Below are 57,671 nucleotides of genomic sequence, written 5' to 3' on the forward strand. Positions count from 1 at the left end.
CCCGCGCCCCAGTTCCTCGCTGCTGCTGACATGCGGGTGATACCAATAGCTGCCGGCGTCCGGCACGCGGAATTTGTAGTCGAAGTATTCGCCCGGCAATACCGGCAGTTGCGACACATAAGGCACGCCGTCCATTTCCAGCGGCAGGCGGATGCCGTGCCAGTGGATGGTGGTCGCCACCGGCAGGTGATTGATGAAACGCACCCGCAGCCATTCACCCTGGCGTACACGCAACTCGGTGCCCGGCGCCGACGGGCCGAACGCCCAGGCTTCGGTCTTGTGCCCCGGCACCAGCTCGACGTCGAGCGGCGCGGCGATCAGTTCATAGTCGTGGCCGGCCTCGGCGTCGGCCATCTTGCCCAGCCAGTAACGCGACGCGCCTCCCGCGCCCACGCCCACGACAACAAGACCGGCCAGGCCACCGAGGATTTGGCGACGGGTAAAGGACATGAACTCAACTACCTCACGTATCAGCGACAGACCCCGAGGGATCCGCAAAAAGGCGAATACGATACACCCGCAGTTGAGAAACAGTAAGGGCGACCTGCGGCCGCACGTCTTGTTCAGCCCTCTGCACGCAGCCCGGTGATCAGGTGCAGCACGCCGCCCTCAAGGCACATGACGCCCGACACACCGGCCATACTCAACGCCTGACGGTCGACCCGTACCTCGTCATGCAGCGCCACACGCACCCGGGTCAGCGCCAGCGGTTGCTGCGACTTGAGGTTATCCACACCGCCCAGCGCCGCGACGATCTCGGCGTTCAAGCCGGCAACCGCATCGGCGGTAATGTTTGCCTCGTCCGGTACCAGATCCGGCGTCAGTGCTTTCCAGAATGCCTGCTGCAATTTGTCGAACATGTTCAATTCTCCATAACCGGCGAGGCATCGACTTTCGCCCCATGAAACTGCTGCAAGGCTGCGCGCACGTCGGCGGCGCTTTCAAGGTTCGAGACCTGTTCGGCGATGATTCGGCAGTCGGCCATATTCACTTCGCGCACCGCCGACTTGATCGCCGGAATCAACGGCACGCTCACCGACAGCTCATCCACACCCAGCCCCAGCAGCAACGGCACAGCAAGGCGTTCAGACGCCATGGCGCCGCAGACGCCGACCCATTTGCCGTGGGCCTGCGCAGCCTTCACCGTCATCGCGATCAGGCGCAGCACCGAAGGGTGAAAGCTGTCCGCCTGACTGGCCAGACGCGGATGATCACGATCCATGGCCAGCGTGTATTGGGTGAGATCGTTGGTGCCGATGGAAAAGAAATCCACGTGCGGCGCCAGCACATCAGCCATCAGCGCAGCGGCAGGCACTTCGATCATGATTCCCAGCTTCGGCATGTGCGCCAGGCCCAACACCCGGGCTTCCTGCTCGAGAATCTGCCGCGCCAGACGCAGTTCGGCCAAATTCGTGACCATCGGCAACATGATGTGCAGACGCGTCAGTTCACAGCAGGCGAGGATTGCGCGGAACTGCTCGCGCAACAGTTGCGGTCGTTCAAGACACAGTCGAATGCCACGCAAACCGAGGAATGGATTGGTTTCGCTGTCCATCGGTACATAGGCCAGCGGTTTGTCGCCACCGACATCGAGGGTGCGTACCACCAGATTGTGTACCGGCCCGATGGTGCGCGCGATGGCGCTATAAGTGGCCACCTGTTCGTCATGGCTCGGAGCTTGCTGGCGGCCGAGGTAGAGAAACTCCGAACGCAGCAGCCCCACACCATTCGCGCCCAGCTCCATGGCCTGGGCGGTTTCTTCCTGCGAGGCAACGTTGGCGGTGACTTCGATGTGCTGACCGTCACGGGTGCAGGCCGCCTCGCTGGCCTGCGCCAGTTCCTGCTGATGACGCTGGCGCTGACGCTCATGCCGCGTGCGCAATTGATCGATGGACTCGGCGTCCGGGTGCAACTGCAATTCGCCTTTGTCGGCATCGAGCAGCACCCGCGTGCCGTTGCCGAGCCCGAGCATTTGCAATGGCATGCCACAGATCGCCGGCAAGCCACAGGCCCGCGCGAGGATCGCGACATGGCTGGTGGCGCCGCCGCCAACGGTGGCAAACCCAAGCACTTTGCGCGTATCGAGCCCGGCAGTTTGTGAAGGAGTCAGTTGATCGGCGATCAGAATGGTGTCATCGGGCAACTCCAGCGTCTGCTCGTGAACACCGAGGATCAGCTTCAGCACGCGCTGGCCGACATCATCCAGATCCGCCGCGCGTTCGGCCAACAAGGCATTGCCCAGCGAGCGAAACATCGCCGCCGTTGCATCGGTGCTGGTCTTCCAGGCAAACGCCGCGCTTTTGCCCGCGTCAATCAGCGCCCTGGCCTGATCCAGCAGGCTCGGGTCGGCCAGCAGTTCCTGATGCGCCTTGAAAATCTCCGCCTGCGCCTGGCCGCTGGCGGTGTCGCGCAGATGTTGCAGGGCCATGTCGGCTTCGATCAGGGCCTGGCTCAACGCCTCCCGTTCGCTTGGCGGCTCGGCGCCGAACTCGTTGACCGTGAGCGACGCTTCGACGATCTGCATGACTTGTCCCAACGCCGAACCGGGCGAGGCGCAGACACCGCGCAGGATGTTCGGCATTTCTGCTGCATCGACTTCGACCGGCGCGGGCGCTGTGACCGCTTCGCCGCAGCCTTCGCTCAGCAAGCGTGTCAGCGCATCGACGGCGGCTACGGCATCTTCACCTTCGGCGCTGACCTGCACGCTGTCGCCATGGGCCGTCTGCAACGCCATGATTGCCACCAGGGATTTGCCGTTGGCTTGCGCTTGCAACTTGTGCAGATGAATGGTCGCTGAAAATGCTTTGGCCGCTTGGGCAAATACTGCCGCCGGCCGCGCGTGCAGGCCATTGGGATTGGGCAGGTTGATCGGCTGCGAGAACACCGCGTCTCCCGGCATCGGCGCTGGATGTTCGCCGACGGCTGCGCCGACCACGACGTCCAGCACTGGCTGGCCCACCTCGACCAACCCGGTTGAGCCAACGAGTGAATCGAACGGCTCGCCGCTGACCACCAGCATCAAGGTCAACAAACTGCGCGCGTGCAGGGCAATATAATCAGCATCGAAGTCGATCAGCGCCTGCCCCGCTTCGACCCGCTGCCCCGCTTCAACGCGACGGGTGAATCCTTCGCCGGCGAGATTCACCGTGTCCAGGCCGATATGCATCAACACCTGAACACCCGCGTCACTGGTGATGGTGAGCGCGTGCCCGCTGGCCTGCACATCGCTGACCACACCGGCCATCGGTGCGCAGAGCGTTGACGAAGTCGGGTCGATGCACAAACCGTCGCCGATGATCCGCCCGGAAAACACCGGGTCGGGCACCTGGTCCAGCGCCATCAGCACGCCGGATAAAGGAGCCAGCAGCTGCAATTGTTGGGGTGTGGCCATGACATCACCTGAGCTTGTATTCATTGAATGAGCGGTCGCAGCCGCTTTGCTTATTTCCACCAGTATTCAACCTGCAAGCCGACATTGGCGCCGTGCCGTGCGTTGCCGAAGGCGCCCGTGTCGGACAGCGCCGAACCTTTGGCCAACAGGTTGGCGGCACGCTTGGCTGCCTGGTTCCAGCTGGCATAGGTGTAATACAGACGTACTTCGGGCCGCGCCCAGAATTCCGGGCCTTTCGGTGACCAGGTCGGCGCGAAGGTGAACTTGCTCAGCTTGCGCGTGCCGTCCGCCGCCTCGACCTGATCGTGCCCCAGTTCGGTCACCAGTTTGAACTGCTCGCTCAGTGCATAGGCCGGGCGCACACCGAGGGACAGCCAGTTCTGGTCGGCGCCGCCCTGACGAATATCTTTCTGATACACCGCCTGGAATTGTCCGCCAAAACGTGGCGTCAGTTGCCAGTCGAAGAACTCGACGATGCGATAGCTCTTGTTGCGGTCATCAAGCCTGACGTTACCGGTATAGCCCAATCCGGTGCCCGGCCCTTCGCCGTATTGCAGCGCCAGTTTGTTCTTGCCACCGAAAAAGTCCTGCTGCACATGCTGGGTGGTGATCGCCCAGCCACGGTGGGCATCGCGGCTGTCGGGCTTGTCGATGTAACTCAGGCCGAACTCCAGTTCACCGCCCGGGTTACTGTTGAAACCGCCGACGTTGAAGTCGTGGCGGTTGATGTAATCCTTTTGGTAAAGGTTGTCCTTGCGCGAAAAGGCGTAGCTGTATTTCAGGCCGCCGAGCAACACGTCTTCAATGCCTGCCCCGGTGGCGCTCTGGTTCCAGTAATAGAAATCGGAAATATGGATGTCGTTACGTTTGTAGTAACGCCGCCCTGCCCACAGCGAGCCGCCGTTGAGCGCGGGCATCGCCGACCATTGCGCATACGCCTGCGGCAAACGAATCGAGCCGTTGTCTTCCTTGAACGTCAGGCTGCGGTCATAGCGGTTATACAGCGAGGCCATGCCGTCGACGCTCAGGACCGAGCCGTCGTCGAGGGTGTACAGATCCTGGCGCAGCTCGAGCTCACCGTACTGCTCGCACTCGTTACCGAGGCGATATTTGGTCTGCGCGCCGGGCAACTGGAAACACGACTGGCTGCTGCTGTTGACCGATGTACCGACCCCGCTACGCAGATAGCCGCCGAACTCCAGCGCATGTGATGACGTAGGCATTGCCAGACAAATCCCCGCGATTGCCAGACTGTAATTTATGGTTGCTCTCATATATGCCACCCGTTGTTTTTATTGTGTGGTTGCAGGAATTCAGCGCGCACAAATCCCCCGCGCAGCGTTCTGCGTGTTTTTTCAAAGGTTGTTATTCAGTTAAAAATCAGGGGTCGGTCAGGTGCAGCACGAAGGATTCGTAAGGTTGCAACTGCAGCAAACGCGAGCGTTGCGGGCAGTCCGGGTAGTTGCTGATCAACAGGCGCTGCTCCTGGGCTTCGTCGAGCAGCGCCGGTAGCTCGACCTCACAGGCAGTGCCATAGAAGTTGTTCACCACTAACAAGCGTTCTCCCGTCCCCTCGCGCAGGTACGCCCAGACCTGTGGATGCTCCGGCAACAACTGCCGATAGATGCCATCGGAGATCAACGCTTCAGTGCGGCGTAAAGCGATCAGGCGCCGATAGTGATGCAGCACCGATTCCGGGTCGTGCAGTTGATGCGCGACATTGATCTGTGCGGCATTGGCCGACACACCAATCCATGGTTCGCTGCGCGTGAAGCCGGCGTTGTGCCCGGCGTGCCAGTGCATCGGCGTGCGCCCGTTGTCGCGGGATTTCTGCATGATCGCCGCCATGTTGTCGAGGTCGCTGGTGCCGGCTTCACGCTTGAGGCGAAAGATATTCAGGGTTTCGACGTCACGGTATTGCTCGATGCTCTCGAACCCCGGATTGGTCATTCCCAATTCTTCGCCCTGATAAACGAAGGGCGTGCCCTGCAGAAAGTGCAGCGCGGTAGCAAGCATCTTCGCCGACAGCTCGCGGTATTCGCCGTCATTGCCGAAGCGCGAGACCACGCGCGGCTGATCGTGATTACACCAGAACAGCGCATTCCAGCCACCGCCCGCCTGCATGCCGGTCTGCCAGTCGGAGAGAATCTGCTTGAGCTGGAGGAAGTCGAAATCGGCGCGGACCCACTTCTGCAGGTTCGGGTAATCGACTTTCAAGTGATGAAAGTTGAAGGTCATCGACAATTCTTTCGACTGCGGATTGGAGTAGCGGATGCAGTGTTCGAGGCGGGTCGAGGACATCTCGCCGACGTTGATCAGCTCATGCCCTTCGAAGACTTCGCGGTGCATTTGCTGCAAGTACGCATGCACGTTAGGCCCATCGGTGTAGAAGCGCCGACCGTCGCTGTCGTCCTCGGGGAAGTCCGCCGGTTTCGAGATCAGATTGATCACGTCCAGACGAAAGCCACCGACACCCTTGTCGCGCCAGAAACGCATCATCTTGAACACTTCGTCGCGGACCTTGGGGTTGTCCCAATTGAGGTCGGCCTGGGTGTGGTCGAACAGGTGCAGATAGTACTGGCCGGTCTGCGCTTCGTACTCCCAGGCCGAACCGCCGAACTTGGATTCCCAGTTGTTCGGCTGGTCGCGCCAGATGTAGAAGTCACGGTAAGGGTTGTCGAGGCTGCTGCGGGCCTGCTGGAACCAGACGTGCTCGATCGAGGTGTGGTTGACCACGATGTCGAGCATCAGCTTGATCCCGCGTTTGCCCGCTTCGGCGATCAGCAGTTCACAGTCGGCCATGCTGCCGTAGCTCGGATCGACCGCGTAGTAGTCGCTGATGTCGTAGCCGTTATCGCGCTGCGGCGAGCGCAGGAACGGCGTGATCCACAGGTAATCGACTCCCAGCCATTGCAGATAATCGAGCTTGGCGACGATGCCGAGCAGATCGCCAGTGGCGTTGCCCGCATGGCTGTGGAAGCTCTTCGGGTAAATCTGGTAGATCACCGAACGTTGCCAGTCTTGCATGGCGCGACTCCTTTATTGATTTCAGGCAACCCGGTAACCCGGACGGACGATCTTCATGCTCAGCACGCAGGTCAGGGCAAACGGCACGAGCATGGCGATCAGCATCCCGATGACGAACATCGGGATGAACTGCGGAACGATCGAGATGAAACCGGGCAGGCCACCGACGCCGATGGCCGAGGCCTGGATCTTGTTCAGCGAGAGGAACATGCAACCCAGCGCCGAACCGGCCAGCGCGGCGTAAAACGGGAATTTGTAGCGCAGGTTGACGCCGAACATCGCCGGCTCGGTGATGCCGAAATACGCAGAAATCGCCGAGGTCGAGGCCATGCTCTTGTCCCGCGCATTGCGCGTCATCCAGAACACCGCCAGGGCCGCACTGCCCTGCGCCAGATTGGACATGACAATCATCGGCCAGATGAAGGTGCCGCCCTGGCTCGAAATCAATTGCAGGTCCACGGCGAGGAACATGTGGTGCATGCCGGTGATCACCAGCGGCGCATATAACAGGCCGAAAATCAGACCGCCCACCAGCGGCGCCAGATCGAACAGCATCACCAGCCCTTCGGTGATGTAGATGCCGATATGCCGGGTCACCGGACCGATGATCGCCAACGCCAGCACGCCAGTGACAACGATGGTGGTGATCGGCACCACCAGCAACTGCACCGCGTTGGGCACGCGTGCGCGCAGCCATTTTTCGATCACGCTCATTACGTACGCCGCCAGCAGGATCGGCAGGATCTGCCCCTGGTAACCGACCTTTTCCACCTGAAACAGACCGAGGATGTCGAAGTACGGCAGTTGCTGCCCATCCAGCCCGGCCACGGCCTTGCCGTAATTCCAGGCGTTGAGCAGATCCGGGTGCACCAGCATCAGTCCGAGGACGATGCCGAGGATTTCGCTGCCGCCGAAACGCTTGGCCGCCGACCAGCCGACCAGCGCCGGAAGGAACACGAACGAGGTGTTGGCCATCAGATTGATCAGGCTCCACAACCCGTCGAGGTTGGGATAGGCATCGAGCAGGGTCTGGCCCTCGATGAACATGCCCTTGGCGCCGAGCAGGTTGTTGATGCCCATCAACAGGCCGGCAATGATCAGCGCCGGCAGGATCGGCATGAACACATCGGAAAACACCCGCACCAGCCGCTGCATGGCGTTTATCTTCTCGGCGCTTTTCTGTTTAACGTCGGCGATGGTCGACGCCGCAAGGCCTGTCTGCTGGCGCAGTTCGGCATAAACCTTTTCAACATCACCCGGGCCGATGACCACTTGATACAACCCGCCGGTGAAGAACGAACCCTTGACCAGATCGACGCCATTGAGCGCGGCCACATTCACCAGCGCGGGGTTCTTCAGCGCCAGGCGCAAACGCGTGACGCAATGCGCCGCCTGCTCGATGTTGTCACGGCCACCAAGGCTTTCCAGCAGCTCCTTGGCGATGTTCGGATAGTCATGGCTCATGCTTGTTCTTCCGTCGTGGATTGTTGTTATGGGCAGCACGCCGAAACGAAAAATACTCGTCTGTACGAGTTAATGCAACAACTCGTCTGTACGAGTTTGCATCCGTGGATGAACGTCAGAAAAACGCGGATTCTTCCTACTCTGACCTAAGATGTTTTCCTTCGTCCGCATGGACAAACCCCTACCCTGCCCTTAAGGTTCGGGGTTTTGAGCACCGTCGGCACAGAGTCCAGCCATGAGCAAATACAACCAGATCTACAGCGATTTGCTTGCCAGTATCACCACCCAGCGCCTGGAGCGCGGCGCCCGGCTGCCTTCCGAAACCGAACTGATGGACACCTATCAGGCCAGCCGTGGCACGGTGCGCAAGGCCATCGACCAGTTGCAGGAGCGCGGTTTCGCTCAGAAGATTCACGGCAAAGGCGCGTTCGTGCTGTCGACCAACCCGATCGAATTCCAGCTCGGCGGCATCGTCAGCTTCCAGGAGACCCACCCGCGACTGGGCAACGACGTCAGCACCGAAGTGGTCGAGATGTGTCAGGTGCCGCTTGAAGGTGCATTGCTTGAACATATCAATGCCGAACCCGGCAGCCCGATCACCCGGATCAAGCGGGTACGGCGCATCGACGGCAAACGCGTCATCCTCGACATCAACCACTTCGTCAGCGACGTGATCCCCGACCTGTCAGCAGACATTGCCGAACATTCGATCTACGCCCACATCGAACAGACCCTGCAACTCCAGATCGCCTACGCCCAGCGCACCATCGAAGCCGTACCGTCCAGCAAGGACGACCAACAACACCTGGACCTCGACGGCCAGAGCCATGTCATCGTGGTCAGCAACCAGACCTTCCTGCAGGACGGCCGCCAGTTCGAATACACCGAATCGCGGCATACGCTGGACAAGTTCTATTTTTCGGATGTGGCGCGGCGCTGAGGCGATATCTTTCGATACGCAACACGCAATAGCCGAGTAACACCCTCCCCTTAAGCACATCGGTCACCTTCAGCCTTTGTGTCTCAAGGATGAACACCCGCATGACCGCTCCCGAACGTCGTCTGCTGCCAAACGCAGCGGACAAAACCGCCCTCAAGGCCATCGCCACGACCATTGTGCAGAACTGCCCAAGTCTGCTCGATGCGGCCCGGCAAGTTGCGATCGAACTGCTGACCGACAAAGGGCTATCCGGCCTCGATCCCGACCAGGTTTATTTCCATCGATTCAAAACGGCGCAAAGCAGCGCGCTGACCTTTACCGGTTGGGAACACTTGCTGGAAAAGCCTTATGAAACGCTCACCCTCACGCAGTTGGTGATCCATCGCTTTCGTGCGACCGATCAAGACAACGCAGATTTGCTGGGCCTTTACTGTGGCTTCTACTCGGATGGCCCGGACGCGGAGAATTTCAATCAGGACAACGAAGTGCGACTGCTTGGCAGCGATGTGCTGAAGGCATTCTGGGCCGTTGATTTCAGCACGCGTTACAGCGATCAATTGGCCAAATTCTGGCAAACCTCGTCGGAAGATTTCCGCGCCATGGCCAAGTGCAGTTTCCTCAGTCAGGCGGTGCAGGCGCTGCAACAGGGGGACGTTGACGGCAATGATTTTCAACGCATCGTCACCTCGCTGATCGGCCCCGTTACCTGGCCGGTAACCCTGCAAATGCTCCGATCGACGTACCCGGTCGGCGCGCAGGTGCGCACGCTGGATCTGGACGGTCACGTCGCCACCAACGTGCTGCGTCTGGTCGAAGACAGTGGCCGGCAGACCCTTTACCTGCCGGGACAAGCCCAGGCCTTTCGGTTGATGGACGCTGCGGCGGATCTGCACTGGTGGTTGCTCGAACAGATGAATTCAGAGCAGAAACGCCCTTTGTTTCTCAAGCACTTCTCGCTGGCTGACAGCAATCACATCACTGAGAACCTCACTGATCTGATGAACCGTTTGGTGAGCACCTGGGGCCACAGCGATCACCGGATGATCAACCGCAGCAACGTTGCGATCAGCGGTGACGCCTTCACGTGGTTAAGCGAGTCGACTCGCGCGGGCATGATTGCCGAGGCGCATCTGGTGCTCACGTCCAACAGTGAGCTACGCAGGAAACTCTGGACCGGGTATCTGAGCGCCGGGCTGAAAGTGTTCGGCCCGATGGCGGCCGTGGGCTGGCCGGTGGCTTTGCCCTTGATCGGCGCCGGCGTCGCAAACATGGGGCTGAACATCGATCAGGCGATCAACGGCATTACGGCGACCGAACGTAGAGCCGGGGTGATCGGTGCGGTGCTCAGCGCTATCGAAACCGTATTCAATGTGCCGTTCCTGATCGGCACCGGCGCGCAACTGGAAGTCGGGCCACAGGTCGAGTATGCCGAGGCTGAAGAGATGCGTGGTCTGGTCGAGCTTGCCTCGGCTGACACGCGATTATTGCCACCTGTGGATCCGCCACCCGTCACAGCGGCTGAAGAAGCGAGCAGCGAGTTGGCAAACGAGATACCCAGCGGGGCGACATTCGTCGACGTCACTGAGCCCTTGAATACGCCTGCTACACGGCAAGGTTCGACATTTCCACAAGTACCTGCCAGCTATCGATGCAACGAGTTACTTGCGCAACATTCCGTAGAGGCGACGCCGGGGAAATACGAAGGCATTTACCGCCTCGACAACGAGCCCGGTCATGCCATCGAAATGGATGGCGATGCCTATTACGTGCGCTACTTCGCCGACTCGCAGGACAGCGGCAACTGGGCAATCATCGATCCCGAGCGCCCCAACCAGTTCGCTTATTCGTTGCCGGTCCGCCTGGGAAGCGCTGGCAAGTGGGAGCGCATGCCTGCGCTGCGGCTGCGCGGAGGCGGCCAATGCGTGGGCAAGGCGTGTGCGCCGGAGACAGATTTGAGCCCTTCTGAGGCAACACCATCGGTGGATCTGCCACGCGTCGAACCGCTTCCAGGCGTTCCGTGCCCGCTGCGCCTGGTTACGGCGCTCAAAGATATTTCAGAGACGGAAAAACCCGGAATGAGGAGATGGGCAATGAACTTGCCCAACGCTTCTGCCGAGTCAACAAGCGCTGGACGCCGTTATTTACTGGCTACCGATCGTTATCAGGCGCATTTCAGCGAACAACGAACAGCACTGCTGAACAACGCCGGAGAATTCTTTCGAGAGCTGAAATGGACAAATCTGCCGGGACGGCCGCTCATTCCGCAAATCGATCCCTTGATGCAAACCGAAGAGCTGATAGATCTGATGTTTGCCAATACCGATGGACTGGCGGTCGGAGAAACCCTCGATCGCATCGCCAGCATGCGCTTCATGATCGAGAACATGCCAACGTTCGCGCGGCATATCAGAACGCTCTACGTGCGTGGATTGCTGAGTGATTTCGCCCAAGAGGACCTCAACCATTTCTACCTCTCTGGAGACATGTCAGAGGACCTCACTACCTATTTGTCCAGCCTGGGTACCGACCCTGAGAACCGGTTCAACATGCTCGAATTGATCAGGTCTGCCCAAGCCAATGGCGTCCGCGTCCATGGACTGGACGCAGCACAAACCTGCACGCTGAAAGTCCCACTCACTTCGATCGAAGAGCAGATGATCAAGACCCGCCTGGCAACGCAGATCATGGAGCGTGACAAGCTCCTCAACAGACCCGGCAAGTGGGTGGCTCTGGTCGATGCCACGAACACCAATACCTTCAGGGACCTGCCAGGCATAAGCGAACTCAGGGGCGGTATCGGTTTGCGCATCGAAGAAGTCTGGCCCGACGAGGCAGCCGACGTCAGGATTGACCCGGGAGTGGAAGTCGCTCGCGGTCCGTTTCACAACGGGGCGACGACAAGCAACGCCTTCGACCCTCTGTTCGCTGACCTGCGATTGCAGGTCAAGGCCCCCGTGCCGCCATGGAATGACGCTACGCTGGAAAAGCTTCTGCATCGCAATGGCATGTTCGTGATACGAAAAACAGAACCCGGCACATACACACTCGTGCGGCGCAACAGCGCCAGCAACATCGTGCAAACAAGGGTGCATTGCACCGCAGATGGCCGGTTTTATATCTGGGACCAGTCGATGCGCCGCATCACCGGCATGATATTCCGCGACATCGCCGCAGTAGCCGAGCGCCTGATTGAGCTCGGTATGACACTGCAAAGTCGTTTACCCGCCTGACCTGTTTGCAGGGGTCTGAAACGAAAAAACCCTTGGCTTCACGCCAAGGGTTTTTCGTTATTCGAACCGCAGCGGGATCACTCCCACTCAATCGTCGCCGGCGGCTTGCTCGACACGTCGTAAGTAACGCGCGAGATGCCTTCGATTTCGTTGATGATGCGGCCGGAAACGGTTTCCAGCAGTTCGTAAGGCAGGTGCGCCCAACGCGCGGTCATGAAGTCGATAGTTTCCACGGCACGCAGGGCCACGACCCAGGCGTAACGGCGGCCGTCACCGACCACGCCAACCGATTTGACTGGCTGGAATACTACGAACGCCTGGCTGACCTTGTGGTACCAGTCGGCCTTGCGCAATTCTTCGATGAAGATGTGGTCGGCGCGACGCAGCAGGTCGGCGTATTCCTTCTTCACTTCACCGAGGATGCGCACGCCCAGGCCCGGGCCCGGGAACGGGTGACGGTAGACCATGTCGTACGGCAGGCCGAGTTCCAGGCCCAGACGACGGACTTCGTCCTTGAACAGCTCGCGCAGTGGCTCGACCAGTTTCAGGTTCATTTCTTCCGGCAGGCCGCCCACGTTGTGGTGTGACTTGATCACGTGGGCCTTGCCGCTTTTCGCGCCAGCCGACTCGATCACGTCCGGGTAGATGGTGCCCTGAGCGAGGTACTTGATGTTGTCCAGCTTGCAGGACTCGGCATCGAACACGTCAATGAAAGTGCGGCCGATGATCTTGCGCTTCTTCTCCGGGTCGGCTTCGCCGGCCAGGTTGTTGAGGAACTGCTCCTCAGCGTTGGCGCGGATTACCTTGACGCCCATGTTCTCGGCGAACATGGCCATCACTTGCTCGCCTTCGTGCAGACGCAGCAGGCCGTTGTCGACGAAAACGCAGGTCAGCTGATCGCCGATGGCCTTGTGCAGCAGCGCGGCAACCACCGAGGAGTCAACGCCACCGGACAGACCCAGCAGCACGTTGTCGGTGCCGACCTGGGCGCGGATGTTGGCGATGGCGTCTTCAGCGATCTTCGACGGCGTCCACAGGGCTTCACAACCGCAGATGTCGAGGACGAAGCGCGACAGGATGCGACCGCCCTGTTTGGTGTGGGTCACTTCCGGGTGGAACTGCACGCCGTAGTAAGCGCGGTCGTCGTTGAACATACCGGCGATCGGGCAGCTTGGGGTGCTGGCGAGGATGTGGAAGTCTTCCGGCATCTTGGTGACTTTGTCACCGTGGCTCATCCACACGTCGAGGCCGAACAGGCCGTCGGCGTCGATGTGATCTTCGATGCCGTCGAGCAGGCGGCTCTTGCCGACCACGTCAACGCGGGCGTAACCGAACTCACGCAGTTCGGAACCTTCCACCTTGCCGCCCAGTTGCTCGGCCATGGTCTGCATGCCGTAGCAGATGCCGAATACCGGAACGCCCAGGTCGAACACTGCCTGCGGGCAGCGCGGGCTGTTGGCTTCGTGCACGGACTCGGGGCCGCCGGCGAGGATGACGCCTTTAGGGGCGAATTCGCGGATCGCATCTTCGTCCATGTCGAACGGGTGCAGTTCGCAGTACACGCCGATCTCGCGCACGCGGCGGGCAATCAGCTGGGTGTATTGCGAACCGAAGTCGAGGATCAGGATGCGGTGAGCGTGAATGTCGAGGGCCATGACTCATTCTCATGTAGTGAATCAGAAACAACTCGGGGCTGAATGAACAGCCCCGGTGATTTAACGTTTTGCTGGAAGCCTCAACCTACGCGGTAGTTCGGCGCTTCCTTGGTGATCTGCACGTCGTGAACGTGGGACTCGGCCATGCCGGCACCGGTGATCCGCACGAACTCGGGCTTGGTACGCATTTCTTCGATGTTGGCGCTGCCGGTGTAACCCATCGAGGAACGCAGGCCGCCCATCAACTGGTGAATGATCGCGCTCAGGGTGCCTTTGTACGGCACACGGCCTTCGATGCCTTCCGGAACCAGTTTCTCGGCACCGGCCGAGGAGTCCTGGAAGTAACGGTCGGACGAACCTTGAGCCTGGGACATGGCGCCCAGCGAACCCATGCCGCGATAAGCCTTGTACGAACGACCCTGGAACAGTTCGATCTCGCCCGGGGCCTCTTCGGTACCGGCGAACATCGAGCCCATCATCACGCAGGACGCACCGGCCACGATGGCCTTGGACAGGTCACCGGAGAAACGGATACCACCGTCGGCGATCAACGGCACGCCGGTGCCTTCAAGGGCGGCGGCGACGTTGGCGATGGCACTGATTTGCGGCACGCCGACACCGGCGACGATACGGGTGGTGCAGATCGAGCCAGGGCCGATACCGACCTTGACTGCGTCGGCGCCCGCTTCGGCCAGAGCCTTGGCGGCAGCGCCGGTGGCGATGTTGCCGCCGATCACCTGCACTTCAGGGAAGTTCTCTTTGACCCAGCGTACGCGGTCGATCACGCCTTTGGAGTGACCGTGTGCGGTGTCGACCACCACCACGTCCACGCCGGCATTGACCAGTGCGGTCACGCGATCGCCGGTGTCTTTACCGGTGCCGACCGCAGCGCCAACGCGCAGACGACCTTGATCGTCCTTGCTGGCCAGCGGGTAGGCCTTGGCTTTTTCGATGTCGTTGACGGTCATCATGCCTTTGAGGGCGAATTTGTCGTCGACGATCAACACGCGCTCGATGCGGTGCTTGTGCAGCAGTTCACGGACGTCGTTCTTGTCGGCGCCTTCCTTGACCGTGACCAGACGCTCTTTAGGCGTCATCACTTCGCGGACAGTGGCTTCCAGACGGTTTTCGAAACGTACGTCGCGGGAGGTGACGATGCCGACCAGGTCGCCATCGTGCAGGACCGGAACGCCGGAAATGTTGTGCAGACGGGTCAGTTCGAACAGATCACGCACCGTGGCATCGGCCTCGATGGTGATGGGATCCTTGACCACACCGGCTTCGAACTTCTTGACCTTGCGCACTTCGGCAGCTTGCTGCTCGATGGTCATGTTCTTGTGGATAATGCCGATGCCACCTTCCTGAGCCATGGCGATTGCCAGACGGGCTTCAGTAACGGTGTCCATAGCGGCAGAAACCAGAGGAATATTCAGTTCGATGCCACGGGTAAGACGGGTCTTGAGACTGACTTCGTTGGGAAGCACCTCGGAATAACCGGGCACTAGGAGAATGTCGTCGAATGTCAGAGCTTCTTGGCTGATACGCAGCATCGCGGGGGCTCCCGAGCGGGAAAATGGAAGCGCGCCATTATAGTCAGACACCCCCTGCTGTTCAATGTAAAACTCAGCCTAATTGATAGATGGAAAAGCCCGGCCCTACAGCTCCACCTTGACCCAAGAGACAGGTTGATCGAGCCAATCGGCGAACTCGTCGATAAAGCTCTGCTTGAACCCCGCCTCCAGCCAATTATTGAAAATGAAGCCGAGGTTGGAAAACGCGCATTCCTGCAAAAACAGGAAGCCGTTGATGTCGTCCTCGTGCCCGCACTCCGGGCAGGTGAAATTGTCGGTGCGGCCTGGAAACCAGTCTTCAAGACTTTCGAACAGCGCCTCGCCCACTTCGCGGCGGCACTCGGCGCAACCAGCCTCCTCGAGAAAGCCCTTGGCCGGTGTGTAGATGCAGCGTTTGGTGACGATCTCCAGGCCATTGATCGGCTCGCCGAACGGCAGCGCTTCGGGGTACAGCACCACGGCGCGAGCACCGTCGGCGATGGCATGGGCCATGCGGTTGCCGGTGCGGCCGCAGGTGGTCAGCTGTTCTTCGATGATGTTCTTGCGCACCAGCCAGCGCACGATCGCCCGCGCCCGGGGCTCGTGCACCGGCAGGGTGGAGATTTTCGGGACGATGATGCTTTGCGAGTTCATGGGAAATCCTGCGGTGTGACTTCTGACGCCTTCGCGAGCAGGCTCGCTCCCACATTCGAATGCAATCCCCTGTGGGAGCGAGCCTGCTCGCGAAGGCGCTCTAAAGGCCGGCAGCTTAATCCCTGAAGAAATCCGGTCAAGTGCTGAAATAGCGCACGATCAACGCGATGCCGCTAGCCAGCACCAGCCACGTCACCAGCCGCACAAACGCCTCGCGCGACAATTTCATGGTAAGCCGCCGGCCGATCCACAAGCCCAGCGCCATGGCCGGCAACAGACACAGCGCCAGCATCAACAAGGGTAGCTCGGCATACACACCGGCGATGACAAACAGACTCAAGCGCACCACGGTGCTGCAACTGATCAACGCACTTTGCGTAGCCCGCGCCGCGTCCTTGGGCAGGCGGCTGTTCAGATAGATCGCGTAAAGAAAGCCGCCACTGCCAAACAACGCGCCGAACAACCCGCCCACTGTGCCCATCGGCACCGCCCACGCTGCCGACAACTGTGCCGGCCGCGCTTTCACCCACAGGCTGTAAACCGCATAGGCGCTGATAAACAGCCCCATCAACAGCAGCAACAGATCGGATTTCAGGTTCAGCAGGAAGATCACCCCCAGCGTGCAGCCGATTGCCATGCACGGCAGCAGCCTGAGCAATTCCGGCTTGGCGACGTCCCGGCGCGAGGGCAGCAGATTGCCGAATGCCGCGACGAAATCGAGCAGCACCAGCAGCGGCACGATTTTCGACAGTGGCATGAACAGGATCAGCATCGGCCCCGCGACCAGCGCCGTGCCGAAACCGGCGATGCCGAATACGATGTAGGCCAAGGCGATGGCCACCCCGATGACCGCCCAACCGCCCGCGCCCCACGACCACGCCCCCAACAGCTCCATCATGCTCATCGTCCGCATCCTTTATAAGACCGCGCTGACTGTAGCCAGTAGCGGGCAGCACGACCAGATATCAAATTGATCCCATGTGGGAGCGAGCCTGCTCGCGAAGGCGGAGTGTCATTCCCCGTTGTTGTCCGCTGACACAATGCTTTCGCGAGCAGGCTCGCTCCCACAGGGTTTTGTGCGGCGTCATGGTGATTGGCGGGCAAATGCCTTTAAACTGCGCCCCATGATTAAAGATCCGTTTGCAAGACTTGGCCTGGACCGTGAAGTCCTGACCGTCAGCCAGCTCAACGGCCGCGCGCGGGTGTTGCTTGAAGACGTGTTCAGCAACATCTGGGTCGAAGGCGAAATTTCCAACCTCGCACGTCCGGCGTCCGGCCACGTCTACTTCACCCTCAAGGACAGCGGCGCGCAGGTGCGTTGCGCGTTGTTCCGGCAGAACGCCGCCCGCGTGCGCCAAGCGTTGAAGGACGGTCTGGCGGTCAAGGTGCGCGGCAAGGTTTCGCTGTTCGAAGGCCGTGGCGACTATCAGCTGATCCTCGACACCGTGGAGCCGGCCGGTGACGGCGCGCTGCGTCTGGCCTTCGATGCGCTGAAGGAAAAGCTCAGCGCCGAAGGCCTGTTCAGTGCCGAACGCAAAGTGCCGCTGCCCGCGCATCCGCAGCGCATCGGCATCATCAGTTCGCCAACCGGCGCGGTGATTCGCGACATCATCAGCGTGTTCCGCCGCCGTGCGCCGCAGGTGCAACTGACCCTGATTCCAACCGCCGTGCAGGGCCGCGAAGCCACCGCGCAGATTGTCCGCGCGCTGAAAATGGCCGATGCCCGTGGCTTTGACGCGTTGATCCTCGCCCGTGGCGGCGGCTCGCTGGAAGACCTCTGGTGCTTCAACGAGGAAGCGGTGGCGCGCGCGGTCGATGCCTGTGTCACGCCGATCGTCAGCGCCGTCGGCCATGAAACCGATGTTTCGATCAGCGATTTTGTCGCCGACGTTCGCGCCCCCACGCCCTCGGCCGCCGCCGAACTGCTCGCCCCGGATTCCAGCCATCTGATCCGTCAGGTCGAGAGCCTGCACCGGCGTCTGGTGATGCGCATGCGTGACCGCTTGATGCGTGATCGCCTGCGTCTCGAAGGCATGGCGCGACGGCTGCGGCATCCCGGCGAACGTCTGCGCCAGCAGGCGCAGCGTCTGGATGATCTGGACATGCGCATGCGCCGCGCATTCGAGCGCAGCCTCAATACGCGTCGAGAACGCCTGATCCGTCTGGAAACCCGTCTCGCCGGGCAACATCCGGGACGCCAATTGGCGATGCTTCGTCAGCGCCTCGACAGCCTCGCCGAGCGTCTGCCCCGAGCCATGCGCGATGCTTTGAAACAACGCCGGCAGCAACTGCACAGTCAGATGCAGACCCTGCACGTGGTCAGCCCATTGGCGACTCTCGGCCGCGGTTACAGCATCCTGCTCGACGAGCGTGGCCACGCGATCCGCAATGCTGCGCAGACCCACACCGGCCAGCGCCTGAAAGCCAAGCTCGGCGAAGGCGAACTGCAAGTGCGCGTCGAGGACAATCACCTGACGCCCGTCACCCTCTCTTTACTGGACTGATCCATGCCGCGTTTTCTCGCTTCGCTGCTGTTGCTCTGCCTGACCTTCAACGCCCACGCCGACAGTTACATCACCCGGCTGTTGAACAAACCGGTGCCGGGCGGCGTCGCCGTGGTGAATCTGGGCACTGCCGCGCAGGCGCCGAAAGCTACTTATCAGGGCAAACCGGTGCTGGTGGTCAAGGAGCAGAACAACTGGCTGGCAATCGTTGGCGTGCCGCTGACGGTCAAGCCCGGCGCGCAGCAGATCAGCAGTGGCGGGCGCAATCTGCCCTTCACCGTGGGCAGCAAGAAATATCCGGAACAGCACATCACCCTGAAGAACAAACAGCAGGTCAATCCGAACGCCGACAACCTCAAGCGCATCGAGGGTGAACTGGCGGAACAGATCGCGGCTTACCGCAGTTTCAGCCCGAACACGCCGAGCAATCTGCTGCTGGACAAACCGGTCAACGGGCCGCTGTCGAGCAAGTTTGGCGTGCGTCGTTTCTTCAATGGCGAAGAACGTAATCCTCATGCCGGTCTCGATTTCGCAGTGCCCGCGGGCACGCCGATCAAGACCCCGGCGGCGGGCAAGGTGATTCTGATCGGCAATTACTTCTTCAACGGCAACACGGTGTTCGTTGACCATGGCCAGGGCTTTATCAGCATGTTCTGCCACATGTCGAAGATCGACGTGAAGAACGGCCAGCAACTGGCCCGTGGCGCGGTGGTGGGCAAGGTCGGCGCGACCGGCCGCGCGACCGGGCCGCATATGCACTGGAACGTCAGCCTGAATGATGCGCGGGTGGATCCGGCGATTTTCATTGGTGCTTTCCAACCTTAAATATGTGTTGAGGCGACCGGCCTCTTCGCGAGCAGGCTCGCTCCCACAGGGGATCTTTGTTGTGAATAAGATCCAGTGTGGGAGCGAGCCTGCTCGCGAAGGCCGCCTATAAAACACCGCCATACTCAATGAATCTCCAAAAACTCAATTGCGCCCCAATCTAGCCTTACGCAAACATCAACAACTTCCACCGCCTAAAGCGCAATAAATTCCTGCAAAATCCCGCTTTCCGGGTATTCCTCTCAATTTTTTCCGACTGCTTGCCATCCTTTCCCCTCGCGGTTAGGGTTGAAGCCATGAAAACCTCTCACACCCTCATTCAGCTTCGCCAGCACCGCAGCCTGTGCCTCGTCAGCGCACGACTGCCAGGCTGAATCGCTGCGCCTCGTCCCACGCTTTTCCAAGAACATTCGTTCAACCGGCAGGCCGCCTCTTTTCGGCCCAGACAACAAGGAATTTCCCGATGAGCATGCTCAAAGACCCGTCTTCGAAATACCGCGCGTTTCCCGTCATCAACCTGCCGGATCGCACCTGGCCGTCGAAGACCATCGACGCCGCGCCGATCTGGTGCAGCTCCGACCTGCGTGACGGCAACCAGTCGCTGATCGAGCCAATGGACGCGGCGAAGAAGCTGCGCTTCTGGAAAACCCTGGTGCAGGTCGGTGTGAAGGAAATCGAAGCGTCGTTCCCCGCCGCGTCGCAAACCGACTTCGACTTCGTGCGTACCCTGATCGAAGAAGGCCACATCCCGGACGACACCACCATTCAGGTACTGACCCAGGGCCGTGAAGACCTGATCGAGCGCACTTTCGAATCGCTGCGCGGGGCGAAGAAAGCCATCGTTCACCTGTACAACGCCACCTCGCCTTCTTTCCGTCGCATCGTCTTCAACCAGGACAAGGACGGCATCAAGGCCATCGCGGTCAACGCTGCCAAGCTGTTCGTCAAATACGCAGCCATGCAGCCGGAAACCGAGTGGACCTTCGAATACTCGCCGGAAACCTTCAGCGCTACCGAGCTGGAATTCGCCAAGGAAGTCTGCGACGCCGTGATCGAGGTGTGGAACCCGACGCCTGAGCACAAGATGATCCTCAACCTGCCGGCCACGGTTGAATGCGCAACGCCGAACGTTTACGCCGACCAGATCGAGTGGTTCGGTCGCAACATCAACCGTCGCGACAGCGTGATCATCAGTCTGCACACCCATAACGACCGTGGCACTGGCGTCGCGGCCACCGAGCTGGGCCTGATGGCCGGCGCCGATCGCGTCGAAGGCTGCCTGTTCGGCAACGGCGAGCGCACCGGCAACGTCGACCTCGTCACCGTCGCGCTGAACATGTACACCCAGGGCGTCGACCCTGAGCTGGACTTCTCCGACATCGACGGCGTGCGCAAAGTCGTCGAAGAATGCAACCAGATCCAGGTGCATCCGCGTCACCCATATGTGGGCGACCTGGTGCACACCGCATTCTCCGGCTCGCACCAGGACGCAATCCGTAAGGGCTTCGCCCAGCAGAAACCGGACACCTTGTGGGAGGTGCCGTACCTGCCGATCGACCCTGCCGACATCGGTCGCAGCTACGAGGCGGTGATCCGCGTCAACAGCCAGTCGGGCAAGGGCGGCATCGCTTACTTGCTGGAACAGGAATACGGCATCAGCCTGCCACGCCGCATGCAGATCGAGTTCAGCCAGGTCGTACAGCGTGAGACCGACCGCCTGGGCCTGGAGATGACCGCCAAGCAGATTCACTCGCTGTTGATCAGCGAATATCTGCAGGCCAACACTCCTTATGCGCTGGTCAGCCATCGTTTGCAGGAAGAGAACGGCAACAGCGCCGTCGAAGTCGAAGTGGCCAGCAAAGGTCAGGGCGAAACCAACCTGCACTGGCGCGGCAAGGGCAACGGCGCGCTGGAAGCACTGGTCGCCGGCCTGCCGATTCCGGTGGAAATCATGGACTACAACGAACACGCGATCGGCGCGGGCACCAATGCCAAAGCAGCGGCCTACATCGAACTGCGGGTGAACGGTGAACGTGCGGTGCACGGCGTGGGTATCGATGAAAACATCACCACCGCAAGCTTCAAGGCATTGTTCAGCGCACTGAACCGCTCGCTGAGCCAGCCAGAGGCAAAAGCAGCGTAATCGACCGCTGAAATGCGAAAGGCCCCGGAGTGCAAGCTTCGGGGCCTTTTTTTGTAGATCAAAGGATGCGATCGTTCCCATGCTCCGCGTGGGAATGCCTCAAGGGACGCTCCGCGTCCAGTGACGCGGAGCGTCACGGGCTGCATTCCCACGCAGAGCGTGGGAACGATCGGCTGCCTCAGGTGAACTCAAACGTGTCGGCATCCAGATTCGCCGGAAAGCGCTCGCGATACGCCGCCAACGGCGCCGCTTCCAGAATCACCTTGAACACACCATCCGCCTCCCCCGCCGCCAGCAACGTCTCGCCCTGGAAATCCAGCACCTGACTGTCGCCGGTATAGGCGAAGCCTTTGCCATCGCTGCCCACCCGATTTACCGCTGCCACGTAGCAGAGATTTTCAATCGCTCGTGCCGGCAGCAGGCGGTTCCAGTGCAGACGCCGTGCGCCCGGCCAATTGGCGGTGTACAGCAGCAGATCGGTGTCCTGCGCGTCCCTGCTCCACACCGGGAAGCGCAGGTCGTAGCAGATCAGCGGACGAATCCGCCAACCCTTGAGCTCGAACTGCACCTGCCGCTCGCCGGGCGTGTAATGGTTGTGCTCGCCGGCCATGCGGAACAGGTGACGCTTGTCGTAATGCAGCACTTCGCCGTCCGGCCGCGCCCAGAGCAAGCGGTTGCGATGGCTGCCGTCGGCCGCCTGAATGATCACGCTGCCAGTGATGACCGCATCGAACTTGGCCGCCTGCGCCCGCAGCCATTTGCTGGTCGGGCCGTTTTCGGCTTCGGCGAGGGTTTCCGATTCCATCGAGAATCCGGTGGTGAACATCTCCGGCAGGATGATCAGATCAGCGCCCCGGGCCTGCTCCAGCAGCAGCTCGAAATGCTCGAGATTGGCCTGGCGGTCGTGCCAGACCAGGCTGGTCTGGATCAGCGCCAGGGTCAGGTCTGGCAATGCACTCAGATCACGCATAGTTTCGCCGCCGCTTCACGCAGCGTCTCCTCGCGTTTGGCAAAGCACAGGCGTATCAGGCGCTGGCCTTGCGGTGGATGCTGGTAGAACACCGACACCGGAATGCTCGCGACACCGTGCTCGCGAGTCATCCACATGGCCATTTCGACATCATTCAGATCAGGACGGATCTGCGAATAATCGACCAATTGGAAATAGGTGCCGGTGACTCGGGTAAAACTGAAGCGCGACGGCGCGAGCAGATCGCAGAACAGATCGCGCTTGGCCTGATAGAAACCCGGCAGCTCTTCAACGTGCTCCGGGTGCTCGGCCATGTAATCGGCCAGCGCGTATTGCAGCGGCGTGACGCCACAGAAACTGACGTACTGATGCACCTTGCGCAGCTCGGCCGTCAGCGCTGGCGGGGCGACGACGTAGCCGGTTTTCCAGCCGGTGACGTGGTACGTCTTGCCGAACGAACTGACCACGAACGCGCGCTGATACAGCTCTTCATGGGCCAGCACGCTGACATGCGGCACGCCGTCGAAAACCAAGTGCTCGTAGACTTCGTCGCTGATCAGATAGATGTCGCGATCGCGGATCAACGCCGCCAGTTGATCGAGCTCGGCGCGGCTTATCAACGCGCTGCTAGGGTTGTGCGGGGTGTTGATGACGATCATTTTCGTCCGCGGGCTCAGGGCCGCAGCGAGCTGGTCGAAATCGATGGAGAAATCGTCCGGATTCAGCTGCACATGCACGCAACGACCGCCCGCCAGCTCCGTCGCCGGGGCGTAGCTGTCGTAGCACGGATCGAACACGATGACTTCATCGCCACTGTGAATCACTGCCTGAATCGCGCAGAAGATTGCCTGAGTCGCACCGGGTGTTACCGTCACTTCATGATCGGCATCGACAGTCACGCCATAGCTGCGGGCGATCTTGGCCGCGATCTGCTGACGCAACGCCGGCAAACCGGTCATCGGCGAATACTGGTTATGGCCACTGGCGATATGCCGCCCGACCGCATCACGCAACGACTGCGGGCCGTCGAAATCCGGGAAACCCTGGGACAGGTTGATCGCGCCGGTCTGCGCCGCGAGCTGAGACATCTGCGTGAAAATAGTGATGCCGACATTCGGCAGCTTGCTGGTGATCATCGGGGGTTCTCTGCTCAACACCCGGCTCTGACGACGGCGCGGGAGAGCCCGAGGATAGCCCATCCGGCGCCCATAAAAAAAGGGCGCCAAACGGCGCCCTTCTCTCATTGAACAAACCCAATCCTGTGGCGAGGGGATTTATCCCCGTTCCGGCTGCGAAGCAGTCGCAAACCCGTTGAATGCGGTTTGACTGATACACCGCGGACACAGGTTTTGGGGCTGCTGCGCAGCCCATCGGGGATAAATCCCCTCGCCACAAAAGCCCCACACAAAATTGTGCAGGGCCTCGGATCACTTCTTGTCGCGGCGCTTCTTGCTGGCTTTCTTGTTGTGCGACATCAAGCGACGCTTCTTGTTGACCTGGCGGTCGGTCAGCGTGTTCTTGTTGCCTTCGTACGGGTTCTCGCCGCCCTTGAACTCGATGCGGATCGGCGTACCGACCAGCTTGAGTACACGGCGGTAAGTGTTTTCCAGATAGCGCACATACGACTTCGGCACTTTCTCGATCTGGTTACCGTGGATCACGATGATCGGCGGGTTCGCACCACCCAAGTGAGCGTAACGCAGCTTGATCCGGCGGTTGTTGACCATCGGTGGCGCGTGCTCGCCCACCGCATCTTCCAGAATCTGGGTGAGACGGTTGGTCGGCCAGCGGGTAACCGCCGACTTGAACGAGTTCTGCACCGAGGCGTAGAGGTTGCCCACGCCCGTGCCGTGCAACGCCGAGATGAAGTGAATGTCGGCGTAGTCGACGAAGAACAGCCGACGTTGCAGCTCGACTTTGACGAAGTCGCGCTCGCTCGGCGTCATGCCGTCCCACTTGTTGATCGCGATGACCAGCGCACGACCGGATTCGATCGCGAAGCCCAGCAGGTTCAAGTCGTGATCGACCACACCCTCGCGGGCGTCCATCACGAAGATCACCACGTTGGCGTCTTTGATCGCCTGCAGGGTTTTGACCACGGAGAATTTTTCGACTTCTTCGTGGATCTTGCCGCGCTTGCGCACACCGGCAGTGTCGATCAGCGTGTACTTCTCTTCATTGCGCTCGAACGGAATGTAGATGCTGTCGCGGGTGGTGCCCGGCTGGTCATACACGATGACCCGGTCTTCACCGAGCATGCGGTTGACCAGAGTCGACTTGCCGACGTTCGGACGACCGATGATGGCAATCTTGATCCCGTCTTTTTCGCTCGGACCAGGAATGCGCTTGGCTTCCTCGCCTTCGGCAACGACTTCTTCCTCTTCGCCTTCAGCCGGCTCGTCATCATCGCGCGGGAATTCGCTCAGAGCGGCTTCCAGCAATTGCGTGATGCCACGGCCATGGGCGCCGGCGATCGGGATCGCGTGGCCCATGCCCAGCGGGGCGAATTCGGCGCGGGCCATTTCCGGGTCGATGTTGTCGACCTTGTTGGCAACCACGTGGGAACGCTTGTTACGTTTGCGCAAATGCTCGGCGATCATCTGGTCGGCAGCGGTAAAACCGGCCTTGGCATCTACCAGAAACAGCACCACATCGGCTTCTTCGATGGCCAGCAGCGACTGCTCGGCCATTTTTTCGTCCATACCATGTTCGTCACCGGAGATACCGCCGGTGTCGATCAGAATGTAGGAACGCCCTTGCCACTTGGCCTCACCGTACTGGCGATCACGGGTCAGACCGGACAGGTCGCCGACGATGGCGTCACGCGTCCTGGTCAGGCGGTTGAACAAGGTGGACTTGCCGACGTTCGGTCGGCCCACCAGGGCGATTACGGGAACCATGCGGCTCTCCACTTCGTTATTTCAGAAAATACAAAAGCCGCTGCGAGGCAGCGGCTGGTGCTCGGGGCAACACCCGGGGGCGCTGCAAACCCTGCTGATGCAGGGCCGCTTGGGGATGAACCCCAAGCATAGTTGTTACTTGATGGTCAGGGCTTCCAGTTTGCCGCTGTTGCCATACACATAAATCGTGTCGCCCACCACCAGCGGACGGGCACGCAGGCCGTCGCTGTCGATGCGCTCACGGCCGACGAAACGACCGTCGACCTGACTCAGCAGATGCAGATAACCTTCCAGGTCACCCACAGCTACGTAGCTGGAGAACACTTCCGGTGCCGACAGTTGACGGCGAGCCAGTGAATCGTTGCTCCACAGTGCGGTGGTGGAACGCTCGTCGACGCCTTCAACGGTGCCCGAAGACAGGCTCACGTAGACGCTGCCGAAACCTTGAGCGATACCGGCGTAGCTCGACGCATCGCGCTGCCACAGTTGACGACCGCTTTCCAGGTCCAGTGCCGCAACGCGACCCTGATAACTGGCCACATACAGCGTGCCGCCGGACAGCAGCAGGCCGCCGTCGATGTCGACCACGCGCTCCAGCTCCGAACGACCCTGTGGAATGGCGATGCGTTGTTCCCACACCGGCACGCCGTTGGAGATATCCAGCGCGACCACTTTACCGGTCGACAGGCCAGCTACGGCCAGACGGTTGGTGACCAGCGGAGCACTGGTGCCACGCAGGGTCAGGACCGCGGGGGTGCTGTCATACACCCAGCGCTGGTTGCCGGTGGCAGCGTCCAGACCGATCAGACGATCGTCCTGGGTCTGCACAACGACCACGTCGCCATTGTTGGCCGGCGGCGCGAGGACTTCACTGTTGACGCGGGCACGCCACTTCTCTTCACCATTGCTAGTGTCCAGAGCGACGACTTCGCCACGCAGGGTACCGATCAGTACCAGACCGTAACCCACGCCAACGGCGCCGGAGACAGGCAGTTCCAGATCCTGGTCCCACTTCACGTCGCCGTTGCTGCGATCCAGCGCCATCACCACACCGGTCACATCAGCGGCGTAGATGGTGTCACCGTCGATCGCCGGCACCAGCATGTTGTAGGTTTCGCCCTGACCGTCACCGATCGAGCGGCTCCACTGCTTCTGCAGAACGACTTCTTCTTTGAAGTCGGTCAGTTCGGCTGGTGGCAATTCTTTCTTGCTGTTGCTGCTGCAACCCGCGGCCAGAAGGGCCAGAGCCAGCAATGCTGCATGCTTCCAACGGATCACGTCACGCATCCCCTTTGGCCAGGTCGTCGAGCTTGATTTGAAGGCCACCGACCGCCGCTTCATCCGACAGTGCCGCCTTGGCTTTTTGATACGCCTTGTTCGCGTCATCGGTACGGCCCAAGCGCACCAGCAGGTCGCCCTTGAGTTCCTCGCGAGTGGCCAGGAACGCTTTGTCGGCATCGCCGTCGAGCAGTTTCAGGGCGTCCTCGGCCTTGTCCTGCGCGCCCAGTACCTGCGCCAGACGCTGACGGGCGATCTCGCCCAGCGCCGGGTTGGCCGGTTTATCGACGATGGCTTTGAGTTCGGTTGCCGCGTCGTCCAGCTTGCCGCTGTCGACCGCTACTTTGGCGACGAACAGGCTGCCGTACTGCGCATAGGCCGAACCGCCGTATTCGCTGTTGAGCTTGCCGGCCAGGTCCGCAACGCGGGCGGCATCAGGCTTGCCGTCAGGCGTCAGCGTGGTTTCCAGCAATTGCTGATAGAGCACCGAGGCGCCTTGCGACTGGTTGCTCTGGTATTTGTGCCAGGCCTGCCAGCCGAACACGATGACCAGCGCCAACAGGCCGCCGGTGACCAGAGGTTTGCCGTTGCGTGTCCACCAGTCCTTCAAATCCGCCAACTGTTCGTCTTCGGTACTCGACACCCCAATACTCCTTAATCGCTAAATCGGCTGTTAAGACAGCTTCAACCCTGCACGACGCAGGTGGCCAGGTGAGCGGCGAGCGCATCCCAGGCAATGCTTTGTTGTTCGCCCTGGCCACGCAGGGGTTTGAAACCTACCACTTGCTGGGCCATTTCGTCGTCACCGAGGATCAATGCGTACAGCGCACCGCTCTTGTCGGCCTTCTTGAACTGGCTTTTGAAACTGCCGGCGCCGGCATTGACTTGCAGGCGCAGGTTTGGAAGTTCATTGCGAACCCGTTCGGCCAGGGCCAGACCGGCCAGCTCGGCTTCTTCACCGAAGGCGCAGAGGTAGACGTCGACCTGACGGGAAATTTCCTGCGGGATCTGCTCAAGGGTTTCGAGCATCAATACCAGACGCTCGATGCCCATGGCGAAACCGACGCCCGGGGTTGGCTTGCCGCCCATCTGCTCGACCAGCCCGTCGTAACGGCCGCCCGCGCACACGGTGCCCTGGGCGCCGAGCTTGTCGGTGACCCATTCGAAAACGGTTTTGCTGTAGTAATCGAGGCCACGCACAAGTTTCGGGTTGAGCACGTAAGGAATGCCGACGGCATCCAGACGCGCCTTCAGGCCTTCGAAGTGAGCGCGGGACTCGTCGTCGAGGTAATCGGCCATTTTCGGCGCATCGACCAGCACGGCCTGGGTGTCGGCATTTTTCGTGTCGAGCACGCGCAGCGGATTGGTTTTCAGACGACGCTGGCTGTCTTCGTCGAGCTTGTCGTGGTGCGCCAAGAGGTACTCGACCAGCGCTTCACGATAGCGACCACGAGATTCGCTGGTGCCGAGGCTGTTGAGTTCGAGCTTGACCGCATCACGGATGCCCAGCTCGCCCCACAGGCGCCAGGTCATGATGATCAGCTCGGCGTCGATGTCCGGACCGTCGAGGTTGAACACCTCCAGACCGATCTGGTGAAACTGACGATAACGGCCTTTCTGCGGACGCTCGTGGCGGAACATCGGGCCGATGTACCAGAGTTTCTGCACCTGACCACCGCCGGTGATGCCGTGCTCGAGTACGGCACGCACGCACGCCGCGGTACCTTCCGGACGCAAGGTCAGGGAGTCGCCGTTGCGGTCTTCGAAGGTGTACATCTCTTTTTCGACGATGTCGGTCACTTCGCCGATCGAGCGCTTGAACAGCTCGGTGAACTCGACGATCGGCATGCGGATCTGCTTGTAACCGTAGTTATCCAGCAGACGCGCCACAGTGCCTTCGAAATAACGCCACAGCGGGGTCTGTTCGGGCAGGATGTCGTTCATGCCACGAATGGCTTGCAGAGACTTGCTCACAAAATTTCCTTAATTCGTTCGATCAGCCGCGCGCGATAACGGCAGCGTCAGCTTCGACCTTTTCGGCCGCTTTCTGGCGGATCAGCTTTTCCAGCTCGTCCACCAGATTGTCATTCGTCAGCTTCTGCGACGGCTTGCCGTCGATGTAAATCAGGTTTGGCGTGCCGCCGGTCAAGCCGATATGGGCTTCCTTGGCTTCGCCGGGGCCGTTGACCACGCAACCGATGACCGCGACATCCAGCGGCACCAGCAGGTCTTCAAGGCGCCCTTCCAGCTCGTTCATGGTCTTGACCACATCGAAGTTCTGCCGCGAGCAGCTCGGGCAGGCGATGAAGTTGATGCCACGGGAACGCAGATGCAAAGACTTGAGAATGTCGTAACCGACCTTCACTTCCTCGACCGGGTCGGCCGCCAGCGAGATGCGGATAGTATCGCCAATCCCTTCGGCGAGCAGCATACCTAGGCCCACGGCGGATTTCACCGTGCCCGAACGCAAACCGCCAGCTTCAGTGATGCCGAGGTGCAGCGGCTGGACGATTTCTTTCGCCAGCAAACGGTACGCTTCGACGGCCATGAACACGTCGGAGGCCTTAACGCTGACCTTGAAGTCCTGGAAATTCAGGCGTTCAAGGTGTTCAACGTGGCGCAAAGCGGACTCGACCAGCGCCGCCGGGGTCGGCTCGCCGTATTTCTTTTGCAGGTCTTTTTCCAGGGAACCGGCATTGACGCCGATGCGGATCGGAATGCCGCGATCACGGGCAGCATCGACCACGGCACGCACGCGGTCTTCGCGACCGATGTTGCCCGGGTTGATGCGCAGGCAGTCCACACCCAGTTCGGCCACGCGCAAGGCGATTTTGTAGTCGAAGTGGATGTCAGCCACCAACGGCACTTTGACCAGTTGCTTGATCTTGCCGAACGCCTCGGCGGCGTCCATGTCCGGCACCGAGACGCGAACGATGTCGACGCCGGCGGCTTCCAGACGATTGATCTGCGCCACGGTCGCAGCGACATCATTGGTATCGCTGTTGGTCATGCTCTGCACAGCGATCGGCGCGTCGCCGCCCACCGGTACGTTGCCGACCCAGATCTTGCGCGATTCGCGACGTTTGATTGGAGATTCGCCGTGCATGACTTATTGACCCAACTTCAGGCGAGCAGTCTCGCCACTGGTGAACGGAGCGATGTCGACCGGTTGGCCGTTGTAGCTGACCTGTGCTGCGCGGGCAACGCCCAGACGCACATTGAGCGGCGGTTTGCCGGAAACGCTCACGCTGTCGCCTTTATGCTTCAGACCACTGAAAATCACTTTGCCACGGCCATCGGTCACCTGTGCCCAGCAATCGCCGGTGAACTGCAATTGCACCTGGCCTTCGCCGGCAACCGGAGCAGCTGCTTCAGCGCTTGGCGCTTGGGCGACCGGCGCGGTCGGGGCAGGTGTCGCTGGGACATTCGGCGCTGGAGTAGCCGGAGCCGCCACCATTGGTGCAGGCGTCTGTGCCGGAGCGCTTGGCCCAACTGCCGGAGCAGCTGGCTCGGTAGCTGGCGCTGCGGACTCGGCGCCGGTGGATTCAGCACTGGTTTCCGACTGCGGCAAGGCCAGCGATGTCGAATTGTCAGCCTGATTTTCGGCGACAGCCTGATCTTCCGGCTCGTCGATCGGGTGGATCTGCGTGGTGCCGTCAGCGCCTTCGACTTCGACGTGTTCCGGTGCGAGGCTGGTCAGATCGCGGGTGCGCTGCGAGGTCTGATCCTGCCACCAGACGAATCCGCCGCCGATGACCGCGATCAGTAGCAACAGGCTGACGATACGCAAAATGGTGTGGGAAACCCGCACCGGCTCTTCGATACGACCGAGGGCGTGAACGTTGCTGCCCTGGGAGTCGGTGCCGGTGGACTGGTCGAACTGCTGAACCAGAACGGTCTGGTCCATGCCGAGCAATTTGGCATAGGCGCGAATGTAACCGCGAGCGAAGGTATGCCCCGGCAGCTTGTCGAAAGCGCCGGCTTCAAGATTGCTCAGGGATGTCACGGTGAGGTTGAGCTTGAGGGCCACTTCGGCCAGCGACCAGCCATTGCTTTCGCGGGCCTGGCGCAGGGTCTCACCGGGATTTACGCGATTCGCTGTTACAACTTCGGGATGCGCCGCTTTCATCATTGCTCCGACAGGTATTGCTGATATTCCGGCGTACCGGGATAGAGTCGTTTTAATTGCAGACCGTAACTGGCTGCCTTGTCGCGATCTTCAAACACTTTTGCCAGCCGAACGCCGAGCAATAGACTACGTGCATTTTGTTCGGTGAGCTGGCTGAAACGGTCGTAATAGTCACGCGCGGGCACATAATGCCTGTCTTCGAAGGACAACTCAGCCATTTCCAGCAATGCGCGTGGTTGTTGGCGATTCAGGCGCAGGGCTTTTTCCAGCTGTTGCTGGGCCAGATCACGCTGGCCAAGCTTGGCGGCGGTCATGCCGAGATTTTCGAAGACCCGCGAGCGTTCAGGATACAGGGTATCGGCGGCCGCTTGTTCAAAACGCTCGTAGGCTTCCTTGTAGCGCTGTTCTTCGTAGAGAAAACTGCCGTAGTTGTTGAGGATGCGCGCATCGGCGGGACGTGAGGACAGGGCCTTGCGAAAGTGCTCGTCGGCCAGTGCCGGCTCCATCTCGGCCTGGAACACCAGACCGAGGGCCGCATTGGCGTCGGGGTCGGAACCGTCCAGCTCCAGCGCTTTCTTCAAAGGCACCTTGGCGCGCTCGGTCATGCCTTGCTGCAGATAGCCCAGCCCCAGCTGCACGTAGGCAGCCCGCGCTTCATCGCGGCCCTTGCTGGTCTTCATCGGGTTGTAGTCACCCGACAGGACACAACCAGCACACAGGCTGGCCAACAGCAACAGCAGCGCAAAGCGCAGGGACATAGAGATCCTCTCTTAGTTAGTGTTCGCGGCGTTCTGTGCCAGATCGCTGTCGGCGCTCAACTCGCGCACGGCGATGTAACGTTCGCTGCGACGGGTGCGATCCAGCACCTGCCCTACCAATTGACCACATGCGGCATCGATGTCTTCACCACGGGTGGTGCGCACGGTGACGTTGAAACCGGCCTGATGCAACTGATCCTGGAAGCGGCGGATGGCATTGTTGCTCGGCCGCTCGTACCCGGAGTGCGGGAACGGGTTGAACGGGATCAGGTTGATCTTGCACGGGATATCTTTAAGCAACTCGATCATTTCCACCGCGTGCTCAAGCTTGTCGTTGACGTCCTTGAGCAAGGTGTACTCGATGGTCAGCACACGTTTCTCGCCAAGGGCGGACATGTAGCGCTGGCACGACTCGAGCAGCATCTTAAGCGGATATTTCTTGTTGATCGGCACCAATTGGTTACGCAATGCGTCATTCGGTGCGTGCAGGGACAACGCCAGGGATACGTCGATGTGCTTGGCCAGCTCATCGATCATCGGCACCACACCCGAGGTGGACAGGGTCACGCGGCGCTTGGAGATCCCGTAGCCGAGGTCATCCATCATCAGATGCATGGCGGCGACGACGTTGTCGAAGTTCAGCAACGGCTCGCCCATGCCCATCATCACCACGTTGGTGATCGCACGGTCGACGGTGGCCGGGACGCTGCCGAAAGATTTGTTGGCAATCCACACCTGACCGATGACTTCGGCGGCGGTGAGGTTGCTGTTGAAGCCTTGCTTGCCGGTGGAGCAGAAACTGCAATCCAGGGCACAGCCTGCCTGGGACGAAACGCACAAGGTGCCGCGCTTGCCTTGGGGAATGTACACGGTCTCGACGCAGCTGCCGGACGCCACGCGAACCACCCATTTACGGGTGCCGTCGCTGGAGATGTCCTCGCTGACCACTTCCGGACCACGCACTTCAGCAATGGCCTTGAGCTTGTCGCGCAAGGCTTTGCTGACGTTCGTCATGGCGTCGAAATCATCGACGCCAAAGTGGTGAATCCATTTCATTACCTGACCGGCACGGAAACGCTTCTCCCCGATTGAGTCGAAGAATTTTTCCATTTCCGGCTGGGTCAGACCCAGCAGGTTTGTTTTAACAGTCGATGTAGTCATGGATTCACCTTCACTCTGCAAGCAATGCTTAGCGAGTGGTTACTTCAGTAGCTGCGAAGAAGTAAGCGATTTCGCGAGCGGCAGCAGCTTCGGAGTCCGAACCGTGAACGGCGTTGGCGTCGATCGATTCAGCGAAGTCAGCACGGATGGTGCCTGGAGCAGCTTCTTTAGGGTTGGTAGCGCCCATCAGCTCACGGTTGCGAGCGATAGCGTTTTCGCCTTCCAGAACCTGAACGACAACCGGACCGGAAGTCATGAAAGCAACCAGGTCACCGAAGAAACCGCGCTCGCTGTGCTCAGCGTAGAAGCCTTCGGCTTCGGCTTTGGACAGTTGCTTCAGTTTCGAAGCTACAACGCGCAGGCCAGCGTCTTCGAAGCGAGTGGTGATCTTGCCGATCACGTTTTTAGCAACGGCGTCAGGCTTGATGATGGAGAAAGTACGTTGAACAGCCATGGTGTAACTCCAGAAACGGTAATTTGCGAAAAATTAAACCCGCGAATTATACGCGGGTTCTTGGGTATTGCCTAACCTGCGAGACGATCAGTCCAATTCTGCGGCCCAGAGCTCCTGAACCGCTTCGAGCACCTTCTCGCCGACCCGGCCGGAAGTAGCATCGAAGTCAGGCAGTTCAAGAATCATCTGCTGCAAACGGACAAAACCTACAGAGTACGGGTCGAGTCCCTCGTGGGCCTCGGCCAGCTCTTCTGCAATGCGTTGAACATCATTCCAACCGTAGCTCATGACAGTCTTACCAGTCAGTGCGGCGCTTCGGCCGCATGGTTAAGCGAATATTTCGGAATCTCGACGGTGAGGTCTTCCTCACCGACGATGGCCTGGCAAGCCAGACGCGATTGCGCCTCAAGGCCCCAGGCACGGTCGAGGAAGTCTTCTTCCAGCTCGTCGGCCTCTTCCAGCGAGTCGAAACCCTCGCGGATGATGCAATGGCACGTGGTGCAGGCGCAGACGCCGCCGCATGCGCTTTCCATCTCGATATGGTGTTCGTGGGCCAGCTCGAGAATCGATGTGCCGGGCGCAGCCTCGACCACCATGCCCTCAGGGCAGAACTTCTCGTGGGGCAGAAAAATGACCTGCGGCATCAGATATCCTCGATTTCATTCAGGTTGCGCCCCGACAGAGCGGCTTTCACCGTCAGATCCATGCGGCGGGCAGCAAAAGCATCGGTCACTTGCGACAGACGCTTGGTCTGCTGCTCGATGGCGTAACCATCGGTACCTTTCATCAGTTCGGCCAGTTCCTGCATTTGCAGTTCGATAACCATGCGCTCTTCGGCGTCGAGCAAACGCTCGCCATCGGCCTCCAGCGCGCCCTGCACCGCTTCGAGCAGGCGCTGGGCATCGACTTGCTGCTCACGCAGAACGCGGGCGACCTTGTCGTCATTGGCATGCTGGAACGAATCCTTGAGCATCTTGGCGATTTCGCCATCGGTCAGACCATAGGAAGGCTTGACCTGAATGCTCGCCTCAACGCCCGAGCCCAATTCACGGGCAGACACGCTGAGCAGACCGTCGGCATCGACCTGGAAGGTCACGCGAATTTTCGCCGCGCCCGCCACCATTGCCGGAATGCCGCGCAATTCGAAACGTGCCAGAGAGCGGCAATCGCTGATCAGCTCGCGCTCACCCTGCAACACGTGGATCGCCATGGCCGACTGGCCGTCTTTATAGGTGGTGAAGTCCTGGGCGCGGGCGACGGGGATGGTGGTGTTGCGCGGAATCACCTTCTCCATCAGACCGCCCATGGTTTCAAGCCCCAGGGACAGCGGAATCACATCGAGCAGCAGCAGTTCGCCGCCATCGCGCTTGTTGCCAGCCAGGGTGTCAGCCTGGATCGCGGCCCCGATGGCCACCACTTGATCCGGGTCGATTTCCGTCAAAGGCTGACGACCGAAGGCTTCGGCAACGGCTTCACGCACACGTGGCACTCGGGTCGAACCGCCAACCATGACCACGGCGTGGACGTCTTCCAGCTCAATACCGGAATCGCGAACGGCGCGGCGGCAGGCTTTCAGGCTGCGTGCGACCATTGGCTCGATCAGCGCATCGAAGGCTTCGCGGGTCAACTGGGCTTTCCAGTCGCCGTAAGCCACTTCAACGCTGGCGGCGTCGGTCAAAGCTTCTTTAGCCGCACAGGCAGTTTGCAGCAGATTGCGCTGTGCGCCCGGATCGAGATCGGCGGACAGGCCCGCGCTCTCGATGATCCAGCCGGCAATCGCGTGATCAAAGTCATCGCCGCCCAGCGCGCTGTCGCCGCCAGTGGCCAGGACTTCAAAGACGCCCCCGGTCAGACGCAGAATGGAGATATCGAAAGTACCGCCGCCCAGGTCGTAGATCGCCACCAGACCTTCGGCGTGTTGATCCAGACCATACGCCACAGCAGCAGCGGTCGGCTCATTGAGCAGACGCAACACGTTAAGACCGGCGAGCTTGGCCGCATCCTTGGTGGCCTGACGCTGCGCATCGTCGAAGTAGGCAGGAACGGTGATCACCGCGCCAACCAGCTCGCCACCCAAGGTCGCCTCAGCGCGCTGACGCAGGACCTTGAGGATATCGGCGGAAACTTCGACCGGGCTTTTCGGGCCTTGCACGGTATCGATGAACGGCATGTGCGATTCGCCGCCGACAAAGCGATACGGCAACTGCTCGCCCAATTGCTTGACGTCGGACAGACCACGACCCATCAAGCGCTTGACCGAGAGCACGGTGTTCAGGGGATCGGAGGCTGCTGCCAGCTTGGCGGACTCACCGACTTCGACGCGGTCGGCGTGATAACGCACGGCGGACGGCAGGATGACCTGCCCGTTGGCGTCGGCCAGCGGTTCGGAAAGACCACTGCGCAGCGCAGCGACCAGCGAATTGGTAGTACCCAAGTCGATGCCCACAGCCAGGCGACGCTGGTGCGGTTGAGGACTTTGGCCGGGTTCGGCGATCTGCAGTAGAGCCATGGTGATCAGGTCTTGTCTGTCTGTCAGCGTGCAATCAGGGCAGCACTGGGTTAATCGTCGAGGCGCTCTTCCAGCTGGCGCACTTCGTAGGTGAGCTTGTCGAGGAACTGCATGCGCCGCATCAGGCGTTCGGCCTGCTCGCGTTGCGCTGCATCATCCCAACAGGCTGCGAAGCTTTCGTTGAGCTGTTCCTGAGCCGCCTTCAAGCGACGCTTGAATACCGCGACACCGTCGAGGTCGGCACTGTCCTGCAGATCTTCGAGCTCTTCGCGCCATTGCATCTGCTGCAGAAGGAATTCGGGATCGTGGACAGTGACTTCCATCGGCACTTCATGCCCGCTGATTTTCAGCAGGTAGCGTGCGCGCTGGGCCGGGCTCTTGAGCGTCTGGTAGGCGTCGTTGAGCCGCGCCGATTGCTCGAGCGCCGAGCGCTGCTCGCGTTCGGATGCATCGGCAAAGCGGTCAGGATGGACGCCGCGCGCCAACTCACGGTAGCGCGTGGCCAACTGCTCGAGATCCAGGCGGAAGCTCGGTTGCAGCTCGAATAAAGCGAAATGACAAGGAATACCCACGACCAGCCTCAGATGTTGAAGCTTTCGCCGCAGCCACATTCACCGCGCACGTTGGGGTTGTTGAACTTGAAGCCTTCGTTCAACCCTTCCTTGACAAAGTCGAGCTCGGTGCCGTCCAGGTAGGCCAGGCTTTTCGGGTCGATGATCACTTTTTCGCCGTGACTCTCGAACACCTGATCTTCCGCCACTACCTCGTCGACAAACTCCAGCACGTAGGCAAGGCCGGAACAGCCTGTGGTGCGAACACCCAGACGAATCCCTTCACCTTTGCCGCGCCCGTCGAGGGAGCGCCGCACGTGTCGAGCAGCCGCTTCTGTCATGCTGATAGCCATCGTTGACTCCTTACTCGTCGCCGAATCTTGAAATTCAGATCAAGCCTTTCTTCTGCTTGTAATCGCGAACTGCCGCTTTGATAGCGTCTTCTGCGAGCACGGAGCAGTGGATTTTAACTGGCGGCAAAGCCAGTTCTTCGGCCAGCTGAGTGTTCTTGATGGTTTCGGCTTCGTCCAGGGTCTTGCCCTTCATCCACTCGGTAGCGAGGGAGCTGGAGGCGATTGCCGAACCGCAACCGTAGGTCTTGAACTTGGCGTCTTCGATAACGCCCTGATCGTTGACCTTGATCTGCAGACGCATCACGTCGCCGCACGCCGGAGCGCCGACCATGCCGGTGCCGACATCAGGATCTTCCGCGTTCATCTTGCCGACGTTGCGCGGGTTTTCGTAGTGGTCGATGACCTTTTCGCTGTAAGCCATGATTCTCAATCCTCACTCATCAGGGCCGCTCTTGAGACCCTGCAACTGCGCTGCGTTAACGCCGCGTCGCTACAGGATCGGTATCCGGCGGCTTCTATAGTTAGTGTGCCGCCCACTCGATTTTCGAGATATCGACGCCGTCTTTGTACATGTCCCACAGCGGCGACAGAGCGCGCAGCTTGGTAACGGCCTCGCAGACTTTCTGCGCGGCGTAGTCGATTTCTTCTTCGGTGGTGAAACGGCCGAAGGTAAAGCGGATCGAGCTGTGTGCCAATTCGTCGTTGCGGCCCAGGGCGCGCAGTACGTACGAAGGCTCCAGCGAAGCCGAGGTGCAGGCCGAACCGGACGATACCGCCAGATCCTTGAGCGCCATGATCAGCGACTCGCCTTCAACGTAGTTGAAGCTCAGGTTCAGGTTGTGCGGAACGCGGGCGGTCAGGCTGCCGTTGACGTACAGCTCTTCCAGATGCTCGACCTGCTTGTAGAAGCGATCGCTCAAGGCTTTGATGCGCACGTTTTCAGCGGCCATGTCTTCCTTGGCTACGCGGAACGCTTCGCCCATGCCGACGATCTGGTGGGTCGCCAGGGTGCCGGAACGCATGCCGCGCTCGTGACCGCCGCCGTGCATGGTCGCTTCGATGCGCACACGCGGCTTGCGGCTGACGTACAGCGCGCCGATGCCTTTAGGGCCATAAGTCTTGTGGGCGGAGAACGACATCATGTCGACTTTCAGCTTCTGCAGATCGATTTCGACCTTGCCGGTGGACTGAGCCGCGTCGACATGGAACAGCACGCCTTTGGCGCGCAGCATCTCGCCGATGGCGGCGATGTCGTTGATGGTGCCGATTTCGTTGTTGACGTGCATTACCGACACCAGAATGGTGTCTTCGCGCAGTGCGGCGTCAATCATTGCCGGGGTGATCAGACCGTCTTCGGTCGGCTCGAGGTAGGTCACTTCGAAACCTTCACGCTCCAGCTGGCGCATGGTGTCGAGGACAGCCTTGTGCTCGATCTTGCTGGTGATCAGGTGCTTGCCCTTGGAGGCGTAGAAATGTGCCGCGCCCTTGATCGCCAGGTTGTCGGATTCGGTGGCACCGGAGGTCCAGACGATTTCACGCGGGTCGGCGTTGACCAGATCGGCCACCTGACGACGGGCGTTTTCGACGGACTCTTCAGCCTTCCAGCCGAACACGTGGGAGCGGGACGCCGGGTTACCGAAGTTTCCGTCGACCAGCAGGCATTCACTCATTTTCTGCGCAACGCGCGGATCAACCGGGGTGGTTGCAGAGTAATCAAGGTAAATCGGCAATTTCATGGACTATCTCCTAAATCAGGGCTGGCGTGCCGCGGGTAGCTCTTCGGCTGTCATTCGACGGCGGACGCTTCAATCTTGTCCAGGCGTGGCGCCTTGCTGCTGCAACGGCGCTGGTCCTGACGCTGGGCCACTTCTTGTACCTCACGGCGAGTCACAAGGTCGGCCAAGCTGATACCGCTCAGAAATTCGTGAATCTGCAGGCTCAAGTCGCACCACAGGTGATGGGTCAGGCAGGTATCACCGGAATGGCAATCGCCCTGGCCCTGGCACTTGGTGGCATCGACCGATTCGTTCACCGCATCGATCACCTGGGCGACCTGGATGCCCTGCATGTCACGGGACAACTGGTAGCCACCACCCGGACCGCGAACGCTGGAAACCAGGTTACTGCGGCGCAACTTGGCGAACAGCTGTTCGAGGTAGGACAGGGAGATGCCTTGGCGCTCGGAGATATCGGCCAGAGACACCGGCCCGTGCTGCGCGTGCAACGCCAGGTCAAGCATGGCGGTCACGGCGTATCGGCCTTTTGTAGTCAGTCGCATGGACAGTTACCACGGAGTTCGGAATGGGCGGGAGTATGCAATTCCCGAGCATTTAAGTCAACTATAAGACCTAGTGCTTTAGTCGGGTTTACCCGCAAAATAGCGCGCGCACTATAGCAAAGACGGGGCGCGGACAGCCAGCGCAACCGCGTGATCGTTCTTCGCGAGCAGGCTCGCTCCCACATTGGAATGCATTGCTCTTGTGGGAGCGAGCCTGCGCGCGAAAAGCAGCGCCGCGGTTCAGCCGGCTTTCGATTCGTCCTTGCCCTTGACGCAAGCGAAGTCTTCTTCACGCAGCTCAGGCAGATCTTTCGCACAGTAATTGCTGCCCAGATCCTTCAGCGCGCCGCACATGCCTTCCAGGCGACCGTCCACTGCCTGCAGATGATCGAGCAACTGGCCAATGGCCCGGGCCACCGGGTCGGGCATGTCTTCGCTGACACCGTAGGCGTCGAAACCGATCTTCTCCGCCATGGCTTTGCGCTTGGCGTCCTGCTCTTCGTCGGTCTTGACGATGATCCGCCCCGGAATCCCCACCACCGTGGCGCCCGGCGGCACTTCCTTGGTGACCACAGCGTTGGAGCCGACTTTGGCGCCGGCACCCACCGTGAACGGGCCAAGCACCTTGGCGCCAGCACCAACCACCACGCCGTCACCCAGTGTCGGGTGGCGCTTGCCTTTGTTCCAGCTGGTGCCGCCGAGGGTCACGCCTTGATAGATGGTGACGTCGTCGCCGATCTCGGCGGTTTCACCAATAACGATGCCCATGCCGTGGTCGATGAAGAACCGCCGACCGACCTTGGCGCCCGGATGAATCTCAATCCCGGTCAGCCAGCGACCGAAGTTCGACACCAGTCGCGCCAGCCACTTCAACTCGTTGCGCCAGAGCATGCCGGCCAGACGATGAATCCAGATCGCATGCATGCCGGGGTAGCAGGTCAGGACTTCAAAAGCGTTACGCGCCGCCGGGTCTCGATGGAATACGCTTTGGATATCTTCACGCAAACGCTCAAACATCATTCAATCCTTCCGCTTTAGAAGCTCGCCACGGGCCGCTTTCTGGGTTTCCGTGAGGATGCCACGCAAAATGTTCATTTCCGCCCGGCTGACCGAGCTGCGTCCGTACAACCGGCGCAGGCGCGCCATCAAGTGGCGTGGCTTTTCCGGGTCGAGGAATTCGATGGCAACCAGCGTCTGCTCCAGGTGCTCATAGAATCGCTCCAGCTCATCCATGGTCGCCAGCTCGGCACTTTTCACCGAGGCCACTTCTTCTTTCTCGACCTTGCTTGGCTGACCCTGTGCGGCCAGCCAGGCCATGCGCACTTCATAACTCAACACCTGCACCGCCGCCCCGAGGTTCAGCGAACTGAACGTCGGGTCGGAAGGGATGTGCACGTGAAAGTGACATCGCTGCAGCTCTTCGTTGGTCAGGCCGGAGTCTTCACGGCCGAACACCAACGCAATCTCGGCACCCTGCCCGGCTTCCTCGACCACTTTGTTACCGCATTCGCGCGGATCCAGCAGCGGCCAGGGAATACGCCGGTCGCGGGCGCTGGTGCCGAGCACCAGATTGCAGCCGACCAGAGCATCTTCCAACGTGGCGACGACTTGCGCGTTTTCAAGGATGTCACCGGCACCAGAGGCGCGGGCATCGGCCTCGTGGTGCGGGAAGACCCGCGGTTCGACCAGCACCAGTCGCGACAGACCCATGTTTTTCATGGCGCGCGCGGCCCCGCCGATGTTGCCGGGGTGACTGGTGTTGACCAGGACGACACGAATGTTCTGCAGCAAGGGAGGCGCTCTCGGACACAGGAAAGGGGGGCAAATCTTACAGAACAGCCTACCGTTAAGCTATGAAAGCGAACAGCGTCCTTCACCTGAAGAAAAGTTCTGATAGAATGCGCGGCTTTCTTTAACAACCTTAGGTGACACATCCATGCAGCCCATGCTGAATATCGCGCTGCGCGCCGCCCGCAGCGCCAGTGAACTGATCTTCCGCTCCATCGAGCGCCTGGATACCATCAAGGTCGACGAAAAAGACGCCAAGGATTACGTATCCGAGGTCGATCGCGCCGCTGAACAGAAAATCATCGATGCCCTGCGCAAGGCTTACCCGAATCACTCGATTCAGGGTGAAGAAACCGGCCTGCACGCTGGCACCGGCATCGAAGGCGAAGAGTACCTGTGGATCATCGATCCGCTGGACGGCACCACCAACTTCCTCCGTGGCATTCCGCACTTTGCAGTGAGCATTGCCTGCAAATATCGTGGTCGCCTGGAACACGCAGTGGTTCTGGACCCGGTCCGCCAGGAAGAATTCACCGCCAGCCGTGGTCGCGGCGCTCAACTGAACGGTCGTCGTCTGCGCGTCAGTGGTCGCACCAGCCTCGACGGCGCTCTGCTCGGCACTGGCTTCCCGTTCCGTGACGATCAGATGGACAACCTCGACAACTACCTGGGCATGTTCCGCGCTCTGGTTGGCCAGACCGCCGGCATCCGCCGCGCCGGTTCGGCGAGCCTGGACCTGGCTTACGTAGCTGCCGGTCGTTTCGATGCGTTCTGGGAATCGGGCCTGTCCGAGTGGGACATGGCTGCAGGCGCCCTGCTGATTCAAGAAGCCGGCGGCCTGGTGAGCGACTTCACCGGTGGTCACGACTTCCTTGAGAAAGGCCACATCGTTGCCGGCAACACCAAATGCTTCAAGGCAGTGCTGACGGCGATCCAGCCGCACCTGCCGGCCTCGCTGAAGCGCTAAGCTTTAGGCGAAACCAAAAAGCACCCTTCGGGGTGCTTTTTTTGTGCCTGCAATTCCAAACAGCACAATTCCCTGTGGGAGCGAGCCTGCTCGCGAATGGGCGTGCCAGCAAAGTAAATATCAACTGGTAGACCGTATTCGCGAGCAGGCTCGCTCGCACAGGTGAGAATCGCGCGCTGCCCTGAATCGCGGGTATAAAAAAAGCACCCCGCAGGGTGCTTCTTTTCACAACCGTAAATCCTTACTGAGCCGGCTCATTCTGCGACAGGATCAGCTTGCCTTCCTTGTCGACCGGAATCTGGTTACCCGGATCGCGATCCATCCGCACTTTGCCTTCCTTGCCATCAAGCGAGTAACGCACGTCGTAACCGACGACCTTGTCGCTGATGTCATTGACCGTGTTGCAGCGGGTTTGCGTGGTGGTGTAGGTGTCACGCTCCTGCATGCCCTCCTGCACCTTGTTGCCCGCATAACCGCCACCGACCGCACCGGCCACCGTGGCAATCTTCTTGCCGGTACCGCCGCCAATCTGGTTACCCAGCAAACCACCGGCCAGCGCGCCGACCACGGTACCGGCGATCTGGTGTTGATCTTTTACCGGTGCCTGACGGGTCACCGTTACATCCTTGCATACTTCACGTGGAGTCTTGATCTGTGTCTTGACCGGCTCAACGGCTAATACTTGCGCATACTCAGGGCCGCTTTTAACCAGGCTGTAGGTGGCAACAGCACCCCCGGCTGTGACACCGACAGCACCCAATACCGCACCAACCAGCAACGACTTGTTCACATGAACCTCCTGACCATCACATGCGGGACGCGCCCGCGCTTCTCCCAGCCTTGGAGCACAAAAAAAGGCGCGAGTTCAACTCGCGCCTTTTGTTGGCTGACAGCCGGAAAAATCGCTGGCCGTTATGGACGGTCGTCGACTTCCTTGTCGGTGTTGGCCGGAGGAATCAGATCCTCGGTGGTCAGGTTCAGCCAGATCAGCACCACGTTGGCGATGTAGATCGACGAGTAGGTACCCGCCAGTACACCGATGAACAGTGCGATGGAGAAACCGAACAGGTTGTCGCCACCGAAGAACAGCAGCGCCGCGATCGCCAGCAGAGTGGAGATCGAGGTCGCCATGGTGCGCAGCAGGGTCTGGGTGGTCGAGATGTTGATGTTCTCGATCAGCGTCGCCTTGCGCAGCACGCGGAAGTTCTCACGCACCCGGTCGAAGACCACGATGGTGTCGTTCAGCGAGTAACCGATGATCGCCAGCACTGCCGCCAGTACTGTCAGATCGAAGGTGATCTGGAAGTACGAGAGGATACCCACGGTCACGATCACGTCGTGGATCAGCGACACAATGGCGCCGACCGCAAACTTCCACTGAAAGCGGAACGCCAGGTAGATCAGGATGCCGCCGAGCGCCAGCAGCATGCCGAGGCCGCCCTGGTCGCGCAGTTCTTCACCGACCTGCGGGCCGACGAACTCGACACGCTTGACCGTCGCCGGGTTGTCACCGCCGACTTTCTGCAATGCGTCTGCGACCTGATGGCCCAACTGCGGGTCTTCACCCGGCATGCGCACCAGCAGATCGGTGGTCGCACCGAAGTTCTGCACCACGGCTTCGTGATAACCGGAAGTCGCCAGTTGCTCGCGCACCTTGGTGACGTCGGCCGGACGCTCGTAGGTCAGCTCGATGAGCGTACCGCCGGTGAAGTCCAGGCCCCAGTTCATGCCCTTGGTGGCGACACTGAACAAGGCAATGACGGTAAGCAGCAATGTGACGCCGAACGCGAAGTTGCGAACGCCCATGAAGTTGATTGTACGTAACATGGCAGCCCCTTAAATCCACAACTTCTTGAAGTCACGTCCGCCAAAGATCAGGTTGACCATTGCGCGGGTCACCATGATGGCCGTGAACATCGAGGTAAAGATCCCGAGGGACATCGTCACTGCGAAACCCTTCACCGGGCCGGTGCCCATGGCGAAGAGAATGCCGCCGACCAGCAAAGTGGTCAGGTTGGCGTCGAGAATCGCGGTGAATGCCCGGCCGAAGCCTTCGTTGATTGCCCGCTGCACAGTCATGCCCGCAGCGATCTCTTCACGAATCCGCGAGAAGATCAGTACGTTGGCGTCGACCGCCATACCCATCGTCAAGACGATACCGGCGATACCCGGCAGGGTCAGCGTGGCGCCCAGCAACGACATCAACGCCAGCAGCAGCACCATGTTCACCGCCAGCGCGACGGTGGCGATGACGCCGAAGAAGCGGTAGATGGCGATGATGAACAGCGACACGAACAGCATGCCCCACAGGGAAGCATCGATACCTTTGGTGATGTTGTCAGCACCCAGGCTCGGACCGATTGTGCGCTCTTCAGCGAAGTACATCGGTGCAGCCAGACCACCGGCACGCAGCAGCAGCGCCAGTTCGGACGACTCGCCCTGACCGTTCAGGCCAGTGATGCGGAATTGCGCACCCAGCGGCGACTGAATGGTCGCCAGGCTGATGATCTTCTTCTCTTCCTTGAACGTCTGCACCGCAACGTCTTTCTCGACGCCATCAACCACTTGCTTGGTGTAAGTGGTGACCGGACGCTGTTCGATGAAGATCACCGCCATGCTGCGACCGACGTTGGAACGGGTCGCGCGGCTCATCAGCTCGCCACCGTGGCCATCCAGACGGATGTTCACTTCAGGCGTGCCGTGCTCGCCGAAACCGGCCTTGGCGTCGGTGACCTGGTCACCGGTAATGATCAGACCACGCTCGATCTGCGCTGGCGGACGGTTGCCTTCGCGGAATTCGAACGATTCGGAAGTGGCTTTCGAAGCGCCCGGCTCAGCGGCCAGACGGAACTCAAGGTTGGCCGTCTTGCCGAGAATACGCTTGGCTTCGGCAGTGTCCTGCACGCCCGGCAGCTCAACCACGATGCGGTTGGCGCCCTGACGCTGCACGATCGGTTCGGCAACACCCAGCTCGTTGACGCGGTTACGTACCGTGGTCAGGTTCTGCTTGATGGAGTATTCACGGATTTCCGCCAGCTTGGCCGGGGTCATCGCCAGACGCAGCACCGGTTGACCGTTGAGGTCGGCCGGAACAATGTCGAAATCGTTGAAGTTCTTGCGGATCAGCGCACGGGCCTGTTCGCGGGAGTCTTCATCGCTGAAGCCCAACTGAATGGCACCGCCCAGTTGCGGCAGGCTGCGATAGCGCAGCTTCTCTTTGCGCAGCAGGCTCTTGACGTCGCCCTCGTAGACTTTCAGGCGCGCATCGAGGGCTTTGTCCATGTCCACTTCGAGCAGGAAGTGCACACCACCGGACAAGTCCAGACCCAGCTTCATCGGGTGCGCACCGAGGTTGCGCAGCCACTGCGGAGTGGTCTGTGCCAGGTTCAGCGCGACGACGTAGTCATCACCCAATGCCTTGCGTACAACGTCCTTGGCCGGCAGCTGATCTTCAGCCTTGCTCAGACGGATCAGACCGCCCTTGCCGCCCGCCGTCAGCGTGGCCGCCTTGACGTTGATGCCGGACTCTTTCAGCGCTGTGCTGACGCGAGCCAGATCGGCGTCATTGACCTGCAGAGCCGTGCTGGCGCCGCTGATCTGAATGGCCGGGTCATCGGGGTAAAGATTGGGAGCGGAATAAATCAGACCGATCGCCAGCACCGCCAGGATCAGAATGTATTTCCACAGAGGGTATTTGTTCAGCATCACGCCGCCCGTTATGAACGCGGGGCGCCTTGCGCGCCCCGTCGATTGAGTAGAAGTTGTTGCTCTTAGATCGCTTTCAGCGTGCCTTTTGGCAGCGTGGCGGCGATGGCGCCTTTCTGGAACTTCATTTCCACGGTGTCGGACACTTCCAGAACCACGAAGTCATCGGCAACCTTGGTGATCTTGCCGGCGATGCCGCCAGTGGTCACGACTTCGTCGCCCTTCTGCAGGCTGCTCAGCAGGTTCTTCTGCTCTTTGGCGCGCTTGGCCTGTGGACGCCAGATCATCAGGTAGAAGATGACCAGGAAGCCGACCAGAAAAATCCACTCGAAGCCGCCGCCCATTGGGCTTGCAGCAGCCGGTGCAGCTGCGTCAGCCATGGCGTTAGAGATAAAAAAGCTCATTTAGCACTCCAGTTGCAAATGTTGAATCTTGGGGTCAGAAAACTCAGTCCAAAGGCGGGACGGGAAGTCCGCGTTTGGCGTAGAAGGCATCGACAAAGGCGGCCAATGTACCCTGTTGAATAGCCTCGCGCAAACCAGCCATGAGCACCTGATAATGGCGCAAGTTATGGATGGTATTGAGCATGCTGCCGAGCATTTCGCCGCACTTGTCCAGGTGATGCAGATAAGCGCGCGAGAAGTTCTGGCAGGTGTAGCAATCGCAGGTCGGATCCAGCGGCGATTCATCATGGCGATGGAACGCGTTACGGATCTTCAGCACACCGGTATCGATGAACAGATGCCCATTGCGGGCATTACGGGTTGGCATCACGCAATCGAACATGTCCACCCCGCGGCGCACACCCTCAACCAGATCTTCCGGTTTGCCAACGCCCATAAGGTAACGAGGTTTGTCAGCGGGCATCTGGCCCGGCAGATAATCCAGCACCTTGATCATTTCGTGCTTCGGTTCGCCCACCGACAGACCGCCGATGGCGAGGCCGTCGAAGCCGATCTTGTCGAGGCCTTCGAGCGAGCGCATGCGCAGGTTTTCATGCATGCCACCCTGGACGATGCCGAACAGCGCCGCGGTGTTGTCGCCGTGAGCATTCTTCGAACGCTGCGCCCAGCGCAGCGACAGCTCCATCGATACCCGCGCGACGTCTTCGTCAGCCGGATACGGCGTGCATTCGTCGAAGATCATCACGATGTCGGAACCGAGATCGCGCTGCACCTGCATCGACTCTTCCGGGCCCATGAACACTTTGGCGCCGTCGACCGGAGAAGCGAAGGTCACGCCCTCCTCCTTGATCTTGCGCATCGCGCCGAGGCTGAACACCTGGAAGCCGCCGGAGTCGGTGAGGATCGGGCCTTTCCACTGCATGAAATCGTGCAGGTCGCCATGTTCCTTGATCACTTGAGTGCCGGGACGCAACCACAGGTGAAAGGTGTTGCCCAGAATGATTTCCGCGCCAGTGGCGACGATGTCGCGCGGCAGCATGCCCTTGACCGTGCCGTAGGTGCCGACCGGCATGAACGCCGGGGTCTCGACGGTGCCACGGGGGAAGGTCAGGCGACCACGACGAGCCTTGCCATCGGTGGCCAGCAGCTCAAAGGACATTCGACATTCGCGACTCATTCTGTTTCCTCTGGGCCTGTCTGTTCAGGGGCAGTTGGAGCGGGATTGCGGGTGATGAACATCGCATCCCCGTAACTGAAAAAGCGGTAGCCGTTTTCCACGGCGGCCTTGTAGGCGGCCATGGTTTCGGGATAACCGGCAAACGCGGAAACCAGCATCAACAGCGTGGATTCCGGTAAATGGAAATTGGTCACCAGGGCATCGACCACATGAAACGGCCGGCCCGGATAGATAAAGATGTCGGTGTCGCCACTGAACGGCTTGAGCACACCATCGCGCGCCGCACTTTCCAGCGAACGCACGCTGGTGGTGCCGACCGCAACCACCCGACCGCCCCGCGCACGGCACGCAGCGACCGCATCGACCACGTCCTGGCCGACTTCCAGCCACTCGCTGTGCATGTGGTGATCTTCGATCTTCTCGACACGCACCGGCTGGAACGTCCCCGCGCCCACGTGCAATGTCACGAATGCAGTCTCGACGCCCTTGGCAGCAATCGCCTGCATCAGCGGCTCATCGAAATGCAGCCCCGCCGTCGGCGCTGCGACCGCACCCAGACGCTGGGCGTACACGGTCTGATAACGCTCGCGATCCGAGCCTTCATCCGGGCGGTCTATATAAGGAGGCAACGGCATGTGCCCGACGCGATCGAGCAGCGGCAAGACTTCCTCGGCAAAACCCAGCTCGAACAACGCATCATGACGCGCGAGCATCTCGGCTTCGCCACCGCCGTCGATAAGGATCTTCGAACCCGGTTTCGGCGACTTGCTGGAGCGCACATGGGCCAGCACGCGGTGCGCATCGAGCACGCGCTCGATGAGAATTTCCAGCTTGCCGCCGGACGCTTTCTGCCCGAACAGCCGCGCCGGAATCACCCGGGTATTGTTGAACACCATCAAATCGCCCGGGCGCAAATGCTCAAGCAAATCAGTGAATTGACGGTGTGCCAGGGCGCCGCTCGGCCCATCAAGGGTCAGCAGGCGACTACCGCGACGCTCGGCCAACGGATGGCGGGCGATCAGCGAATCAGGAAGCTCGAAAGTAAAGTCAGCAACGCGCATGATGGGGTTCGTCTAGCAGGGCCGGAAAGTCTAGCGGAAATATCGAAAATTGACCATGAAACGTGATTGACCAACGGTAATCACCTCTCTATACTTCGCCGCCATTGAGCCCTGATGGCGGAATTGGTAGACGCGGCGGATTCAAAATCCGTTTTCGAAAGGAGTGGGAGTTCGAGTCTCCCTCGGGGCACCACATAGCAGTATCTGAGAGTCTCTACCAGCCTCTCAGACCCAAAGAAACCGGCCACTTTGCCGGTTTTTTTGTGCCTGCTTGACTACCCCTGTCTCCCCTTATCCGTTGTATCCCTGTATCCCTGCTTGTATCCTGAGAAAAATATCTAACTTTGGGATACAAGGATGAAGCGCGCAGACATCAAGCGCCGCCCTCTCGCTGACACGACACTTGCGGGATTGGAGCCGGAATCAAAGGAATACCGGGAGCTGGACGGAAACGGCCTCTACTTCAGGGTTAAACCTGATGGTGGTAAATCCTGGCAGCTCCGCTACAAACGTCCGGCGGGCAATTGGGCTTGGATGGGGCTAGGGGGTTACCCGGAAGTGAGTGGTGCGTTGGCGCGGGACAAAGCTGCCGAATTACGCAAGGTAGTTAGCAGCGGGGCCGATCCTCTCGAACAGAAACGCTCTGCCAAAGCTGCCATTGACGCTGCCAGGACTAGGACCTTCAGAGCTGCTGCGGAAGCTTGGCTTAAGGCCAAAGAAGAAAAGGGCCTCGCTCCCTCCACTCTTAACAAAATCCGCACTTACCTCGATAAGGACATCCTCCCGGCATTGGGAAATAAGCCCCTCGACGAAATCACCCGTACCGACTGCGCAGACCTCCAGGCATCCCTCGAAGCGCGAAACGCACACAACGTGGCGGAAAAGTGTCGCACCTGGATCAATCAGATCTTCGGCCGAGCCATCGGCTTAGGGCTCACCGAAAACGATCCGGGTAGTCGCCTCCGTGACATTGCAGCCCAAGCCCCCAAGACTCAGCAGCATCCACACCTGCTGGAACCTGAGCTGGCGGAATTCCTCCACGCACTCAAAAACACACCAAGCAGACTGACAGCCCGCACCGCCGCTTGGCTTTGTGTCTGGACAGCATCGCGCCCTGGCATGGTCCGCTTGGCTGAGTGGAAAGAGTTCGACCTTGAGAAAGCTATTTGGACGACACCTGCTGCCAAGATGAAGATGCGTCGGGATTTCGTATGCCCCCTTCCCCATCAAGCTGTTACCGCTCTGAAGGATCTGCACTGCTTAACAGGACGGAGTCGCTGGCTTTTCCCCGGGGTAGGAGCCAAGAACCCAACTATTAGTGAAAACACAATCAACAAAGTCTTTGCAACCATCGGCTACAAGGGTCGCCTTGTTGGACACGGTACTCGGCACACCGCAAGCACGTTGCTTCGAGAACATGGCTGGCCGAAGGAGCATGTTGAAGCGCAGCTGGCTCACAAAGAGGAAGGCATCTCAGGGGTATACAACAAGGCCCAATACCTTGAGCAACGCGTAACGATGATGCAGTGGTATGCCGATCATCTTGATGGACTCGCAGCTGGCAATGTAGTGCAAGCCCAGTTTGGAAAGGCCGTATGAGATCACTTACCCAGACTATCTCTAAAACCGGTGTAACGGGTGTTACTCGTGTAACAAACAAACCCAACCTATTGAAAATAATAGACTTTCTTAAAGTTACACCGGATCCTAGCTCGACAAACTCCGCGTGTAACGCTGCTGACGTGTGTAACCGTCATCGAACCACATGCCCCCTGCTGGCAGCTGTTTTGCCAGATACACCTCGCTGGGGCAGTACGCACGGTACGGGGCGAGGGGTATCTTAATGAACAGGAATCTTGGCACCGAAGCTTTAGAGCTTGAGATTGCCGGGGTAGACGTTGGCTGCCTGCTTTGGGATCTTGATGAGGTCGAACTCGCTGTCCGTGAGTTGGCGCTATACAGCCAATTCTCCGAGCACTTCCGTGATGCGTTTACCTGCATCCACAATGCAACATCTGTCTGGCTCAAGGACGGCCAATACGCTGACTGTGCTGAATCAGCGACAAAGACAATGTTTCGACTTCGCGACCCTATTGAAGAGCATTTCTACTTTTCCGAACCGACCTCACTGCCCAGAGTCATTCGCCGCTTCCTTGGCAATGATCATCCCGCAAGCGACACGCAACTCGTAGCGACTTATGCGCTTATTCAAGCTGTGCAGGCGGTTGAAGTCCTTGCGAACTGGCTATTCGACCTAGAACGCTCCCTCTACGATCTGGATCTAGATCTGGTGGAGCAGATCAGACAGACCGACCCCAAACAATACCTCCTCCTCATTCAGAGAGAACGAAAGCGAAAGAGCGACTTCGAAATCGAGGCACGAGAGGAGTTTGCTGATTTCAATGGCGAGGCCTCCAAGACTTTGATGCTTGCTTCACTTTATCAACAAGCGGACTGGGCGGACATTTCGCGCAATGACTTTAGCGCATCAGGTTTTCTGCGAAGAGCACTGGAAAAGGCTTTTGCCGCAAAAGCGTCGGAAAAGGGCAAAGCGGCCGGAAAGGCTAACGCCAAGCCAGGCACAATCAAACAAGAGAACACCAAGAAGCTTTTTGAGGACATAAGCAAAGCGGCAAAAAGCCAAATCTCTTCCAGCCCCAACATAACGGAAACTGAATTAGTCAAAGCGCTAGTCGACTTGGGCAAGGCATCAGCCCCAACCGTTAGAAAATACCTGAGAAAAGGTAAATTTCTCCCTAGATAAAATTTCGCTGTACCGACGAAAAGCAAACCATGTTTGCTTTTTTTTCGTCTTTTAGTCTGCGCCTGTCTCTCACCTTACAGGCACGACTATGTCTAACTCCCGCGCGTCAACAATCAACCAAATTCCTCATCGCGACCCCGCGACAACCTTGATCAGAATATCCGAAGTCATGGCTATCGTTGGCCTGGCACGCCCCACTATTTACAAACTAATGCAGTGCCCAAAGAGCGGCTTTCCACGCCCGGTAAAACTGAGCACAAGCACCGCACGTGGAGCGCCAGTGGCGTGGGTTCTTTCCGAAATCCAAGCATGGGCACGCAGCCGCATTGAGGCGCGTGATCAGGTGGCCGCATGAATCGCAAAATCGCAGAGAAAGCTTTGATGCATCCGTTTTCAGTGCTGCGTCAAATCGGGTTTTCACCTCGCCTTATGCAGCGCCTCGAGCGCTATCGCAGCAAGCAGGACAAATTAGGTCGCGTGGTCAGCGTGCTCAGCTGGGCCGACGGCACTTGGTGCGCCCTATCCCTCCATTGCGAAAAGACCGGGGCTGTTGTCGTCGACGAAGGCCAGCAGGTCGACGCTTACGAAGACGCCCGCTCCATGCTCAGCGGCGGCTTCCTGCCTCTTCTATCCCTGCGCTGGGAAGCCCTTGCCTGAAACGAAAACGCCTCCGGGGGCGATCCGGAGGCGTTGAGGTCAATCTACATGCCCGAACAATTTATGCCGCACATGAAAAAACCGCAAGCCATCAGCGCAGTTGCACTTTCGAAACACGGACGTTACTCTCTGGCCGTCGCTGCAAATTCAGCGACCGGGTTTGGCGACCCGAGCTCATACAGGCGCACAGGCGCCCCCATACCGATTGCAGGCGCTTTTTTTGTGCCCGCATTCCTGCTTTATGGCGGCTGTGCGTGGGAGACCTTCGGGTCTGCCGGGGTCCTGTATGCCCGGTTCGCCAACCCGCGCACAGCTGCCACCCTTACATCGTTTGGCGACGATCAGTGGCAGCTCCTCACATACAGGAGCTTCACCAATGCACGCCCTCAATCCGTCCAAAATTCGCGCCGCTGCACACCGTGCAATGGCTCTCGCCGCTTTACACGCCAACTCCAGCCTCGCTACACGCCTCTCCCGCTACAACGCTCACATGGCCAAAGCCCGCGCACTCGAAACCGCAGGCGGTGCTCAATGAACAACGCCCTGAGTTTTGCCCTTCCCGAAGACCTGCTCTGCGTGAACCCAACCGCCGAAGCCGGCGTACCTATCGACGCCATCACCTGCGCTATTGACCGCGCTGACTCGGTGCTGACGCTGCTGGAAGACCACTTCGAAAACGAATCCTCACGCCTTGCCAATCACGTCATCGCCGCCGTCCTCTGGGACGTGCGCGGCACCCTTGGCCTGATCAAAACGCTGGCTATGCACGGTGACAACACTTCGGCACCTGCAGTGCAGAAAGGCGGTGCGCTATGAGCATTTCCACCACACCGGGCCACGCTACCTTTTCTCGGGTTAATGCCACCGACCTGAAGCTGTTTCGGGTGAATGCCGGAGTACCCATCGAAGACGCGCTGGAGATGGTGTCGTTACTGCAGCATCACGCGAACCAGCTCAGTTTCGACGCGGCCATGAGTGACCACGGCGAGCGTTTCAGTTGGCCCGCCTTGTACCTGGGCGAGATGGCCAAAGCCCTGATCGACGACATCAACGATGCGCTGTTTCTGCCGAGGGCTGACACATGAGCCAACGACCGAACAACGCTAAACGCCCGAGCTTTGCCGACGTGAAAGCCGCCGCGCTGAAAGACATTGATCGTGTCTTGTCGCACTGGCTGCCCAACGGCAAGCGCGTGGACGGCGGCAAGGAATACACCGCTCCGAATCCGACTCGCAGCGACAAGCGTGCGGGTTCGCTCAAGGTCAATTTGAGCAAGGGCACCTGGGCGGATTTTGCCACCGGCGACAAAGGCGGCGACCTGATCGATCTGGTGCGCTATCTGGACGGCGGCACTGACGTCGAGGCTTGCAACAAACTGGCCGACCTCCTAAACGTCGCGTCGGGCGCCGCCAAGACAATCGCCGCACCGACCAAGCCGAAGGCGCCGACGTGGAACGCCATTCAGCCGATCCCGGCCGAGGCCATGAACAAGTGCCCGGCCAAGCACCGTGATCACGGTGTGCCGTCCAAGGTCTGGATCTACCGCGACGCACAGGGTCATCCCCTCATGGCGCTGTATCGCTTCGACCTCGGCCCCGATGAAGACGGCAAGCCGAAGAAGGTCTTTGCGCCTCTGACATGGTGTCAGCGCTCCGATGGTCAAACCACACAATGGCGCTGGCAGGGTCTGCCGGATCCGCGTCCACTCCTACGCCTTGATGAACTGGCCCAGAGTGCTGACGCACCAGTGGTTCTGTGCGAAGGCGAGAAAGCGGCCGATGCTGCCACCGAACTGCTGCCGAACTACGTGGCCACCTGCTGGCCGAACGGCTCCAACTCCTGGCACAAAGCCGACCTGACGCCGCTCAAGGGACGAAACGTGGTGTTGTGGCCGGACAACGACGACAGCGGTAAAGCCTGCATGGCTACCGTTGCCGGAAAGCTGCGCGAAATCGGCGCCGCTTCGGTCCGGGTCATCGCGCTGGAGGTGTTCAAACGCAAGCCGACGCTGAAGAATGACCGCGCCGCGTTCGCGAAAGGTGGTCAATGGGATGACGGCGACGATGCCGCCGATGCGCTCGCCAAAGGCTGGACCGCCGGCCACTTCACCGCGCTGGAAAGCGGCGGCGAGCTGTTCGGTGTGATCGAGGAAAAGCCGGTAGTTGCCCAAGTGAAATCCGAGTCAGAACCGGAGCCGGAAGCGAAACCCAAAGCAACGGCCAAGCGACCGGCAAAATCGAAAAACGACCTGATGCCCGGTGGCTTTCGCCTGACGCCCGAAGGTGTGTTTTATGCCGGTGACGACGGCGAAGCACGCCCGGTGTGTTCGCCGCTGGAGATCCTTGCGCGTACCCGGGACGAAAAGGGCCACAACTGGGGGTTGCTGGTCGAGTTCGACGACCCCGACGGGACCAAGAAACGCTGGAACATCCCGGCACGCACAATGACCGGTGACTTCGGCAAAGACGTGCTCGGCCCGTTGGTGGACATGGGGCTGCGTCTGGCCGGCAGTCGCTCGGGGCGCAACGCACGCAACGATTTGCAGAGTTACCTTGGCGGCTTCGACAGTGCGCAACGTGCGCGTCTGGTCACTCGTTTGGGTTGGCATGACAACGCTTTTCTGTTGCCCGAGCAACAGGTCGGCATGCACGCGGAACACCTGCACTTCTACGAGGCCGGCGCGCAGCTTCCGCCGATCAGCGAAGCGGGCACGTTGGAACAATGGCAACAGCAAATCGGTGCGCTGTGCATCGGCAACCACCGTTTGGCGTTTGTCGTCGGTGTGGCCTTCGCCGGCCCTCTGCTACACATGCTCGGCCACGAATCGGGCGGCTTTCACCTGTACGGTGACAGCTCCGGCGGCAAGACCACTCACCTGCAAGTCGCCGCCTCGATCTACGGCGGGCCGCGTCTGGTGCGCTCGTGGCGGTCGACCGACAACGCGCTGGAGTCAATCGCTGCCGCGCATTCCGACGGGCTTCTGGTGCTCGATGAAATCGGAATGTGTGATGCCCGCATCATCGGCGAGACGGTGTACATGCTGGGCAACGGCACCGGTAAGGCTCGGGCCAATGATAGAGGCCAAGCAGGCCGGCAGGTGCAGGAATGGCGTCTGCTGTTTCTCTCCACCGGCGAGAAGACCTTGGCGCAGCACATGGCCGAAGCCAACAAGGAGCTTAAAGCGGGTATGGAGGTACGCATGCTCGCCGTTCCGGCGGATGCCAGCAAAGGTCTGGGCATGTTCGACACGCTCAACGGTTTCGAAGATGCGGCCGCTCTGTCCGACGCACTCAAAGCGCGGGTGGCGAACTATTACGGCACACCGCTTACCGCGTTCCTGACTGCGCTGTGCGAACCCGGCAAGCGCCACGGCTGGGCGGCAATCCTGCGCCGCACGCTGGAAGGCTTTATTTCCAAGTCGCTCCCTGCGTCCGCGAGTGGACAGGCACACCGTGCCGCTGCTCGCTTCGGCCTCGCCGCCGCAGCAGGCGAGCTGGCCACCGCGATGGGCATCACGGGCTGGCCGGATGGCACGGCCACCACCGCCGCTCGGGTGTGCTTAAACGCATGGCTTCACGAGCGCGGCGGCGCCGGAAACTTCGAGGGCGATGCGATCTTGGCGCGGCTGCGCCAGGTAATCGAGCGTTTTGGTGAAAGCCGTTTCACACGCTGGGAATCGGCAGCGGCCAAGATCGACGAACACGGCCCGCGCACTATTGACCGCCTGGGCTTTCGCAAGACGCTGGAGCACGGCATGGGCGACACCATGCACACCACCAACACCTATTACGTGCTGACCGAGGCGTGGCGCTCGGAGATCTTCCGAGGCATGAACCTCACGGCTGTGAACAAGGAGCTACTGCAGCGCGGTGTGCTGGAACCGAGCAGCGACGGCAAGGCGTCGAGTCTGGTGCGGCTCCCCGGCCTCGGGCAGCAACGCTGCTACATCGTGAAGGCTATTCCAGGACCGGATGACGGCGAGGCTCGGGCCGCCTGAGGGCATCCCCGCTGATCGAGGTAACGCCGGCTTATTCCCGGCCTCGCCAGCCGCTCATTCAACCCAAACCCAATTTTTGAAGGAACAAGACAGATGAACGAATTCCAAACTTCCACCGAACAACACGAACTGCCAGTCACCGGTCCAGATATCCACGGAGCCACAGGACTTTCACTGCCAGCTGCAGCCAACGGCGAAGCGATAGCCATCTGCGAAAAGAAGCGCGCCTTGCTGGACAAAATCGCAGAGTTGGAGACCCACCGCGATAACCTATTGAGGGAGGCAGCAGAGCACTACGTGCAAATAGCACCACTGGAAGCGCTCTTGGAAAACGAGGAAGAACTCGACGCAGATCGGTTGCATGAAGTTCGAAAAGAGTACAACACCCTCAAGATTCCTTACGACTCCTGCAAGACGCGCGCTGACTACGCAGAGGCTCGCATTCAACGACGTGAAAAGCTGGTCAATCACGAAACCCTGATGGCGGGTTACACCGAGTCGATGGATAACTGGAAAGCTGACGAGCAAGAGCTTAACGAGAAACGCGACAGCCTCAGCACCCGCTTGACACAGATCCAACAACAAGCAGAAGAAGACATGGCCAAGGCACGACAAGCCGAAACCGATGCAGCAACCGCTTATGCACAAGCTGTGGCCTGGGGCGACACCGAGGGTGAGAAGACTGCCAATGCCGATGCCCAGAAAGCTGCAAAGAATCTGGCGACTGCGAGCGAGCACCATCGCCGACAGCTTCTGATCATTGCCGCGCTGGAGCAGGAACTCGTCATCGTGGATCAACACATCGACGAGGCGCGGAAAGAGCACAAGACCATCGAGCGAAGGGCGTTGCTCTTGGCGCGAACTGTTCTCGAGGAACAGTGGAACGAGAAAGCTCAAGAGTTGCTGGAGATGGGCGGCAAGCTCTGGTCTGCCATTGATCTGGTTGGCGGCGAGCAAATTAGTCTCAGGAAACTAATCATTCCTGAAGAAGGCGAAAACTTCCGGAACTGGACCAGTAGCGATTTGTGGGAACGCGCCTCCAAGTACTCGTTGCAAGACGTTCTCGCGTTGTAATGCGCTGAGCCACCGAAACAGCCTACGCAGGTAGGCTGTTTAACCTCCACAGGCTACAAAATGATCATTCAATTTGACCTTAGAAACACCCCTAACTGGAAAGACCTACTGAATGCACGAATAGTCTCCTTAAAGGAAATGCTGGAATTCGTGGACAAACCTCGCATAAAAACGGAAGTCGAGATTCTCACCGTGAAATTGATAAAAGCCGAGATCATTAGCATCCGAGAGTATCTTAAACTGTCAGAATAGCGCTGAACTTGTGAGCCGCACCAACATTCAAACTGTCATCAAACAAATGTAGGAATCAAACATGTCCAAACTTGCCGAATACCGCCAGCTCGAAAAGCACCTCGCCGAACAGCTTCAGGCTTTGGAAGCACTGAAGAGCGATGGCGCGCTGAAAAAAGAGATCGAGTTCGAAACCAAGCTGCGCGAGTTGCTCAACCAATACGGCTTCAGCCTCAAGCACATCATCAACCTGCTGGATCCGCAAAGCACGAAGCGCGCTTCAACACCAGCGGCGGCACCTGGCAAGCGTAAGCCTCGCGCTCTGAAGGTCTACAAGAACCCGCACACCGGCGAAGTGGTCGAAACCAAAGGCGGCAATCACAAGACGCTGAAGGAGTGGAAGACCAAGCACGGTGCCGACGAAGTTGAAAGCTGGGTGAAGAAATAACGCAGCTTGAATAAAAGGCCTCTCAGAGGCCTTTTCTTTTGTTGATCACATCCTTCGCGCCTGCGACCTCACCATCTAAGAATCGCTACCATCAGCAAAAGGAGTCAACGTTGTGGACACAATGAGCAGACGTGAAATTGGCGACCTGTTGTCTCGGCGCCTCCCGCAATGCGCTATCACCTGCTCGATAAATGCCGACCATAGTTTGTCTGTCGAGGTGATCGGCCCCGACCAGCGACAATTCACCATCGCGAACATTGATCGCTCCAGCGCAGCTCTACCCATCTGCGCTAATGCTAGGTGCCTTGCCCTACGCCCTCGACTGCTTCCCTGTAGTTCGCTGCAGCCTTCTCGATCATCACTCTGCGCTCCTCACGGGTGATGAAGCCTTCCGCGAAGTCTGACTCTGCCCTCCCAACCGCTAGAAACGAGCTGCTCCTGGCTGCCCTCCACGATTTTTTCTTAACGACCGCGTCTGCCCACTAGCCGCCGCTCACGGACGTCTGCTTTCGGCCATAAGCGGACGTGTGGAAGCGCCCGCTTCCGGCCAAAAGCAGAGGCGTTTCTGTACACGATAGCAATGCCCAAAGGTCATTTTCCCTGTCCAAGCATCCAGCGTGGATGGAATGCCAGTAGCAGAGGTGGATTTAGCCATAGTAGCGTTGCGCCTCTAC

The 57,671-nt window shown here is 59.8% G+C and carries 52 protein-coding genes and 1 tRNA gene (1 of these 53 only partly in view); 16 read left to right on the plus strand and 37 right to left on the minus strand.

Annotated features, from left to right (window positions below; genetic code table 11):
• The 6 genes from OK411_RS22670 to treP all read right to left on the minus strand — a co-directional run.
• Positions 1–450, minus strand: partial view of a multicopper oxidase family protein gene (locus OK411_RS22670; RefSeq protein ID WP_024014196.1) — the beginning only. It extends 927 nt beyond the left edge of the window; the window shows 450 of its 1,377 coding nt (coding positions 1–450); the start codon lies at positions 448–450; the stop codon falls past the left edge of the window.
• 113 nt (positions 451–563) lie between these two features.
• Entirely contained in the window at positions 564–860 is a 297-nt protein-coding gene (locus OK411_RS22675; protein ID WP_264365725.1) for a PTS transporter subunit EIIB, read from the minus strand.
• 2 nt (positions 861–862) lie between these two features.
• Entirely contained in the window at positions 863–3,391 is a 2,529-nt protein-coding gene (ptsP, locus tag OK411_RS22680; RefSeq protein ID WP_264365726.1) for a phosphoenolpyruvate--protein phosphotransferase, read from the minus strand.
• A 50-nt stretch (positions 3,392–3,441) separates the two neighbouring features.
• The gene (locus OK411_RS22685) at positions 3,442–4,665 is read right to left on the minus strand and encodes a maltoporin (RefSeq protein ID WP_122611855.1); all 1,224 of its coding nucleotides are present in this window, start codon (positions 4,663–4,665) and stop codon (positions 3,442–3,444) included.
• A 106-nt stretch (positions 4,666–4,771) separates the two neighbouring features.
• Complete coding sequence (gene treC, locus OK411_RS22690; RefSeq protein WP_264365727.1) at positions 4,772–6,418, minus strand: alpha,alpha-phosphotrehalase; 1,647 nt, start codon at positions 6,416–6,418, stop codon at positions 4,772–4,774.
• A 21-nt stretch (positions 6,419–6,439) separates the two neighbouring features.
• Positions 6,440–7,882 (minus strand): PTS system trehalose-specific EIIBC component, encoded by a 1,443-nt coding sequence (treP, locus tag OK411_RS22695; RefSeq protein ID WP_024014201.1) that lies wholly within the window; start codon positions 7,880–7,882, stop codon positions 6,440–6,442.
• Between the two features lie 235 nt (positions 7,883–8,117).
• Here treP and treR point away from each other — a divergent pair, with 235 nt between their 5' ends.
• Both treR and OK411_RS22705 read left to right on the plus strand, forming a co-directional pair.
• Positions 8,118–8,822, plus strand: coding sequence for a trehalose operon repressor (gene treR / locus OK411_RS22700; protein WP_016773346.1), 705 nt, complete (start codon positions 8,118–8,120; stop codon positions 8,820–8,822).
• 101 nt (positions 8,823–8,923) lie between these two features.
• Complete coding sequence (locus OK411_RS22705) at positions 8,924–12,052, plus strand: membrane-targeted effector domain-containing toxin (protein ID WP_264365728.1); 3,129 nt, start codon at positions 8,924–8,926, stop codon at positions 12,050–12,052.
• Positions 12,053–12,129: 77 nt separating this feature from the next.
• On the opposite strand, the gene guaA is transcribed toward OK411_RS22705, so the two are convergent.
• The 4 genes from guaA to OK411_RS22725 all read right to left on the minus strand — a co-directional run bounded on the left by guaA (position 12,130) and on the right by OK411_RS22725 (position 16,815).
• Entirely contained in the window at positions 12,130–13,707 is a 1,578-nt protein-coding gene (gene guaA, locus OK411_RS22710) for a glutamine-hydrolyzing GMP synthase (protein WP_016773344.1), read from the minus strand.
• A gap of 80 nt (positions 13,708–13,787) precedes the next feature.
• Entirely contained in the window at positions 13,788–15,257 is a 1,470-nt protein-coding gene (guaB, locus tag OK411_RS22715) for an IMP dehydrogenase (RefSeq protein ID WP_016773343.1), read from the minus strand.
• A gap of 105 nt (positions 15,258–15,362) precedes the next feature.
• Positions 15,363–15,911, minus strand: a complete 549-nt coding sequence (locus OK411_RS22720; RefSeq protein ID WP_016773342.1) for a hypothetical protein — start codon at positions 15,909–15,911, stop codon at positions 15,363–15,365.
• 136 nt (positions 15,912–16,047) lie between these two features.
• Complete coding sequence (locus OK411_RS22725; protein WP_136492760.1) at positions 16,048–16,815, minus strand: sulfite exporter TauE/SafE family protein; 768 nt, start codon at positions 16,813–16,815, stop codon at positions 16,048–16,050.
• A gap of 220 nt (positions 16,816–17,035) precedes the next feature.
• Here OK411_RS22725 and xseA point away from each other — a divergent pair, with 220 nt between their 5' ends.
• The 3 genes from xseA to leuA all read left to right on the plus strand — a co-directional run bounded on the left by xseA (position 17,036) and on the right by leuA (position 21,383).
• Positions 17,036–18,415, plus strand: a complete 1,380-nt coding sequence (xseA, locus tag OK411_RS22730) for an exodeoxyribonuclease VII large subunit (RefSeq protein ID WP_024014206.1) — start codon at positions 17,036–17,038, stop codon at positions 18,413–18,415.
• 3 nt (positions 18,416–18,418) lie between these two features.
• Entirely contained in the window at positions 18,419–19,240 is an 822-nt protein-coding gene (locus tag OK411_RS22735; RefSeq protein WP_264365729.1) for a peptidoglycan DD-metalloendopeptidase family protein, read from the plus strand.
• Positions 19,241–19,703: 463 nt separating this feature from the next.
• Positions 19,704–21,383, plus strand: coding sequence for a 2-isopropylmalate synthase (gene leuA / locus OK411_RS22740; RefSeq protein WP_016773339.1), 1,680 nt, complete (start codon positions 19,704–19,706; stop codon positions 21,381–21,383).
• 178 nt (positions 21,384–21,561) lie between these two features.
• Here the strand turns inward: leuA and OK411_RS22745 are convergent, their stop codons facing one another.
• From OK411_RS22745 to trmJ, 21 genes are all read right to left on the minus strand, one after another.
• Positions 21,562–22,353, minus strand: coding sequence for an amidohydrolase (locus tag OK411_RS22745; RefSeq protein WP_123444226.1), 792 nt, complete (start codon positions 22,351–22,353; stop codon positions 21,562–21,564).
• Entirely contained in the window at positions 22,341–23,489 is a 1,149-nt protein-coding gene (locus OK411_RS22750) for a pyridoxal phosphate-dependent aminotransferase (RefSeq protein ID WP_264365730.1), read from the minus strand. The genes OK411_RS22745 and OK411_RS22750 overlap by 13 nt, the downstream gene beginning before the upstream one ends.
• Positions 23,490–23,780: 291 nt before the next feature.
• A complete protein-coding gene (gene der, locus OK411_RS22755) occupies positions 23,781–25,253 on the minus strand; it encodes a ribosome biogenesis GTPase Der (protein ID WP_024014210.1) in 1,473 nt (490 codons plus the stop codon).
• Positions 25,254–25,388: 135 nt separating this feature from the next.
• Positions 25,389–26,540, minus strand: a complete 1,152-nt coding sequence (gene bamB / locus OK411_RS22760; protein ID WP_016773335.1) for an outer membrane protein assembly factor BamB — start codon at positions 26,538–26,540, stop codon at positions 25,389–25,391.
• Positions 26,533–27,174: a tetratricopeptide repeat protein gene (locus OK411_RS22765; RefSeq protein WP_056790153.1), complete on the minus strand. Its 642-nt coding sequence runs from the start codon at positions 27,172–27,174 to the stop codon at positions 26,533–26,535. The genes bamB and OK411_RS22765 overlap by 8 nt, the downstream gene beginning before the upstream one ends.
• A 41-nt stretch (positions 27,175–27,215) precedes the next feature.
• Positions 27,216–28,505 (minus strand): histidine--tRNA ligase, encoded by a 1,290-nt coding sequence (gene hisS / locus OK411_RS22770; protein WP_264365731.1) that lies wholly within the window; start codon positions 28,503–28,505, stop codon positions 27,216–27,218.
• Between the two features lie 22 nt (positions 28,506–28,527).
• On the minus strand, positions 28,528–29,637 hold the full coding sequence (ispG, locus tag OK411_RS22775) for a flavodoxin-dependent (E)-4-hydroxy-3-methylbut-2-enyl-diphosphate synthase (RefSeq protein WP_016773332.1): 1,110 nt from the start codon (positions 29,635–29,637) through the stop codon (positions 28,528–28,530).
• Between the two features lie 3 nt (positions 29,638–29,640).
• Positions 29,641–30,660, minus strand: coding sequence for a helix-turn-helix domain-containing protein (locus OK411_RS22780; RefSeq protein ID WP_264365732.1), 1,020 nt, complete (start codon positions 30,658–30,660; stop codon positions 29,641–29,643).
• On the minus strand, positions 30,660–31,418 hold the full coding sequence (pilW, locus tag OK411_RS22785) for a type IV pilus biogenesis/stability protein PilW (RefSeq protein ID WP_016773330.1): 759 nt from the start codon (positions 31,416–31,418) through the stop codon (positions 30,660–30,662). Before pilW ends, OK411_RS22780 begins: the two co-directional genes overlap by 1 nt.
• A gap of 12 nt (positions 31,419–31,430) precedes the next feature.
• Positions 31,431–32,579 carry a 23S rRNA (adenine(2503)-C(2))-methyltransferase RlmN gene (gene rlmN / locus OK411_RS22790; RefSeq protein WP_024014215.1) on the minus strand — a complete coding sequence of 383 codons (1,149 nt, stop codon included), beginning with the start codon at positions 32,577–32,579 and terminating at the stop codon, positions 31,431–31,433.
• A gap of 28 nt (positions 32,580–32,607) precedes the next feature.
• Complete coding sequence (gene ndk, locus OK411_RS22795; protein WP_016773329.1) at positions 32,608–33,033, minus strand: nucleoside-diphosphate kinase; 426 nt, start codon at positions 33,031–33,033, stop codon at positions 32,608–32,610.
• Positions 33,034–33,120: 87 nt separating this feature from the next.
• Entirely contained in the window at positions 33,121–33,321 is a 201-nt protein-coding gene (gene iscX, locus OK411_RS22800) for a Fe-S cluster assembly protein IscX (RefSeq protein WP_016773328.1), read from the minus strand.
• A gap of 14 nt (positions 33,322–33,335) precedes the next feature.
• Positions 33,336–33,677 carry an ISC system 2Fe-2S type ferredoxin gene (gene fdx, locus OK411_RS22805; protein ID WP_016773327.1) on the minus strand — a complete coding sequence of 114 codons (342 nt, stop codon included), beginning with the start codon at positions 33,675–33,677 and terminating at the stop codon, positions 33,336–33,338.
• Positions 33,677–35,542 carry a Fe-S protein assembly chaperone HscA gene (gene hscA / locus OK411_RS22810; RefSeq protein ID WP_073473310.1) on the minus strand — a complete coding sequence of 622 codons (1,866 nt, stop codon included), beginning with the start codon at positions 35,540–35,542 and terminating at the stop codon, positions 33,677–33,679. Before hscA ends, fdx begins: the two co-directional genes overlap by 1 nt.
• Positions 35,543–35,592: 50 nt before the next feature.
• Positions 35,593–36,114 carry a co-chaperone HscB gene (gene hscB / locus OK411_RS22815; RefSeq protein ID WP_016773325.1) on the minus strand — a complete coding sequence of 174 codons (522 nt, stop codon included), beginning with the start codon at positions 36,112–36,114 and terminating at the stop codon, positions 35,593–35,595.
• Positions 36,115–36,122: 8 nt separating this feature from the next.
• Positions 36,123–36,446, minus strand: coding sequence for an iron-sulfur cluster assembly protein IscA (gene iscA / locus OK411_RS22820; RefSeq protein WP_003227904.1), 324 nt, complete (start codon positions 36,444–36,446; stop codon positions 36,123–36,125).
• A gap of 34 nt (positions 36,447–36,480) precedes the next feature.
• Complete coding sequence (gene iscU, locus OK411_RS22825; protein WP_003227907.1) at positions 36,481–36,867, minus strand: Fe-S cluster assembly scaffold IscU; 387 nt, start codon at positions 36,865–36,867, stop codon at positions 36,481–36,483.
• Between the two features lie 100 nt (positions 36,868–36,967).
• On the minus strand, positions 36,968–38,182 hold the full coding sequence (locus OK411_RS22830; protein WP_016773324.1) for an IscS subfamily cysteine desulfurase: 1,215 nt from the start codon (positions 38,180–38,182) through the stop codon (positions 36,968–36,970).
• 50 nt (positions 38,183–38,232) lie between these two features.
• Positions 38,233–38,724 (minus strand): Fe-S cluster assembly transcriptional regulator IscR, encoded by a 492-nt coding sequence (iscR, locus tag OK411_RS22835; protein WP_016773323.1) that lies wholly within the window; start codon positions 38,722–38,724, stop codon positions 38,233–38,235.
• 240 nt (positions 38,725–38,964) lie between these two features.
• Entirely contained in the window at positions 38,965–39,741 is a 777-nt protein-coding gene (cysE, locus tag OK411_RS22840) for a serine O-acetyltransferase (RefSeq protein WP_024014221.1), read from the minus strand.
• Positions 39,742–39,744: 3 nt separating this feature from the next.
• A complete protein-coding gene (gene trmJ / locus OK411_RS22845; protein WP_073473313.1) occupies positions 39,745–40,515 on the minus strand; it encodes a tRNA (cytosine(32)/uridine(32)-2'-O)-methyltransferase TrmJ in 771 nt (256 codons plus the stop codon).
• Positions 40,516–40,660: 145 nt separating this feature from the next.
• On the opposite strand from trmJ, the gene suhB reads away from it, so the two are divergent.
• On the plus strand, positions 40,661–41,479 hold the full coding sequence (suhB, locus tag OK411_RS22850) for an inositol-phosphate phosphatase (protein WP_016773320.1): 819 nt from the start codon (positions 40,661–40,663) through the stop codon (positions 41,477–41,479).
• 241 nt (positions 41,480–41,720) lie between these two features.
• Here the strand turns inward: suhB and OK411_RS22855 are convergent, their stop codons facing one another.
• The 6 genes from OK411_RS22855 to queA all read right to left on the minus strand — a co-directional run bounded on the left by OK411_RS22855 (position 41,721) and on the right by queA (position 47,826).
• Positions 41,721–42,269, minus strand: a complete 549-nt coding sequence (locus OK411_RS22855) for a glycine zipper 2TM domain-containing protein (protein ID WP_007916907.1) — start codon at positions 42,267–42,269, stop codon at positions 41,721–41,723.
• Positions 42,270–42,391: 122 nt separating this feature from the next.
• Complete coding sequence (gene secF, locus OK411_RS22860) at positions 42,392–43,306, minus strand: protein translocase subunit SecF (RefSeq protein ID WP_110603668.1); 915 nt, start codon at positions 43,304–43,306, stop codon at positions 42,392–42,394.
• A 9-nt stretch (positions 43,307–43,315) separates the two neighbouring features.
• Positions 43,316–45,184, minus strand: coding sequence for a protein translocase subunit SecD (gene secD, locus OK411_RS22865; RefSeq protein ID WP_016773318.1), 1,869 nt, complete (start codon positions 45,182–45,184; stop codon positions 43,316–43,318).
• Between the two features lie 65 nt (positions 45,185–45,249).
• Positions 45,250–45,588: a preprotein translocase subunit YajC gene (gene yajC / locus OK411_RS22870; protein WP_016773317.1), complete on the minus strand. Its 339-nt coding sequence runs from the start codon at positions 45,586–45,588 to the stop codon at positions 45,250–45,252.
• A gap of 43 nt (positions 45,589–45,631) precedes the next feature.
• Entirely contained in the window at positions 45,632–46,747 is a 1,116-nt protein-coding gene (tgt, locus tag OK411_RS22875; RefSeq protein WP_160768392.1) for a tRNA guanosine(34) transglycosylase Tgt, read from the minus strand.
• A 14-nt stretch (positions 46,748–46,761) separates the two neighbouring features.
• Positions 46,762–47,826, minus strand: coding sequence for a tRNA preQ1(34) S-adenosylmethionine ribosyltransferase-isomerase QueA (gene queA / locus OK411_RS22880; RefSeq protein ID WP_123444221.1), 1,065 nt, complete (start codon positions 47,824–47,826; stop codon positions 46,762–46,764).
• 108 nt (positions 47,827–47,934) lie between these two features.
• On the opposite strand from queA, the gene OK411_RS22885 reads away from it, so the two are divergent.
• From OK411_RS22885 to OK411_RS22930, 10 genes are all read left to right on the plus strand, one after another.
• Positions 47,935–48,019, plus strand: a tRNA-Leu gene (locus OK411_RS22885).
• A gap of 164 nt (positions 48,020–48,183) precedes the next feature.
• A complete protein-coding gene (locus OK411_RS22890; RefSeq protein ID WP_264365733.1) occupies positions 48,184–49,425 on the plus strand; it encodes a tyrosine-type recombinase/integrase in 1,242 nt (413 codons plus the stop codon).
• 244 nt (positions 49,426–49,669) lie between these two features.
• Positions 49,670–50,590: a hypothetical protein gene (locus tag OK411_RS22895; protein WP_264365734.1), complete on the plus strand. Its 921-nt coding sequence runs from the start codon at positions 49,670–49,672 to the stop codon at positions 50,588–50,590.
• A gap of 88 nt (positions 50,591–50,678) precedes the next feature.
• On the plus strand, positions 50,679–50,945 hold the full coding sequence (locus OK411_RS22900) for a helix-turn-helix transcriptional regulator (protein ID WP_264365735.1): 267 nt from the start codon (positions 50,679–50,681) through the stop codon (positions 50,943–50,945).
• Positions 50,942–51,247, plus strand: coding sequence for a hypothetical protein (locus OK411_RS22905; RefSeq protein WP_264365736.1), 306 nt, complete (start codon positions 50,942–50,944; stop codon positions 51,245–51,247). The genes OK411_RS22900 and OK411_RS22905 overlap by 4 nt, the downstream gene beginning before the upstream one ends.
• Before the next feature lie 531 nt (positions 51,248–51,778).
• Entirely contained in the window at positions 51,779–52,063 is a 285-nt protein-coding gene (locus tag OK411_RS22910) for a hypothetical protein (RefSeq protein WP_085655303.1), read from the plus strand.
• Entirely contained in the window at positions 52,060–52,332 is a 273-nt protein-coding gene (locus OK411_RS22915) for a DUF3077 domain-containing protein (RefSeq protein WP_102688199.1), read from the plus strand. The genes OK411_RS22910 and OK411_RS22915 overlap by 4 nt, the downstream gene beginning before the upstream one ends.
• Positions 52,329–55,244, plus strand: coding sequence for a DUF927 domain-containing protein (locus OK411_RS22920; protein ID WP_264365737.1), 2,916 nt, complete (start codon positions 52,329–52,331; stop codon positions 55,242–55,244). The genes OK411_RS22915 and OK411_RS22920 overlap by 4 nt, the downstream gene beginning before the upstream one ends.
• A 231-nt stretch (positions 55,245–55,475) precedes the next feature.
• Positions 55,476–56,318, plus strand: coding sequence for a chromosome segregation protein SMC (locus OK411_RS22925; protein WP_264365768.1), 843 nt, complete (start codon positions 55,476–55,478; stop codon positions 56,316–56,318).
• A gap of 313 nt (positions 56,319–56,631) precedes the next feature.
• Complete coding sequence (locus tag OK411_RS22930) at positions 56,632–56,997, plus strand: histone-like nucleoid-structuring protein, MvaT/MvaU family (protein ID WP_085606863.1); 366 nt, start codon at positions 56,632–56,634, stop codon at positions 56,995–56,997.
• Positions 56,998–57,671 lie beyond the last annotated feature (674 nt).

It is taken from the genome of Pseudomonas sp. RG1, from assembly GCF_025910115.1.
Taxonomy (GTDB): Bacteria; Pseudomonadota; Gammaproteobacteria; order Pseudomonadales; family Pseudomonadaceae; genus Aquipseudomonas; species Aquipseudomonas atacamensis.

Bases quoted from the DNA above. Each gene is read 5' to 3' on its own strand.
- OK411_RS22675 (WP_264365725.1), bottom strand. From the start codon at position 860: ATGTTCGACAAATTGCAGCAGGCATTCTGGAAAGCACTGACGCCGGAT.
- ptsP (WP_264365726.1), bottom strand. From the start codon at position 3,391: ATGGCCACACCCCAACAATTGCAGCTGCTGGCTCCTTTATCCGGCGTG.
- OK411_RS22685 (WP_122611855.1), bottom strand. From the start codon at position 4,665: ATGAGAGCAACCATAAATTACAGTCTGGCAATCGCGGGGATTTGTCTG.
- treC (WP_264365727.1), bottom strand. From the start codon at position 6,418: ATGCAAGACTGGCAACGTTCGGTGATCTACCAGATTTACCCGAAGAGC.
- treP (WP_024014201.1), bottom strand. From the start codon at position 7,882: ATGAGCCATGACTATCCGAACATCGCCAAGGAGCTGCTGGAAAGCCTT.
- treR (WP_016773346.1), top strand. From the start codon at position 8,118: ATGAGCAAATACAACCAGATCTACAGCGATTTGCTTGCCAGTATCACC.
- OK411_RS22705 (WP_264365728.1), top strand. From the start codon at position 8,924: ATGACCGCTCCCGAACGTCGTCTGCTGCCAAACGCAGCGGACAAAACC.
- guaA (WP_016773344.1), bottom strand. From the start codon at position 13,707: ATGGCCCTCGACATTCACGCTCACCGCATCCTGATCCTCGACTTCGGT.
- guaB (WP_016773343.1), bottom strand. From the start codon at position 15,257: ATGCTGCGTATCAGCCAAGAAGCTCTGACATTCGACGACATTCTCCTA.
- OK411_RS22720 (WP_016773342.1), bottom strand. From the start codon at position 15,911: ATGAACTCGCAAAGCATCATCGTCCCGAAAATCTCCACCCTGCCGGTG.
- OK411_RS22725 (WP_136492760.1), bottom strand. From the start codon at position 16,815: ATGAGCATGATGGAGCTGTTGGGGGCGTGGTCGTGGGGCGCGGGCGGT.
- xseA (WP_024014206.1), top strand. From the start codon at position 17,036: ATGATTAAAGATCCGTTTGCAAGACTTGGCCTGGACCGTGAAGTCCTG.
- OK411_RS22735 (WP_264365729.1), top strand. From the start codon at position 18,419: ATGCCGCGTTTTCTCGCTTCGCTGCTGTTGCTCTGCCTGACCTTCAAC.
- leuA (WP_016773339.1), top strand. From the start codon at position 19,704: ATGAGCATGCTCAAAGACCCGTCTTCGAAATACCGCGCGTTTCCCGTC.
- OK411_RS22745 (WP_123444226.1), bottom strand. From the start codon at position 22,353: ATGCGTGATCTGAGTGCATTGCCAGACCTGACCCTGGCGCTGATCCAG.
- OK411_RS22750 (WP_264365730.1), bottom strand. From the start codon at position 23,489: ATGATCACCAGCAAGCTGCCGAATGTCGGCATCACTATTTTCACGCAG.
- der (WP_024014210.1), bottom strand. From the start codon at position 25,253: ATGGTTCCCGTAATCGCCCTGGTGGGCCGACCGAACGTCGGCAAGTCC.
- bamB (WP_016773335.1), bottom strand. From the start codon at position 26,540: ATGCGTGACGTGATCCGTTGGAAGCATGCAGCATTGCTGGCTCTGGCC.
- ispG (WP_016773332.1), bottom strand. From the start codon at position 29,637: ATGCACGGCGAATCTCCAATCAAACGTCGCGAATCGCGCAAGATCTGG.
- OK411_RS22780 (WP_264365732.1), bottom strand. From the start codon at position 30,660: ATGAAAGCGGCGCATCCCGAAGTTGTAACAGCGAATCGCGTAAATCCC.
- pilW (WP_016773330.1), bottom strand. From the start codon at position 31,418: ATGTCCCTGCGCTTTGCGCTGCTGTTGCTGTTGGCCAGCCTGTGTGCT.
- rlmN (WP_024014215.1), bottom strand. From the start codon at position 32,579: ATGACTACATCGACTGTTAAAACAAACCTGCTGGGTCTGACCCAGCCG.
- ndk (WP_016773329.1), bottom strand. From the start codon at position 33,033: ATGGCTGTTCAACGTACTTTCTCCATCATCAAGCCTGACGCCGTTGCT.
- iscX (WP_016773328.1), bottom strand. From the start codon at position 33,321: ATGAGCTACGGTTGGAATGATGTTCAACGCATTGCAGAAGAGCTGGCC.
- fdx (WP_016773327.1), bottom strand. From the start codon at position 33,677: ATGCCGCAGGTCATTTTTCTGCCCCACGAGAAGTTCTGCCCTGAGGGC.
- hscA (WP_073473310.1), bottom strand. From the start codon at position 35,542: ATGGCTCTACTGCAGATCGCCGAACCCGGCCAAAGTCCTCAACCGCAC.
- iscA (WP_003227904.1), bottom strand. From the start codon at position 36,446: ATGGCTATCAGCATGACAGAAGCGGCTGCTCGACACGTGCGGCGCTCC.
- iscU (WP_003227907.1), bottom strand. From the start codon at position 36,867: ATGGCTTACAGCGAAAAGGTCATCGACCACTACGAAAACCCGCGCAAC.
- OK411_RS22830 (WP_016773324.1), bottom strand. From the start codon at position 38,182: ATGAAATTGCCGATTTACCTTGATTACTCTGCAACCACCCCGGTTGAT.
- iscR (WP_016773323.1), bottom strand. From the start codon at position 38,724: ATGCGACTGACTACAAAAGGCCGATACGCCGTGACCGCCATGCTTGAC.
- cysE (WP_024014221.1), bottom strand. From the start codon at position 39,741: ATGTTTGAGCGTTTGCGTGAAGATATCCAAAGCGTATTCCATCGAGAC.
- suhB (WP_016773320.1), top strand. From the start codon at position 40,661: ATGCAGCCCATGCTGAATATCGCGCTGCGCGCCGCCCGCAGCGCCAGT.
- secF (WP_110603668.1), bottom strand. From the start codon at position 43,306: ATGTTACGTACAATCAACTTCATGGGCGTTCGCAACTTCGCGTTCGGC.
- secD (WP_016773318.1), bottom strand. From the start codon at position 45,184: ATGCTGAACAAATACCCTCTGTGGAAATACATTCTGATCCTGGCGGTG.
- yajC (WP_016773317.1), bottom strand. From the start codon at position 45,588: ATGAGCTTTTTTATCTCTAACGCCATGGCTGACGCAGCTGCACCGGCT.
- tgt (WP_160768392.1), bottom strand. From the start codon at position 46,747: ATGTCCTTTGAGCTGCTGGCCACCGATGGCAAGGCTCGTCGTGGTCGC.
- queA (WP_123444221.1), bottom strand. From the start codon at position 47,826: ATGCGCGTTGCTGACTTTACTTTCGAGCTTCCTGATTCGCTGATCGCC.
- OK411_RS22890 (WP_264365733.1), top strand. From the start codon at position 48,184: ATGAAGCGCGCAGACATCAAGCGCCGCCCTCTCGCTGACACGACACTT.
- OK411_RS22895 (WP_264365734.1), top strand. From the start codon at position 49,670: ATGAACAGGAATCTTGGCACCGAAGCTTTAGAGCTTGAGATTGCCGGG.
- OK411_RS22900 (WP_264365735.1), top strand. From the start codon at position 50,679: ATGTCTAACTCCCGCGCGTCAACAATCAACCAAATTCCTCATCGCGAC.
- OK411_RS22905 (WP_264365736.1), top strand. From the start codon at position 50,942: ATGAATCGCAAAATCGCAGAGAAAGCTTTGATGCATCCGTTTTCAGTG.
- OK411_RS22910 (WP_085655303.1), top strand. From the start codon at position 51,779: ATGAACAACGCCCTGAGTTTTGCCCTTCCCGAAGACCTGCTCTGCGTG.
- OK411_RS22915 (WP_102688199.1), top strand. From the start codon at position 52,060: ATGAGCATTTCCACCACACCGGGCCACGCTACCTTTTCTCGGGTTAAT.
- OK411_RS22920 (WP_264365737.1), top strand. From the start codon at position 52,329: ATGAGCCAACGACCGAACAACGCTAAACGCCCGAGCTTTGCCGACGTG.
- OK411_RS22930 (WP_085606863.1), top strand. From the start codon at position 56,632: ATGTCCAAACTTGCCGAATACCGCCAGCTCGAAAAGCACCTCGCCGAA.